Source organism: Candidatus Coatesbacteria bacterium (assembly GCA_014728225.1).
Taxonomy (GTDB): Bacteria; RBG-13-66-14; RBG-13-66-14; order RBG-13-66-14; family RBG-13-66-14; genus WJLX01.
Genome location: WJLX01000154.1, coordinates 1 through 41,108, shown reverse-complemented (window position 1 = coordinate 41,108; position 41,108 = coordinate 1). Strand labels below are relative to the sequence as shown.

General features: G+C 66.4%; 34 protein-coding genes. 16 read left to right on the top strand and 18 right to left on the bottom strand.

Translation table 11 applies throughout. The annotated features are described in order from the left end of the window. The 9 genes from GF399_11115 to GF399_11075 form a co-directional block, all read right to left on the bottom strand. A partial coding sequence (locus GF399_11115; GenBank protein ID MBD3400862.1) for a hypothetical protein occupies positions 1-308 on the bottom strand: 308 nt, incomplete at its 3' end. A 135-nt stretch (positions 309-443) separates the two neighbouring features. Continuing rightward, positions 444-1,925, bottom strand: a complete 1,482-nt coding sequence (locus GF399_11110) for a hypothetical protein (GenBank protein ID MBD3400861.1) — start codon at positions 1,923-1,925, stop codon at positions 444-446. After that, positions 1,926-3,077, bottom strand: a complete 1,152-nt coding sequence (locus GF399_11105; protein ID MBD3400860.1) for a phosphopentomutase — start codon at positions 3,075-3,077, stop codon at positions 1,926-1,928. Between the two features lie 491 nt (positions 3,078-3,568). Further along, positions 3,569-4,126, bottom strand: coding sequence for a hypothetical protein (locus GF399_11100; protein ID MBD3400859.1), 558 nt, complete (start codon positions 4,124-4,126; stop codon positions 3,569-3,571). A 23-nt stretch (positions 4,127-4,149) separates the two neighbouring features. Continuing rightward, positions 4,150-5,067 carry a L,D-transpeptidase family protein gene (locus GF399_11095; protein MBD3400858.1) on the bottom strand — a complete coding sequence of 306 codons (918 nt, stop codon included), beginning with the start codon at positions 5,065-5,067 and terminating at the stop codon, positions 4,150-4,152. 86 nt (positions 5,068-5,153) lie between these two features. Beyond that, entirely contained in the window at positions 5,154-5,621 is a 468-nt protein-coding gene (locus GF399_11090; protein MBD3400857.1) for a cyclic nucleotide-binding domain-containing protein, read from the bottom strand. A gap of 37 nt (positions 5,622-5,658) precedes the next feature. Beyond that, positions 5,659-6,132: a cyclic nucleotide-binding domain-containing protein gene (locus tag GF399_11085; protein ID MBD3400856.1), complete on the bottom strand. Its 474-nt coding sequence runs from the start codon at positions 6,130-6,132 to the stop codon at positions 5,659-5,661. A 1,565-nt stretch (positions 6,133-7,697) separates the two neighbouring features. Further along, a complete protein-coding gene (locus GF399_11080) occupies positions 7,698-8,147 on the bottom strand; it encodes a hypothetical protein (GenBank protein ID MBD3400855.1) in 450 nt (149 codons plus the stop codon). A gap of 244 nt (positions 8,148-8,391) precedes the next feature. Further along, positions 8,392-9,417, bottom strand: a complete 1,026-nt coding sequence (locus GF399_11075; GenBank protein MBD3400854.1) for a T9SS type A sorting domain-containing protein — start codon at positions 9,415-9,417, stop codon at positions 8,392-8,394. Between the two features lie 228 nt (positions 9,418-9,645). Between GF399_11075 and GF399_11070 the strand changes: the two genes are divergently transcribed. Together GF399_11070 and GF399_11065 are read left to right on the top strand one after the other, a co-directional pair. Continuing rightward, positions 9,646-10,932, top strand: coding sequence for a phosphopyruvate hydratase (locus GF399_11070; GenBank protein MBD3400853.1), 1,287 nt, complete (start codon positions 9,646-9,648; stop codon positions 10,930-10,932). Between the two features lie 186 nt (positions 10,933-11,118). Beyond that, positions 11,119-11,739 carry a hypothetical protein gene (locus GF399_11065; GenBank protein MBD3400852.1) on the top strand — a complete coding sequence of 207 codons (621 nt, stop codon included), beginning with the start codon at positions 11,119-11,121 and terminating at the stop codon, positions 11,737-11,739. Positions 11,740-11,954: 215 nt separating this feature from the next. Here GF399_11065 and GF399_11060 read toward each other — a convergent pair whose 3' ends face one another. Genes GF399_11060 through GF399_11050 form a run of 3 tightly spaced genes read right to left on the bottom strand, consistent with a single transcriptional unit; the run spans position 11,955 to position 16,405 of the window. Further along, a complete protein-coding gene (locus GF399_11060) occupies positions 11,955-13,976 on the bottom strand; it encodes a tetratricopeptide repeat protein (GenBank protein MBD3400851.1) in 2,022 nt (673 codons plus the stop codon). Continuing rightward, on the bottom strand, positions 13,966-15,477 hold the full coding sequence (locus tag GF399_11055) for a hypothetical protein (protein ID MBD3400850.1): 1,512 nt from the start codon (positions 15,475-15,477) through the stop codon (positions 13,966-13,968). The genes GF399_11060 and GF399_11055 overlap by 11 nt, the downstream gene beginning before the upstream one ends. Continuing rightward, complete coding sequence (locus tag GF399_11050) at positions 15,470-16,405, bottom strand: GNAT family N-acetyltransferase (GenBank protein ID MBD3400849.1); 936 nt, start codon at positions 16,403-16,405, stop codon at positions 15,470-15,472. The genes GF399_11055 and GF399_11050 overlap by 8 nt, the downstream gene beginning before the upstream one ends. A 203-nt stretch (positions 16,406-16,608) precedes the next feature. Between GF399_11050 and thpR the strand changes: the two genes are divergently transcribed. Beyond that, a complete protein-coding gene (gene thpR, locus GF399_11045; GenBank protein ID MBD3400848.1) occupies positions 16,609-17,199 on the top strand; it encodes an RNA 2',3'-cyclic phosphodiesterase in 591 nt (196 codons plus the stop codon). Here thpR and GF399_11040 read toward each other — a convergent pair. Next, the gene (locus tag GF399_11040) at positions 17,157-18,032 is read right to left on the bottom strand and encodes an SDR family NAD(P)-dependent oxidoreductase (protein MBD3400847.1); all 876 of its coding nucleotides are present in this window, start codon (positions 18,030-18,032) and stop codon (positions 17,157-17,159) included. The two genes, thpR and GF399_11040, sit on opposite strands and share 43 nt — an antisense overlap. Before the next feature lie 163 nt (positions 18,033-18,195). Here GF399_11040 and GF399_11035 point away from each other — a divergent pair, with 163 nt between their 5' ends. Genes GF399_11035 through GF399_11025 form a run of 3 tightly spaced genes read left to right on the top strand, consistent with a single transcriptional unit; the run spans position 18,196 to position 21,459 of the window. After that, positions 18,196-19,239 carry a hypothetical protein gene (locus tag GF399_11035; GenBank protein MBD3400846.1) on the top strand — a complete coding sequence of 348 codons (1,044 nt, stop codon included), beginning with the start codon at positions 18,196-18,198 and terminating at the stop codon, positions 19,237-19,239. Continuing rightward, on the top strand, positions 19,236-20,303 hold the full coding sequence (locus GF399_11030; protein MBD3400845.1) for a hypothetical protein: 1,068 nt from the start codon (positions 19,236-19,238) through the stop codon (positions 20,301-20,303). The genes GF399_11035 and GF399_11030 overlap by 4 nt, the downstream gene beginning before the upstream one ends. A 40-nt stretch (positions 20,304-20,343) precedes the next feature. After that, on the top strand, positions 20,344-21,459 hold the full coding sequence (locus GF399_11025) for an aminopeptidase (protein MBD3400844.1): 1,116 nt from the start codon (positions 20,344-20,346) through the stop codon (positions 21,457-21,459). A gap of 289 nt (positions 21,460-21,748) precedes the next feature. Here the strand turns inward: GF399_11025 and GF399_11020 are convergent, their stop codons facing one another. From GF399_11020 to GF399_11010, 3 genes are all read right to left on the bottom strand, one after another. Continuing rightward, on the bottom strand, positions 21,749-23,128 hold the full coding sequence (locus GF399_11020; GenBank protein MBD3400843.1) for a hypothetical protein: 1,380 nt from the start codon (positions 23,126-23,128) through the stop codon (positions 21,749-21,751). Further along, entirely contained in the window at positions 23,103-23,675 is a 573-nt protein-coding gene (locus GF399_11015) for a hypothetical protein (GenBank protein ID MBD3400842.1), read from the bottom strand. The genes GF399_11020 and GF399_11015 overlap by 26 nt, the downstream gene beginning before the upstream one ends. A 324-nt stretch (positions 23,676-23,999) precedes the next feature. Further along, positions 24,000-24,761, bottom strand: coding sequence for a hypothetical protein (locus tag GF399_11010; GenBank protein MBD3400841.1), 762 nt, complete (start codon positions 24,759-24,761; stop codon positions 24,000-24,002). 843 nt (positions 24,762-25,604) lie between these two features. On the opposite strand from GF399_11010, the gene GF399_11005 reads away from it, so the two are divergent. The 5 genes from GF399_11005 (at position 25,605) to GF399_10985 (ending at position 33,945) form a co-directional block, all read left to right on the top strand. After that, positions 25,605-28,211, top strand: coding sequence for a T9SS type A sorting domain-containing protein (locus GF399_11005; GenBank protein ID MBD3400840.1), 2,607 nt, complete (start codon positions 25,605-25,607; stop codon positions 28,209-28,211). A gap of 28 nt (positions 28,212-28,239) precedes the next feature. Beyond that, positions 28,240-29,001 carry a hypothetical protein gene (locus GF399_11000; GenBank protein MBD3400839.1) on the top strand — a complete coding sequence of 254 codons (762 nt, stop codon included), beginning with the start codon at positions 28,240-28,242 and terminating at the stop codon, positions 28,999-29,001. Positions 29,002-29,212: 211 nt separating this feature from the next. Beyond that, positions 29,213-31,087 carry a DUF2723 domain-containing protein gene (locus GF399_10995; GenBank protein MBD3400838.1) on the top strand — a complete coding sequence of 625 codons (1,875 nt, stop codon included), beginning with the start codon at positions 29,213-29,215 and terminating at the stop codon, positions 31,085-31,087. A 73-nt stretch (positions 31,088-31,160) separates the two neighbouring features. After that, on the top strand, positions 31,161-32,993 hold the full coding sequence (gene glmS, locus GF399_10990) for a glutamine--fructose-6-phosphate transaminase (isomerizing) (protein MBD3400837.1): 1,833 nt from the start codon (positions 31,161-31,163) through the stop codon (positions 32,991-32,993). Between the two features lie 160 nt (positions 32,994-33,153). Then, a complete protein-coding gene (locus tag GF399_10985) occupies positions 33,154-33,945 on the top strand; it encodes a hypothetical protein (GenBank protein MBD3400836.1) in 792 nt (263 codons plus the stop codon). Positions 33,946-34,235: 290 nt separating this feature from the next. On the opposite strand, the gene GF399_10980 is transcribed toward GF399_10985, so the two are convergent. Both GF399_10980 and GF399_10975 read right to left on the bottom strand, forming a co-directional pair. Further along, entirely contained in the window at positions 34,236-34,658 is a 423-nt protein-coding gene (locus GF399_10980) for a hypothetical protein (protein ID MBD3400835.1), read from the bottom strand. Then, on the bottom strand, positions 34,627-36,354 hold the full coding sequence (locus tag GF399_10975) for an ABC transporter substrate-binding protein (GenBank protein ID MBD3400834.1): 1,728 nt from the start codon (positions 36,352-36,354) through the stop codon (positions 34,627-34,629). The genes GF399_10980 and GF399_10975 overlap by 32 nt, the downstream gene beginning before the upstream one ends. A 200-nt stretch (positions 36,355-36,554) precedes the next feature. Here GF399_10975 and GF399_10970 point away from each other — a divergent pair, with 200 nt between their 5' ends. From GF399_10970 to GF399_10950, 5 genes are all read left to right on the top strand, one after another. After that, positions 36,555-37,163, top strand: coding sequence for a peptidylprolyl isomerase (locus GF399_10970; protein ID MBD3400833.1), 609 nt, complete (start codon positions 36,555-36,557; stop codon positions 37,161-37,163). 234 nt (positions 37,164-37,397) lie between these two features. Next, positions 37,398-38,072, top strand: a complete 675-nt coding sequence (locus GF399_10965) for a peptidylprolyl isomerase (GenBank protein MBD3400832.1) — start codon at positions 37,398-37,400, stop codon at positions 38,070-38,072. A 198-nt stretch (positions 38,073-38,270) separates the two neighbouring features. Beyond that, entirely contained in the window at positions 38,271-39,524 is a 1,254-nt protein-coding gene (locus tag GF399_10960) for a glutamate dehydrogenase (protein MBD3400831.1), read from the top strand. Between the two features lie 376 nt (positions 39,525-39,900). Continuing rightward, positions 39,901-40,287 (top strand): hypothetical protein, encoded by a 387-nt coding sequence (locus GF399_10955; protein MBD3400830.1) that lies wholly within the window; start codon positions 39,901-39,903, stop codon positions 40,285-40,287. A 10-nt stretch (positions 40,288-40,297) separates the two neighbouring features. Beyond that, positions 40,298-41,002 (top strand): hypothetical protein, encoded by a 705-nt coding sequence (locus tag GF399_10950; protein ID MBD3400829.1) that lies wholly within the window; start codon positions 40,298-40,300, stop codon positions 41,000-41,002. Positions 41,003-41,108: the final 106 nt, after the last annotated feature.

Sequence of the window (41,108 nt, the reverse complement as noted above, 5' to 3'; positions counted from 1 at the left end):
TCGTGGATGTTACCGATATACGAGATGCTTGGGCTACCGTATGAATCCAGCGCCAGGGATGTGTACCGGCCAACATCACCAGTCGAATCCACCGTCTCGATGACCCAGCTCGCGCCGTTCCAGGCGGCGTACTTGAGGTCGTAGTTAGTGCTGTCGAAGTACGAGATGTGTGGGTTGCCGCTGGAATCCAGCACCAAGGAACTGTAACCGATACTGCTGTGTTTATCTACCCACTGGAAAGCCCATTCAGAGGCCGTCGCCATCGACGCCAGTATTGCGAGAAAAACAAGACAAAGCAGCCGTTTCATCGTTCCTCCTCGTTTTACCACGTAAGCTTTTTAACCCTCGATCCAGCGTTTCATATTGAGTGATGGGATAACAATAGCACCCTCGCCGTCCGGCGGCAAGGGTGCCCGTCACATTTTCATAAAAACCCGCGGGGCCTAGCCCCCGCGGACGGCGGCGGGGACCTCGGCGGCGGGATCGACCTTCGGCAGGGGGTTGAGCGGCGGGGGCAGGGGGCGCCAGTGGGGGTCCAGGGCGGGCCACAGCGGGCCGTAGTCGGAGTTGGCGTGCCAGAAGAGCACGCCGTCGGCGCCGCCGGCCAGGGCGCCGCGAACCTGGTCGCGAACGTAGCCGGTGAAGTTGCCGGGCGCCAGCAGATCGAAGGCCTGGAGGTAGGGCCGGTTGCTGCAGGCCGAGTGCGTGCCGGGGAAGTCGGGCTCCGGGGCCTCGCGCCAGGCGATGGCGGGGGTCTGGAGCTCGAGCAGGGCCCGGGCGCCGGCGTGGAGGGGATCGGGCGGCGGGGAGGCGGCGGGGCGGACGGCCTCGAGGCGGCGCTTGAGTACCGCGGCGCAGTCCTGCAACAGGCGCCAGGTCCTGCCCGGCCCCTGGTAGAAGCCGCTGCCGAAGTGGCTGGGGTAGTTCATCGGCGAGAGGGCCTCGAGGTATTGGGCCATGTCGTCGACGTCCTGGCCCTCGGGGTTGTATTTCTCGTAGAGGGCGCTGAAGCCGAAGACGTCGGCGGACAGGGCTACCCCGGTGGGTCCGAGGACCTCGACGGCGCGCTCGAGGAAGGAATTGACGGCCCACTCGCGGTGGCGGCCCCCGGCGTGGGGCAGGTAGGCGTTGAGAACGTCGCCCTCGGTGGGGAAGCGGATGTAGTCGAACTGGATCTCGTCGACGCCGACCTCGGCGCAGTAGAGGGCCACGGCCAGGTGGTAGTCCCAGGCCGCCTCGGCGAAGGGGTCGCACCAGACGGAGTCGGCGTGGCCGACCCAGGCCCGGCTGGTGGCGGAATCCTTGATGGCGAAGTAGTCGCGGGCCTCGCCCCGGGGGTCGTATTGGGCCAGGAAGCGGTCGTAGTGAACGACGACACGGGCGATGACATAGGCTCCGGCGTCCTGGAGGCGCTCGACCAACTGGGGAAAATCGTCGATGTAGCCGTGGACGGCGCCGATCTCCCAGGCCAGCTTCTCCGGGCTCCAGCGGGCCTCCTCGGGCAGGTCCCAGCCCCGGGGCGGCTGGTAGACGGCCAGCTCGGGCCGGGGCTCCTCGGGCACCGGCAGGGGGAAGCAGATCTCACCGGGCGCCTGCTTGGCGTCGACGACGACGCAGTTGATCCGCCCCTCGGCCAGGCATCTCTCGAGTTCGGTCAGCTTGGACTCCCAAGCGGCCCGGGTGCCGACGAGATAGACGCCGACGAGGTAGGGCGGACGGTCCCGGCGCAGCAGCCCGGCGGACTCGAGGCCCGTGGTCAGGCGGGAGCGCCAGTCGACCTCGACGAACTCGCGCTCGCGGTGGGCGACGGCCGCCGACCACCAAGCGTCGTCATGAACGGCGGAGTAATCGTACTCCACCTTCGGCGCGGCCCCGGCGACGAGGGCCAGAAACACGAGCCAGACTGTCGTCAGGCGTCCGGTCATCTATTCGATCCCAAGGACGGGCAGGAAGGACTTACCCCGGGGCCAGTCAACGCCGAACCAGGCGGCCGTGCTGCGGCCGACGTCGCAGAACGAGTCGCGCAGGCCCAACTCGACGCCGCCGGGTGTCCGCGGTCGGTAAACCAACAGCGGCACCCGCTCCCGGGTGTGGTCCGTGCCCTTGTAGGTCGGGTCGCAACCGTGGTCGGCGGTGATCAGCAACAGGTCGTCGGCCCGCAGCAGCTCGCGGAAGGAGCCGAGCCAGGCGTCGAACTCGACCAGCGCCCCGGCGTAGCCCCGGGGGTTGCGGCGGTGGCCGAAGCGGGTGTCGAAGTCCACCAGGTTGGTGAAGATGAAGGCGGGAGCGTCCAGCGTCTCAGCGAAGCGCGTCGTCTTCGCCAGGCCGTCGGCGTTGGAGGTGGTGTGGTGGTCCTCGTCCAGGCCGACGCCGGCGAACAGGTCGCCGATCTTGCCCACGCCGACGGTACGCACCCCGGCGGCCTGCAGGGCGTCGAGGACGGTGTCCGCGGGCGGCTCGACGCTGAAGTCCCGCCGGTTGGACGTGCGCTCGAAGTTGTCCGGCGAATCACCGACGAAGGGCCGGGCGATCACTCGGCTGACCCGCAGGGGGTCCAGCAGCTCACGGGTGATCCGGCAGATCCGGTACAGCTCCGCCGGCGGGACGACGTCTTCGTGAGCGGCGATCTGGAAGACCGAATCCGCCGAGGTGTAGACGATCAGCTTGCAGGTCGTGATGTGCTCCAGCCCGTAACGCTCGATGATCTCCGTGCCCGAAGCCGGCCTGTTCCACAGCCAGCCGCAGCCCGTGCGCCGGCTGAACTCGTCCATCACCGCGGGCGGGAAGCCCTCGGGGAAGGTGGGAAAGGGCTCCGTCGTCGGCAGCCCCATCAGCTCCCAGTGCCCCGTCGTCGAGTCCTTGTCCGGCGAGGCCTCCCGCATGACGCCGTAGGCCCCGCCGACCGTCTCCGGCTGCGGCAGGGGGCTGCGGTAATCGACGATCCGCCGCAGGCCCAGGGCGTCGAGGTTGGGCAGCTCCAGGCCACCGACGGCGTCGGCGGTGTGTTGCAGCGTCGCCGCCCCGGCGTCGCCGAAGTCCGCCGCGTCCGGAGCGTGACCCACGCCCACCGAGTCCATCACGATGACGAAGGCCCGCCGGGCCGTGCTCCGTTTCACGCTCACGTCGTCCTTTGCCGTTGGGATAGCGCCGCCGATTATAGCACGCCGCCGGGCGGGGTACTCGAACGCCCGACAGACGGCTTACCGGGAAGGAACGGTGAGGAAGGAAGCCCTCCTGCCTTTGAGGAGAGGCTCAGGGGGAGGGGAAAACGCATGAAACACCGTAACGCCGGCCCGGCGAGCCGCGGTGGGATTAGAACCTCGCCCCTAGAGGGGCGCGTCTTCGACCGTTGAGAAACCCGCAGAGGCGCCTGTCCTCCGTCGTCGGTTTCACATAGCGCCAGACGGGCAAGAACCGCCAAGAACGCAGGGCCGGCGCGTGTTCTTGCCCGCCGACCTCACGTGACGGGAGGTCGGCGGCGAGCAAGAACCGTGACGGCCCGGGGTGCACAACAACAGTGTTTCTGCTACTACTCATCTCCGACCGGGTCGTCAGCCGCCGCCGGTTGTTACTGCTGGAAGTCGTAGGGCAGGAGTAGCTCGACGGGGCCCTCGACCCCGGCAACGCTCCAGCCGCGGATCGTCGACAGGATCCGGCTCGCCAGCACCGGGTCGCCGGTAGTGTTGCCGACCACACCGGCGGCGACGCGACCGTTGGTCACGGTGACTTCGATGGTGATCCGGCCGGCCAGGTCCGGGTTGTCACTGCGGCGGTCGTCGTAGATGCGCCGGATGAGCCCGGAACGGGCGGCGAAGTAGTTGCGGGCTATCTCCTGCTCGTCGGGTTTGTCGACGACCGCTGACGGCGGCGGGGGCTCTTCCTCGGCAGGTTCCCGGTCGGTGACGGGCGGCCGATAGCCCGAAGAGCCCTCCTGCGCCTCGTCCTCGGGTTCATCTTCGGCCGGCGGAGGGTAGTCGGGCGGCGGGGCGTCGGGGGGGTCGGGGTTGCCGACGACGGGGGTCTGGCGCTGGTAGACGGTTTCGCTCTCTTCGGAGGAACAGCCCGCAACCAGCAGCAGGCTCGGGCCGACGAGGATCAGGAAAAGCAAGACCAACTGACGCGGCAAGGATACCTCCTGGCTGAAGCGACTCATTCCGCCCAGATGACGGTGTCGCCGATAGACAGATACTCGAAGACCTCCTCGATGTCGGCGTTGTGCGAGCGGATGCAGCCGTGGCTGGCCGCGGTGCCGATCGAGTCGGGCTCGTTGGTGCCGTGCATACCGTAGGTCGGCAGATCGATGCCGATCCAGCGGCTGCCCAGACCGTTCTCCGGATCGCCGGCCGGGTAGCGTCGGCCCTCCCAGCTCCAGATGGGGTCGGCCTTGAGGCGGACGATCTCGTAGACCCCCGGCGGTGTGGGCGTCGAGGGCTTGCCGATGGCCACGGGCCAGGTCTTGATCACCTCACCGTCGACGAACAGGCTGGCGCAGAACCCGGACAGATCGACGTAGACCACGGTCCCCGCACCGTAACCCAGCTCGGCCAATTCGGCGGGGCTGATCACCGGCGGCCGACCGCCGGGGTAGATCCGCCGGGCGGCGTGATCGAAGTCGGCGCCCGTGATGACGGTGACGGCCTCCCGGGCGTGCCCCGGCGCCGTCTCGATCAGCTCGTCGGGATCGATTCCCAAACGCTCGGCCAGGGCGTGGGCCCACTCCCGGTACTCGGGCTCGTAGTGGACGACCGTCGTGGTCGGGCGTGTCGTCAGTGGGGCCAGCGTCGCCGCCCGCTCCGGGGTCGGCTCGATGAACAGCCCCGTGCTTTGCGGCTCCCAACCGCCGTCGATGAAGCTGACGCCGGTGGCGGCGGTGGGGCTGGGCAGCTCCTCCAGCAGGGGGAGCCAGCTCTCGTCGTGACGGGCCTCCTCCGCGGGGCGGACCACGCCCAACAGGATCCGCTGGGGGGCCAGCGGGGCGGTCTCCTCGCCGGCTTCGGCGGCGGCGTCGCAGGAGACGGCCAGGGCGCCGAGGAACAGAAGCAGTACGCTGAGGGGTCTGCGCTTCATGGTCACCGTGGGTTGCGACCGGCGCCTATAGCGAGAGCGGGGCCGTACTCCCCCCCGCCCTGCCGCGCGATCAGTTCGGCGGCCGGTCAGATATTGTCCAGGGCCTGGCCGAGAAAGCTGCGGAAGCGCTCGTTGGCCCGGCGAATCGAGTTGGAGTGGAAGCTGAGGATGGCCCGGTAGACCTTGTGGGCCGAGACCGGATTGGCCATCATCGCCTCCCAAAAGTCGGGCTTGTCGATGATTACACACTCGGTGGGCTCGACGGCGGTCACCGTCGCCGAGCGCTTGCCGCCGTCGAAGAGGGAGATCTCGCCGAAGAAAAAGTATTGACCCAGCTCGACCAGCACGGCGTCCACGCCGTCGCTGAGCGTCTTCTCGACGTTGACCTTGCCGTCCTTGATGATGTAGAGGGAGCCGCCCGCCGAGCCCTCGGTGAAGATCTCTTCGCCCTTGCCGAAGCTCTGCAGCCGGGCGCGTTGCGACAACTGCTTCAGCTCGTCGTCGTCCAGGGTGTAGAACAGGTAGGTCTTCTTCAGTACGTTCTGGATTTCCACGGTTCCCTCACTCCCCGGTTACCGGCGTCCGCACCCCTCAGGAGTCCAGGAAGGCGCGGTTGATCATGAAGTAGTTGCGCAGCTTTTCGTTGGACTTGCGGATGCGGCTGCAGAAAGTGCGGATCAGACCGATCATCAGCTTGTTGCCCAACTCTATATCCTCGTCGATCAGGTGCTCGAAGGCCTCCTTGTCGAGGCTGAGCAGGACCGTCGGACGCCGGCAAATGGCCGAGGCCGAGCGCGGCTCGGCGTCGATCAGGGCCATCTCGCCGAAGAAGGCCGGCGGTTCGAGGTACAGCAGCTCCTCGGAGCCCACCCCGTCGATGTTGAGGGCGATCGAGACCATGCCCTCGCTGACGATATAGAACTTGTCCCCCGGATCACCCTCGTGAAATATCTCTTGATCCTTGGAGAACTTCTCCTCCTGCAGCAAGCCCGCGACGGTGGCCAGCTCGCCGTCGTCGAGACCGGCGAACAGGATGACGTCGCGAATCTGATTGACCGTCGGCACTGGGGTTCCTCCCGAATAGAGCTGTTATCCCACGTGATTTCCAGTATAGCAAAAAAAGAGCCGTATCGACCAACCGGACGGGAATTAAGTTGCACCGGCACGGATAGCGGGTGCAGAAGCGCTGCGCCGGGGTCGCAAGACCCCGCCCTGCAGGATTATCAGCCGGCGGTTGGGTGATGGGTGATGGGTTATGGAGCACAGGATCTGCGACCTGTGTCTGCCGGCCCCCGGCCGGGATGATGCAGGGGCGGCCCGCGCATCGCCGGGCCGGAGTTACAACGAAGTTGTAACTCCAATGCTGCGAAGCAGCACCGGCACCAGTTTCTTGCACGTGCAACGAACCCTAGGCCGGGTTCGTTGCGCACTAAATGCGCCGGCCCTCCGTTCTCGGTGGTTCTTGCCCGTCTGACGCTGGGTTAAACGGGCGCCTGGAGACAGTCGCCCCCGCGGCTATCTCGACGAGTAGTAACGATCCACCACCATGGTGGGCGGTCCCGGGGGTTGAATCCCCCGCGGTCCGCCGCGGATGCCGGAGATCGCAGCAAAACGGCGGGGGACAGAGCCCCCGCCCTTGGTCTTTGGTCATCGTCAGCGGGCTTGAGTGGTAGGGAACTACTCCCGCCCCAGCGTTATGCCGAAAAAACTCGAGGGATCATCACAGCAGGTGAACAGCAGCTATTGCAGTTGGTTACTTATATCTACGTGAACAAGAATATTTTCCTGCCACCAACCAAGGGGTGAATGGGGCGGGGAAGAGTAGGATGAGGTAGCGGCACGTCAAGTGACCAAGGTGTAACTGCCGCTGTCACTACAGGTTAGGCGACGAGCGGCTAATGTACAAGAGCTGGGGTAAATTGTTCAACCATCGTCCCCAGGGGCGTCGCCACGAGCTGCCGCCGGAAAAACGCCGTGAGATTACGCGCCTGTTCTGGCTCGGCGTTCCGGCGGCCCGGGTCAGCCTTCCGCCCAATTGCAGCGGGAGGTACCCATAATAAGCTGTCGCTCAACGGCTTCCACTACAGGCGCATCAACCATGACAAACACTGGTCGACGACAATGTGCCTATGAACGGCATCGAGAACGTCCGTGCCTGTGGCAAATGCTGCCTGAAGGCCTGCCACGGCGGTTTCAAGCGCAACTTCGGGCTGTTCATCCGTGAACGGTCGTTCAGATTTTTTATCATCGTGACGACGAAAACGCGCTAAACTATCTCAGGAGCAGACTTCACGCTTGTTCATAATAAGGTGATAATCCCAAACTCGATTATCTGCTGCGAATCCTGGCGGCTGTCGTCGGCCTTTGTCTCCACCGGCAGCTCCAGCTCGACACTCTCAACGGACTTCTCGGGCGGATCGAAACGTGTGACGTAGGTGTAGTGTGTCTACGGATCGTTGTTATCTATCTTCTCCTAATTCGAGCTTCTCCGTATTCGGGGCGGGATCCGGGATGTCCTGCATCCACTTCCGGATGTTCTCGCCGCTCACCAGTTATCTCTCGACACTTTCGCCGGGGCCGTTGAGGGTGACTTTGCTGACTCGCCGCCCCTGCCTGGTGTCACCCCGGTCTCACCAGGCGCAGTTCGCCGCTATGTAGATGCAGTTGGCGCTGAAGCCGTCGGCCGACAGGCTAACGTGCTGGTAGTTCATCACGCTGGAGCCGAGCCAGAGGAGCTTCGTCGTTGCCCCGTCCGGAGGAGCGCCGAGGGGTACGGCCTCGTTGTAGGTGAGGAGACTGCCGCGGGTTCCGGTGTTGCCCGGGGTGTCGATGTCCAACTGATGGCAGTCGGATACGACGGTGAATGGCGCTCCGGTCGTCAGCGACTTCGGGTTGATCCATGCCTGCGAGTCCATCACCGGGTAACCAAGCGTGTGATGGCTCCTGATGCGGGCGACGACGACGGGATAGGGGTTGTTCAGCTCGCAGACGCACACGAGGTCGGAATAGTCGCTCCCACCGTCCTTGTCGAAATCGACCAGAGTGAACCACTCGTCGGCCATCCAACACCACTCGGCCACTTTCCTCTCGGGGTAGGTGTTACCGGCGGTTACGGCCCGGACGTCGGCATAGAGCTTGCCGTCCTGCTCGACGAAGTCCAGGTTGACGGGGCCGGTCGCGCGGCCGCAGAGAGGACTGAATACGAGAAAGATGTGGTCAGTACGAGGAGGGTCCTGAGAAATCCATTCCCTTCCTGTCGCGGGTTGCCGTTGTCTTCGGCTGAAGCAGGTTTATCCAACCGATCAGGTCTGCGGCAGAGCTCCGCTAGCGTCCGAGGACGACCCGGCGGCTGAGCGCCGCGCCTTGCGTCTCCAGGCGCAGCAGGTAGACGCCGGCGGCCGCGGCGGCGCAGTCCCAGGCGACCTCGTGCCGTCCGGCGGGCAGCTCGCCCTCGGACAACACGGCCACCCGGCGCCCGGCCAGGTCATAGACGCTCAGGCTGACGCGCTGGGCCTCGGGCAGCGTATAAGCGATGCTGACGCTGTTATCCGCCGGGTTGGGATACGGCTCATCGAGGGCCAACCGCTGCGCCTGCTCGGGCACGACGACGGCCGCCGTCGGCCCGAATCTTGTTACATAGCCCTCGCTATCCGTGACTTCGAGCCAGTAGACGTAACCCTCGCCGGGCTCGACGCCCCGATCCAGCCAGCGGCGGGTCGTGCCGTCCAGCGAGCCCGACACGGCGACGGGATCATCCACCCCGCGCAGGACGCGGACGGAGGCGGGGGAGTCACCGTCGATGGCCCAGGCGACCAGGTTGCCGGAATCCGTAGTCGCGGAGGTTAGTTCGATGCCGTCCACGGTCCAACCCGCAGCGGTGGTGGCGAGCTTGAGAGCATTGTTGGCGCTGTCGTAATAGGAGATGTACGGATTGCCGGAGCTGTCCAGCGCCAGTGAGGTGTGCGAGCCCACCCGATCGGCATCGTCCACCGTTTCGAAGTCCCAACTGGAGCCGTTCCAAACGGCGTACCTGAGGTTAAAACCAGGGTAGCCGGTATAGTAAGAGATACGAGGGTTGTCGGACACATCCAATGCCAGGGAGGCGTATCTGCCGCTGCTGCCCGATTCCAAAGTCTGGATCTCCCATTTCGAGTCGCAGCCGACGGCGTACTTGAGGGCGAGGTTGGTACTGTCGAAATACGCGATGTGCGGGCGGTCGCTGGAATCCAGGGCCAGGGAGGTGTATCTGCCTGTCTCGCCACCGGAATCCACCGTCTCTATGTGCCAGTCGCCGGCCACCGCCGTCGCTACTAAGGCAATGAGAAATACAAGACAAAACAGACGTTTCATCACTCCTCCTTAGCTTCAATCATCCGCTTGAATCAGCCTGTTGCATTGCTTGACGCCGTTACAATAGCACCTCCGGCGCCCCGCGGCAAGGGCGTCCGTCACGCTCGACCAGGACCGTTGATCTCCCCTCCACCCTTGCATTGCCGCGGACGACGGTTTATCATCTAGCCGAGGCTGACGATCCGACACCAACCACGGCGCCAAGCCGTTATTTTACAGGAGTTACCGATGAACGAGATCCTGGAGATCCACGGCCGCGAGGTCCTCGACTCCCGCGGCAATCCCACCGTCGAGGTCGACGTGGTCACCGCCGACGGCAGCTTCGGCCGGGCCGTCGTACCTTCGGGCGCCTCGACGGGCGAGCACGAGGCCGTCGAGCTGCGCGACGGCGACGAGAAGCGCTACCGGGGCAAGGGTGTGCTGACCGCCGTCGAGCACGTCAACGGACCCATCGCCGCCGCCCTGACCGGCCTGGCCGTCGACGAGCAGCAGGCCCTCGACCAGCGTCTGCTCGAACTCGACGGCACACCGAACAAGGGCAAGCTGGGCGCCAACGCCGTACTGGGCGTCAGCCTGGCCTGCGCCCACGCGGCGGCCGCCTACCACGAAGAACCCCTCTACCGCTACCTGGGCGGCTGCGGAGCCCACCTGCTACCCGTGCCTCTGCTCAACATCCTCAACGGCGGAGCCCACGCCGACAACAACGTCGACATCCAGGAGTTCATGATCTGCCCGACGGGCTTCAACACCTTCCACGAGGCCCTGCGCTGCGGCGCCGAGGTCTTCCACAGCCTGGGCAAGGTCCTCCGGGAACGCGGCCTGTCCACCAACGTCGGCAACGAGGGCGGCTACGCGCCGAACCTGGCCTCCAATACAGCGGCCTTCGAGACCATCCTCGAATCGATCCGGCGCGCCGGCTACCAACCCGGCGAGCACGTCTGGCTGGCCGTCGACGCCGCCGCCAGCGAATTCTACCGCGAGGGCCGCTATCACCTCGACGCCGAGAGTGAAACCCTCGATTCACTCGGCCTGATCGAGCTCTATCAAAAGTGGGCCGCCGACTATCCCCTGATCTCCATCGAAGACGGCCTGGCCGAGGACGACTGGCAGGGCTTCGCCGCCCTGCAGCGGATCTTCGCCGACCGCGTCCAGACCGTCGGCGACGACCTCTACGTCACCAACGTCCAGCGCCTGCGCCGCGGCATCGAGGAGAACTCCACCAACTCGATCCTGATCAAGCTCAACCAGATCGGCTCGGTCTCCGAAACCCTCGAGACCATCCGCACCGCCTACGGCGCCGGGATGAGCTGCGTCATCAGCCACCGCTCCGGCGAAACCGAGGACGTCTCCATCGCCCACCTCGCCGTGGCCGTCGGTGCCGGGATGATCAAGACCGGGGCGCCCAGCCGCTCCGAACGCCTGGCCAAATACAACGAGCTGCTGCGTATCGAGGAACAACTGGGATCCGCCGCCCGTTACGCCGGTCGGTCGGCCTTCCGCGCCGAAGTCGACTGAGCCCGCCGACGATAGCCGCCCGAGCCGGTGGCGCGCGTTTTTGCCCGCGGCCTCCGGCGACGGAGGCCGCGGGGCGCAAAAACCGTGACACCGGCGGCGGGAAGGTGGGGATCGCTCAGCAGTTCCCTTGGCTCTTCGTTCCGAGTTGGGTTATACTGGCAGCGTCGACCAAACCCGGGAGGAAGCGTGAGCAAGACCAATTGGAGTCTGAGCCTGTTGTTGCTTTTGACCCTGGCGGGTTGCAACGACGGCTCGGAGCCGCCGACGGAGGATGCGATGGTGCCGGACTACGAACGCCTGCCACCGTCGGCGATCGAGGACTACGCCGACGGGGAGAACTTCGAGCAATTGCTCTTCGACGGCGAGGACTACCTCGTCGCCCGGGTCTGGGCCGCGGAACCCCAAGAGGCGCCCTTCTCCCAGAACCCCTGCGCTTACTGGTGGTACGAAATCGTTTACGAGACCTCGAAAACCAACTACCACATCAGCACCACGATCTCCAAGAACGACCTCTATGTCGAGATCGACGGCAAGCTGATCGAGGTCGGGCTGGCCAAACGCGGCATGCGACCCCAGTATCTGGAAACGTATCCCGCCGGCGAAGAGCCCGAGCACATGCGCCTCGTCGACTGGGACTACTGGGGACATCCCGAGGCCACCTTCGCCGAATGGCGCCTGGAGCAGGGCGGGCTGTACCGCATCAAGGTCGAGGTTTTCGGCTCGGCTATCGAGGCTCCGGAGGAGGAGGGCGGGGTGATCTACGAAACCTATTACCACTTCACCTTCCTCGGTCCGGTTGCGGAGTAGCGAACCGGGCTTGTTATCCAAACGGGCGGTCCTTCGGGGCCGCTCGCTTGCGTTGTGCCGGGCCGGCACGGTTTTTGCATCGACGACGGACCTGCAGCGGTCCGTCGTCGCAAAAACGCGCGCCGGCCCTGCGTGCGCAATCGTTTAGCATCCGACGGGCGTGATGAACAACGGCGGGTCTTGAGGGCCCCGCCCGGAAAAAACCCGGGCTTTCCTCAGCGTGCCAGCGCCGCGAGGGCCGCTGCCCAAAGCTCCCAGTTGCCGGCCTCGGCGGCGGCCAGGGCGGCCCGCCAGAGCAGTTCTGCGTCGCCTTCGAGCCGCCCCAGCTCGTAGTTCAGGGCGGCGGGGTTGTCTGCGTTCTCGATGCCGTCTCGAAGGTGGGCGACGGCCGCTCGATCGTCAACGGCGGCCCGGGCGGCGGCCAGGTAGCCGGCGTCGGCTCTCGGCTCGAGCTCGACGGCCCGTCGGGCGTGGCGGCGGGCGTTGCCCGCGTCGCCCAGCTCGAGGTAGACCCCGGAGAGCTCGGCGTGAACGAGGGCGTCGGCGTGGGGCGCCGCGGCGGCGTCCTGCAGGATTGCCAGGGCGCCGAGGTCGTCGCCGTTACGGCGCCGGGCCCGGGCGATGAGGGTGGCCAGGCGGTTGGGATCCAGGCCGGAGCCGCGCAGACTGAGCAGTTCTTCCTCGGCCGCGGCGTAGCGACCGGCGTCGAGGAGAGCCAGGCTCAGGTTGAGCCGCGCCGGGACCATCGTCGGGCTCTCGGCGAGGGCCCGGCGCTGATAATCGATCGCCGACTCGTAATCGCCCCGGGCGGCGGCCTCGGTGCCGAGGTTGTTGAAACCCACGGCCAGGTTGTCGTAGGTCCGGGTGACCTCGGGGGTGCGCAGGGCGGCCCAGGCGGTGACAAGGAGCAGCCCGGCGGCGAGGAAGACGCCGAGGCGCAGCCGCCGGCTCCGGCTCCAGGCCCCGCGGCGCAGCAATCGAATCGTGACCGCCGTCCGGCGCAGCAGCAAGGCGGCGCCGATGACCAGCAACGGCGCGACGACGACACGGAAGCGCGCGGTGACAAAGAAGGGTAGCAGCCCGATGAAGTAGGCCAGGGCGGCCACCCCGAGGATCCGGGCCCCGCGCCGTCGGGCCAGGACCAGGCCGGTCACCCCGAGGGGCAGCAGCAGGTAAAGGGACAGCCAGGGCAGCCGCAGGAGGGGAACGAACTCGGCCTCGAAGTAGTAGTTCTCGACCTGGGGGTACTCGAAGCCGTTGAGGTACAACAGGCCCCGCTCGGCGCTCAGGGCCAGTATCCGCCCCGGGTCGGCCTCCCAGAGCTCGGTGAAGCGCTCTTTCCAGTAGTCGTCGACTTCGACGGCGGACAACTCGCGCCCGGCGGCGGCCTCAGCCGGGCGACGGGCGGTGAAGTCGGCGGCGTAGGTCTGGGGGTCGTAGGGCCGGTAGAGGCCGACGGCGCCGGGCTGGTTGCCCAGGTAGAGGTTGAGGCCGCCGTTGGTGGACAGCATGACGAACTCGTCGGCGGCCCGGCTGTTGGCGATGGTCACCGGGGCGATGACCAGGACGGCCGCGGCGACCAGCAAGCCCAGCTCGGCCGGAGCCCGTCGTCGGTTGCGGCGCAGGCGCTTGAAGAACAGGAACAGCCCGACGGTCGCCGCCGGCAGGGCCGCCGTCGGGTGGGCCAGGGCCGCCAGGGCGAAGATCGCCCCGACGAGGGCCGCCCGCCACAATCGGGGACGACGGTGCTGGCGCAGGGCCAGGTAGATTCCCAGGGTGACCAGGAAGACGGTCAGCGTCGTCGGCAGCAGCAGGGTCTCGAAGAAGAAGAGCTGATGGTAGAGGGCCGCCGCTCCCAGGGCGCCGACGGCCCACCAGCGTCCGACCAGCAGCCGCGCCGTGCGCCAGACCACAAAGAGGGTCGCCAGACCGAGGAGGGCTTGCAACAGGCGGATCGTCCACAGCGTCCCCGGCAGCAGGGCGTAACCCGCCCCGACGAAGAGCTGGTACAGCGGGCTCATGAAGAAGGGCGGCTCGAGCCCCTGACCACCCGCCAGTTGCAGTGCCCGGCCGTGGTAGTAATTCTCGTCCAGGCCCAGGTAATCGCCGAAGGGGCTGTCGGCCAATTGATCGAACAGCAGCAGCCGCAGCAGCGCGGCGCCGACCAGGATCACGGCGGCCCAGAAACGATCGTCACGTAGCAGGCGGCGCAGCCGTGAGCGAACCTCAGGTGACATCGACGGCCTCCCCGGGTTCGAGCGGAATCGCCACGGCCGGACGATCGCTGCGGTAAACGGTCAACGGTCGGTCGGCGCCGTTGATGAGGCGGCCCTCGACGAGGCGCAGGCCCTCCAGAGCGCGGGCCCGGGCGACGAAGTCTCCGGCCGGGCCCAGCCGGGCGCCGTTGTCCCGGGCCCAGGCCAGGGCCCGGTGATAGGGCTCCGCCCAGCCCGGATAGGCCGGGCCGAAGACCCGCTGATGCCAGAGCAGGCTGACACAGGCTCCGGCCCGGCGGCCCGCCCGCAGAAACGCCGACAGCCGCCGCCAGCATTCCTCGACGTCCGGGACTTCGTCGCCGTAGCGGCGGAAGAGCGCACCGTCCATCACGGTCAGCGGCAGCTCGAATAGTCCCAGGGCGGTCGACGATCCGTAGTTCCAGGGGCGGTACGGTCCCCCGCAGGCCAGGCGGTAGCCCGGCTCGTCGGCGAAGCCCAAGCCGGCGTCGTAGACCAGCCCGGTCCGGGCGACGACGGCCAGATCCTCCGGTCCGCGCAGGCGCAGGTAGTGGGCCCGGCCGCCGATGTCCGTCGAGCCCGTCAAGCGGCTTAGTTCCGCCAGTTCGGCGCTCAGGGCCGCGGCGTCGCCCGCGGTGGCGTAACCGTAGTGGTGCCCGAGCTCCTGGCCCGACGACAGCAGCCCTCGCAGCTCCCCGCGCCGGCGGCGCAGCTTGTAGGCCGGATCGTGAGGGCCGCGCCGACCGGGATGAACGAAGTAGGTCCCCCGCGCCGGGGCGTCGGCGGCCCGGCAGCGCTCGAGGCAGCGATGGCGGTCAGGCTCGCCCAGCAGCTTGAGCATCCGTCGTCCGGCGCGCAGCCGCTCGGCGGACAGCTTCAGCACCCCCGCCGCCAGCAGGCGCAACGCCCGGCCCAAGGAGCGCTCGCTGAGCGAATCCACGTCGTGGGTCAGCGCCAGCGACCACTCCGCGCCGTCGGGGTGCCGGTCGAAGTGGACGATCGGCCCGGCGAGGGCCAGGGCGCGGCGCAGGAAGGCGCCCCACAGCTCCAGCCAGGGGCGCTCGAAGATCGGGTCCGGGCTCCGGGAGACGGAGCGGCTCAAGCGGCCGTGGGAGTCACGGCGCTCGGGATGCAGCACTTCCTCGCGCTGGCCCAGCAGGTACCAGGCGTCGGCGGGGAAGTCGACGGCGCAGTGGACGCCGTCGCCGTCGCGGCTGATCCAGCTCCGGCCGCCGGCGTCGCGGTACAGCGCCTCACCGGTTGGCGGCGCTGCGTCGACGGGATGCAGGCTGAGCAGCCGGTCCGGCCAGTCGGCGAGTTCCACCGCCTCGACGCGCCGTAACTCCAGCAGCCCAAGGGTGTCGGGATCGGCGCAGGGCCTGATCGTCAAAGCCCCCGGCGCGCCGTAGCCGCAACCCGCCTCGACCTGGGTCGGCAGCAGTCCGCCCAGACGGGCCAGTTCGCCCAGGGCGTAGGACAGCCAGGCTGGTCGCGGCTCAGTCACGGCCCCGGAACCTCCGCAGCCGCGCCAGCAGCTTGCGCCAGGGCCGGTAGACCCGCCGGCTCTCCAGGTAAGGCGTCAACCGGCCGCCGAAGCCGCGCTTGAAGCGGCAGATGGCCGGGGTGTTGGCGCCGACGAAATCCAGGGTTCTATCCTGCTCCGTCAAACGTCGCAACAGCCCCTCGACCACCAGGCTGGGCGAGCCGTCGCCCCGTCCGGCGGGGTCATGGGCGGCCAACTGGTAATAGCCCGCCGTATCATCGACCGTCGCCAGCACCCCGGCCGCCAGGCCGCCATCGCCGCGCCGGGCCTCGAGGAGAAAGCCCCGCTCGGCCAGGGCCTCGACCAGCCGCCGTGGCGCCGGCCGCAACCGCTGAGCCCGCATCCCGGCAACGTGCAGGCGGTAGAGATCGGCGCTTCCCCGGGTCTCGACCAACCGCAGATCAAGGCCCCGGGCCTTTTTTAGCTGCCGCCGTGTCGAGGAGGAAAAACCGGCCGCCGCCGACTCCCGAACCAGGTAGGTGTAGCGCGGCGTCACCCGCCAGCCGCATTGCTGCAAGGGTCGGCCGTCGACCACCCGGGGTGGATGACGGAAGTGGACCGTGGCCGGGCCGCGGTCGGCCAGGTAGGCGTCGACGGCTTCGACGATACGCTGCCAGACGGATTCGCGCCGTCCGGCGGCCAGGTCGTCGGGCAGCAGCGGCCAGAGGCCCCAGTATTGGGCCAGGGGCGGGATAACGGCCCGGCCGCCGCGCAGGTAGAGGGGGAACAGGGCGCGCAGGGCCTGACCGGCGTAGACGCCGTGAAGCTCCACCCGACCGGGAAGGACCTCGGCGGCCGCCCGGACGAAGCCGGCGTGGTAGAAGGCCCCGACGCCGCAGAGCAACGGCGCCGCGCTCGGTTCCAGTTCCTCGACGCGGTATTCGGCCACGATCCTCCCGGTTTGACCCCCGGCGGCGGGGGTTGCTAAACTGTGTTCGATCTCGCCGGATCAACGTAACGGCAAACCGTGACCATCCATTCGGTCGACGGGAGCTTCCGGACCGACGGGCGCCGGAACCGCCGCGGCCGTAACCGCCGCGATCGCAACGAGAAGCGGACGGCGCGCTCAACGGTCCTCACCGGTTCCAGACCATGACGCCGCCGACAACGGAAAGGCTGCAGATGCGCACCTTCGTGGCTTGTGAGTTGCCCGGCGCGCTCGCCGACGCCCTGACCGCGGTTCGTCGCGCCGCCGAAGACCGCGCCTGGCGTTGGGTGCCGGCGGGCAACGTCCACCTGACGCTCAAGTTTCTCGGTGAGGTCGAGGCGGGCTTGCTGCCGGAGCTGAAGGCGGCCCTGGAGCGGTCGGCGCTGCAGGTGCGGCCCTTCGAGATCAAGCTGACCGGGCTGGGGGCGCTGCCCGGCGGCCGCCGGCCGCCCCGGGTGCTGTACGCCGCGGTCGCGGCGGGCGACGAGGGCCTGGCCCGTCTGCATCAGGCCGTCGAAGCTGAATTGAAGCCCCTGGGTTTCGCGGCCGACCGACGGAGGTTCACCCCCCACGCCACCCTGGCCCGGGTGCGTCGCGGACGGCCCCGGGAGCTGCCGCGTCTACTGGAACGCTTCGCCGGGGAGAGCTTCGGTCGCTGGAGCTGCGCGGCGCTGACGCTGTTCGAGAGCCGCCTGGGCAGCGGTCCGGCACGTTATGTGCCGTTGGCCGAGGTGCCCCTCGGCGGGGCGTCGTGACCGAGGACCCGGCAGATCAGCCAGTCGCGCAGGCGGTCGGGGAGACGTCCGGTCAGCACGCTGCCGCGGGCGCCGCGGCCGACGACGTAGCGCGCCCGGGGACGGCGACGGGTCAGGGCCCGCTCGATGACCCGGGCGACGGCCGGGGGCTCGGTCGCCCGGCGGGCGCCCTCGACGACCCGGCGGAAAACGGCCTCCATCAGCGGACCGTAGCGTTCGAGGGCCTCAGAGTCCAGCTCGCTCAGGCGGCGCGTTCGCTCGGCGGCCACCTTGTCCCAGATCGGCGTGGCGATCGGTCCGGGCTCCAGCAGGATCACCCCAACCTCCCAGGGGCGCAGCTCCACTCGCCAGGCATCGGCCAGGGCCTCCAGGGCGTACTTGCTCATGCAGTAGGCGCCGACGAGGGGCATGGCCGTCCGGCCGGAGACCGAGCCGATGAAGACGATCCGCCCCCGGTTGCGGCGCAGCAACGGCAAACAGGCCCGGGTCAGCGCCTGCTGACCGACGACGTTGACCTCGAGCACCCGGCACAGCTCGGCGGGCTCCAGGTACTCCAGCGGACCGGCGGCGCTGACGCCGGCGTTGTTGACCAAGGCGTCGAGCCCGCCGCCCTCGGCGGCGATCGTCGCGACGGCGGCGCGGATCTGCTCCTGGTCGGTGACGTCGCAGAACAGCGGACTCAGGCCGGCAAGTCCGGCCGCCCGCCAGCTTTCGGCGTCGGCCTCCCGGCGCACCCCGGCGTAGACGCGCCAGCCGCGCTCGGCCAGCAGCCGCGCGGCGGCCTCGCCGATGCCCGTCGAGGTTCCCGTGATCAGCACCCGGCGCTCGGTCATCATCCCCCTCGGCCGTCTCCGGTGATCGCCCGGAAAGGAAGAGATTAGCACATCGCCGCGGTTCATCGCAATCGGGGCCTTTCCCGGCGGGGTTTTCTGGGCTATAATGGATGGCGGATTGACAAGTCATTGAGCGGTGAACAACGAACGCAGCGGGGTAACCATGTTGAAAAACAGAATACCGATTTCGGCGGCGACGGCGGTTTGCGTCATCGTGAGCCTGGGAATGCTGGGCGCCTGCGATTCCGCCACCGAACCCTTCGAGGAGACCTACCCCGACGACACCTATTTCGCCCTGGCGCTGACCGACGCCTCCTGGACGGCCCACGACATCGCCCCGGTCGTCAAGCTCGACTTCGGCGGCACCGTCCAGCCGGCGACGGTGGCCGCGGTTCGCGTCCTCGACCCCCCCGTCATCGACGGCCAGACCGGTGACGACGCCTGGGGCGAAGCCGAGGCCAGCGTGCTGGTCCTCGAGCCGGTCAACGGCGGCTGCGGCATCGACGTGGCCAGCGTCAAGTGCGTCTACGACACCGAAGGCGTCTATTTCCTGGTCAGCTGGCTGGACCCCTCGTCGACCAAGAGCGACGACCCCGGGCGCTGGGTCCTGGACAACGATCAATGGTTCAACACCTACGATGAGAACGGCAATCCGGACGCTGAGGGCGAGCCCCCGCCCGAGGACAAACTGGCCTTCTTCTGGATGATCGCCGACACCTACCCGGAGTTCCCCGACGAGGGCTGCACCGCCACCTGTCACGGCGGTGCTCGCCACGCCACCGCGGGCAGCCGGCTGCTCGACGTCTGGTTCTGGGGCGCCGGCCGAACCAACCCGCGTCAACAATGCAACGACAGCTACCTGTCCCCGGCGGGTTTCATCCTCGATCCAGGACGGGGATCGGCCCAACTCAACCGTTCGACGGAGGGCCTGCCCCTCTTCCAGCATCAGAGCGACCCCAACGCCAACGCCTCCTACCTCCTCGCCGAGGAGGCCGTCGCTTTCCAGCCCGACGCCGAGTGGCTGGAGGGCGGTGAGATACCCGGGTACGTCCTGCACCAGACCACGGACAGCAGCGCCGACGTCAGCGCCGCCGGCGGCTACGGCGGCGGCTCCTGGTCCGTCGAGCTGTTCCGGGCCTACTACACCGGTCATCCCGAGCACGACGTCACCTTCACCTGGGACATCGAAGGCGACGGCGGTCAGTGAAAGGCCGTCCGACCACGGCGGACTACGTCCTCGGCGCCCTGGCGCTGACGGGCCTGGCGGTGGTCATCCTCGGCGCCTACCTGATCGACGGCTGGGACACTCTCTGGTCCAAGCTGCTGGTGGCTCCCGTGCTGCTGGCCGCCTGGCGTTTCGGTTTGCTGGGCGGAGCGCTGACCGCGGCCGTGGGCACCGCGGCCCTGGCGCCCCAGCTCCTCGTCTACTGGGGCGAGCTCGATGTCTTCGTCTGGGGCGACATCGCCGAATTGTTAGTCGTCAACCTCTTCGGCTGGACCCTGGGGCTCTCAAGCGACTACCACCGCCGTCGCGGCCGCCAGGCCGAGGACCTGGCCGACCAACTGGCCGTCGCCAACGCCGAGCTGGCCGAACTCGTCGAGCTGCGCGAACGGGCCGCCCGCCTGGAGCGCTTGGAGACCGTCGGCCGTCTGGCCGGCGGCGTGGCCCACGAACTACGCAACCCGCTGGCCGCCATCAAGCTCACCGCCCAGACCATCAACGCCGCTGCACTGCCCGCCGAAGACCGCGAGGCCCTCGAGATCATCGTCGCCGAGGTCGAACGGGCCGACGAGGCCGTGCGCCGTCTGTTGGGCGAGGCTCGCGGCGGCGGCGAGCGTCGACGCTTCGACTTCGTCAACCTCTGCCGCCGGGCCGCCGACGAAGTCGCCGGCCGCGCCCGGAACCTGAGGCTGGAACTCGATCTGCCCGACGAGGAACTGCCCGTCCACGGCTCCTGCGACGCCCTGCGCCAGGCCGTCGTCAACGTCCTGGTCAACGCCCTGGAGGCCGCCCGCAACCGGGTGATCGCAGAACTGCGCACCGTCGGCGCAATGATCGAGCTGGCCGTCGCCGACGACGGACCCGGTGTCGGACCCGCGAACCGGGAACATCTCTTCGAACCCTTCTTCACCACCAAGGAAGACGGCACCGGACTGGGCCTGTTCCTGGCCGCTCAGGCAGTCCGCGCCACCGGCGGTGAGCTGCGCCACGAAACACCCCCCGGCGGCGGCGCCCGTTTCATCTTCCGTCTACCCCCGGCTTCGGACTAGCCTCCGCCCGTTCACAGCGCTTAACCCAAGGAGCCCAGCCATGTACGACCCCCGTCTGGATAAACTGGCCCGCCTGATCGTCGAGTACTCCCTGGAGACCGAACCCGGTCACGAGGTCATGATCAACGCCTCGCCCCTGGCCGAGGACCTGGTGGGAGCCTGCTGCCGCGCCGTCGTCAAGGTCGGCGCCCACCCTTCCTTCAATATCGGCCTCCCCGGCCTCAACGAGATCCGGATCAACGAATCCTCCGAGGAACAGCTCAAGTACATCAGCCCGGCCGTGCGCACCCGCTTCCAAACCACCGACCGCTTCCTCAACATCCGCGCCGGTTACAACTCCAAGGCCCTGACCAACGTCGATAAGCAGAAGATGCAGATCGCCCAGCGCGCCTCGGCCGAGCTGCTCGAAATCTACCAGAAGCGCGAGGCCGCCGGCGAGCTCTCCTGGAGCCTCTGCCAGTTCCCCACCCACTCCGGCGCCCAGGACGCCGAGATGAGCCTGGCCGAGTACTGGGAGTTCGTCATGGAAGCCTGCAAGCTCAACGAGGAAGACCCCGTCGCCGCCTGGCGCGAGGTCCACGACATCCAGGAGAAGATCTGCGCCTACCTCGGCGAGCACAAGGACTTCCGCGTCACCGCGCCGGGCACCGACCTGAGCTACTGCGCCGCGGGCCGCACCTGGGTCAACTGCGACGGCCGCCATAATATGCCCGACGGCGAGGTCTTCACCGGACCACTCGAAGACTCCGTCAACGGTCACATCACCTACAGCTTCCCCGCCATCCACCTGGGACACGAGGTCCAGAACGTCCGCCTGGAGTTCAAGGACGGCAAGGTCGTCGACGCCGCCGCCGACAAAGGCGAGGAGTTCCTCCACAGCGTACTGGACACCGACGAGGGCGCGCGCTACGTCGGCGAGGTGGCCATCGGCACCAACTACAACATCAAACACTTCAGCAAGAACATGCTCTTCGACGAGAAAATCGGCGGCACCTGCCACGTGGCCCTGGGGCGCTCGATCCCCGATTCCGGCGGCGTCAACAAGAGCGTCATCCACTGGGACATGCTCTGCGACCTCAAAGACGGCGGACGCTACACCGCCGACGGCGAAACCTTCTACGAGAACGGCCGCTTCGTCAAACCAATCAAGTTCTGACGGAGCTGTCCAGCCCCAAGCGAAACACCGAAGCCACCACCGTCAGGGCCCGACAACAAAGAGACGCGCCTGCGCGCGTCAACACCGACCCTTGCCGGGCCGGAACTGGCACGGTTTTTGCATCGCGGCGACGCTTGCAGCGTCGGCAAGCGTCGCCTTTGCAAAAACCGTGCCAGTTCCGGCAAGCCGCCCTCCCCCGGGAGGGCGGCACGCGATAGGATCGTTGCGTTTTTTATGGAGCAGGACGGGGGCTCGATGAGCCCCCGTCTGTACGATAAGTCGCCGGGCTCTAGAACCACTTCTTGCGCTTGAACAGGAACAGCAGGCCGATGACGACGGCCACGGTGACCCCGATGACGACGAAGTAGCTCCCCGGCCAGTTCAGCTCGGGCATGAAGCGGAAGTTCATCCCGTACCAGCCGGTGATCACCGTCACCGGCACGGCCACCGTGGTCACCACGGTGAGGAACTGCATGACCTTGTTCAGCCGGTCGGTCTCCTCCTCCTGCAGAGTGCCGACCAGGCTGATCATCCCCTGGAGGGAGAGCTCGAGGGCCTCGATCGTCGGAACGATGTCGGCGATCTTGCGGGTCAACAGCTCGAGACGCTCATCGAGTTCCAAGTTGTCGTAGATCTCGCGCTGCTGGGGCGTCAAGCTGTCGAGTTGCATGTCCATCGCCTGCTGCAGCGAGCCGACGGCGGCGCGCAGCAGGTTGCAGATGACCTCGTAGGTGGTGATGTCCTCGGAGAGGTGGTTGATCTCCTGACGCACGGCGCTGGCCTCGGTGATCTCGCCGGCGATGATCCGGCGCTTGAGAGAGCGGATCAGCTCGTCGTTGGCCGCGGTACCGTGGAACAGGTTATCAACGGCGTCGGTCAGCGAATGTATGTAACCGTAGGTGGTCAACGCCCGCTCGTAGCGCCGCCAGTGGGGGCTGAACAGCAGGGTGCCGCTGCGGCCCCAGACGAGGAGGGCGTCGTCGTCGAGGCGGGCGGCGCCGTGGATCTCGCCCAGCAGTTGGGCCAGCTCGGCCCGGCTGTCGGCGTAGGCCAACGGGTCGTAATCGACGCCCAGGGGCTCGTCATCGCCCCGACGATAAAGATGGTCGGCCAGCAGAGCGATGTACTTGTCGCGGTCGTTGACCATCCCGCGGTGGATCAGCTCGAGGAAGCGGTTCTGGGCGCTGGTCAGCAGGGAGGTCATCATCAGCGAGGTGTCGTGGACCAGGTCCGCCGTCACCGGGGCGAGGGAATCGAGGGACAGGCGGTCTTCGCAACCGTTGACCGAGGCCAGGTCGGCGCAGTAGAAGGCACGACCGAAGACATCGAGCTTGACGCCGACCCATTCCTCCTGCTCGTCTCCGCCGGTCTCCAGGTAGCCCAGCCGGGCCGAAAAGGCGATCCGGCGACCGCGCTCGCTGTCGCGGATCACCAGCTCCGTCGGCGGCCGGTGGATCTCGAACAGGGTGGAATCGGCGGCGTCGCTGCGTTCCTCGGCCAGGAAAGTGCTGCCCGTCGGGGCATAGCCCGGGCGGATCTTCTGGTGGAAGAGGTCGATGTAGTTGGCGCCGAAGGGCACCCACTCGCCGATGACCAAGGTGACATCGCCGCCGGCGAACAGCAACTCATCGGTTTCGGGAGAGTTATTGGCTTTGAGGCTTTCGTTCAACCTTGTACTCCAGGTGAAGGAGTTCGCAGAAGCGGGCTCGGCTGACATAGGGCACCGCCGGAAAGTCCAAGCAGGGTATCTCCACGCGGCGACGGCACTTGGGGCATACCGTCCAGGCCGCCGTCCGCGAGGTTTTGTATTCCAGCCGGCCGCCGCAGTCGCAGCGCACCAGGGGCGTCAGCTCGTCGCGTTCGTTACCGTCGAGCTTCAACGCCTCCCGCCGGCCCTTTGTGGTCACCCGGAAAGCCGACAGCAGGTCGTGATCCATCCCGGCCAGTTCGAGGCGCTGGATCAGCACCCGGCGCTCCAGCTCGACCAGGTCCTCGATTCCCTCCTGAGAGAGCTGGACGTAGCGGGTGTCGCCGTGCCAGAGGTGCAGCACGGGGGCGGTGTCGTAGGGCAGTAGTCGGGTTTTGCTGGCGACGAAAAAGAGGGTGTGAACGGAGCTCTCCCGCGCGAACCGCTTGGGGCCGTCGGGCTCTTCGGGGCCGATCAACTCGCCCAGTAGCCAGAGTACGCGCCGCAAGCGTAATGTGTTGGGATCCACCGCTCTCCTTTCGCCAATCGCTGATGCAGCTCATTATACCTGCTGAACGGCGCGGGCGACAAGGCGCCGTCTCGTCGGGAAACCCCGAAAAAACGAACTGTGTTCTCTAATGCACAACGTTATCACCGCCGCAACCGGCACGGTTTTTGCATCTCGGCGGCGCTTGGGCGTTCGGCAAGCTCCGCCTCCGCAAAAACCGTGCCGGTTGCGGCGTAGCCCGGTAGCGTATGTGGAGTGTATGGGTGGTTTTTCCGGGGTTTCCCGGCGGCGTGCTATACGCCACGGGCCGGCTCTGGCAGCCGACCCGTGGCACGGTATCAGCGGTTACTGCAGGTGCAGCTCTTCGTCGGCCAGTTTCTCGTTGCCGGGTTCGACCCACATGCCTTCCCAGTCGCCGTCGCCGCCGCCGTAGACGGCCAGGTAGGGACCGGTGACCAGGACGAGGGTGCCTTCGGCCACCAGGCCGACGCCGTCGAAGGGTTCCTGTTCGAGGTAGCCGGTGGTGATCTGCTGCTGATTGTAGATGACCTTGTCGTGGCTTTCCAGGCGGAAGACGCCTTCGTAATAGGTGTCTTCCTGGGGTGGCGGGTTATCGCCGCGGACGTCGAAGACGCCGTCCTGATCGAGTACTTCGAGCTTTGGCGGCTCGGGGAAGTTCTCGCCGTCGCCGACGGCGTTGACGGGGTGGACCTCGTCCTCGCCGTAGACGGCGTAGAAGCCGCTCATGGCGCCGTCGCCGACGCGCATGACCATCACCATCGGGCCGTCGATGGAGCCGATGGCCAGCAGGTCTTCGCCGAAGCCGATGCCGGCGTCCTGCCAGGGGTTGCCGTCGGGGCCGTCGATCGGCTGTAGTTTGCCGTCGACGTTCTCCAGCCATTCGACGAGGAAGTAGCCGGCGTCATGTTTTATGATGCGGATGCTCCAGCCGTCCAGCAGGTAGTGCAGGGCTTCGCCGTCGGCGGCGACGAGTTCGTAGTCCCCCGCGCATTCCAGGTCCTTGTTGACCACGCCACCGCCGCAGCCCGCCAGCAGGGCGGTCAGCAGAGCCAGGGCCAGGGCGCCGATAAGACGCGACTTGTTCATCGGAAACTCCTCAATAGAGACTTGTCAAGGGCTTGTTGTCGAAACGACGATCGGCGGTCCGTCGCTTGGTTCCTTAGCGGATGTCCGCCCCCACACGAGTCCGGCGCAGTGCTGTCAGGCGCGGAACAGGTGGTCGCCCGGCACCGGAGTATTAGCCGCTCGCCGTATCGTACCACAAAACAACAGTTGAATAAACAGCGCTCGGAAGCCTTTTCTGGTTGACGCACCATAAGCTGGATGCTAAAATCAGCTTTGCAGTTATAATGTACACAAACGGTTAAAAACGGTTAAGACGTTCCCAGCCGTTCACCCGGCGGCCGCGGCGTTCAACGGCGCTCGGTGTCGTAGTCCGGGCCGGTCGAGGGTTTGATCGGCGGGCCGCCCGCAGTCTGAACCCGGCCGGGTTGCATTAAACCGGGTTGCATTAAACGACTACTTGCTTATCGGCTCAGCGGCGTCTGCCAGCCGCAACAACAACGTTTTCTTCAACAGTTTTAGCTGGTCGACAGCACTACTCGAAATCGGGTCAGTCAAATCGGGCCAAACGAATCGGGTCAGTCAAATCGGGTCAAACGAATCGGGTCAATCGAATCGAGGAAAAAGGTCAATGAAATCGGTGAAGGAAACAGGTAAAGGAAACAGGTAAAGGAAATAGGTGAAAGAAATGAGTGAAAGAAGCAAATGAAAGAAGTCCGTCAAGAAAGTTAGTCAAAGGTAGTTAGTTAAAGAAGTCAGTGCAGTCCGTTTCCCGGGGACGGCGAACCGTAGCAGTACCACGCCGCAACCCGTGCCGACGCCGACTTTTATTTCCCGTTTCACTCGCTGCCTTGAAAGGGGAAAAAGATGCGTGTTCGTTTGTTAGTCGCCATCATTCTACTCGCCGCCTTGAGCGCTTTCGCCGCCCGAGGCTATGACTCGCCCGATCAGACCATCTTCAGCTACGACACCACCAACTTCCGCATCTGGTGGACCACGGCCGGTCAGCATCAGATAACCGACCCCGTCGACGACGACGGCGATGATGTACCCGACCGCCTGGAGACCCTGGGGGATTACCTGGAGTACTGCCTGGATTCCCTGGTCGGCGACGGTTGGGACGAACCGCTGCGCGACGGTGACTGGTACCCCTCGGGCTATGATTACGGCGGCGACGAGAGAATCGACGTCTACATCCAGGCCGTCGACGTCGCCTACGGCGCCGACTACTACTTCACCGCCCCCGAGCTGACCTACGACGACACCGTCGAGGATGACGCCGCCACCTACATCGGCTTCACCCGCGAGCCCTTCGACGACATCGGCATCATCCGCACCGCCGTCGCCGAAGCCGTCGCCAAGTCAATCTTCTACGGTATCGACTACGATGAAAGCTCCCACTTCGTCGCCAAGTCGGCGACCTGGGTGGCCGAACAGCTCTATCCCAACGTCAACGATTACCAGGAAGGCTCAGTCACCGACTACCTGATCCATCCCGACGAAGCGATGACCTCGGACACCTCCCCGCTGTTCGCGATGTATCTAGACTCCCTGGCCCGGCAAAACGACGCTCTGGGTCAACTGGTCGCCGACGGCGGCTACAGCGACGTCATCCAACTACTCTGGCTGGGCTACGCCAAGCGCACCGCCGCCGAGGACTTGAACTTCAACGCTTTCATCCACGAGTTGTGGGTCGACGCCTTCGGCGGCCCCTACGACCCCGTCACCACGGGTCTGGCCGCCGCCTATACCGAATACGCCCGCTGGAACTGGTTCACCAACCTGCGTTCGGCCCAGCGCGGCGGCAACGGGGACAACAACTTCGGCTACTATTACTACGACGACGACAACCCGGCCGAGGGCGACGACGCCGTCGCCTACCCCGAGGTCAACTACAACGACCCCGTCGACACCCGTGAATGGACGGGCGCCGACATCGCCTCGGGCGTCCAGGTCGATTTCGTCGCCGACTACAACCCGCCCGACGGACTCGGCGCCGTCTACGTCCACGCGCTGGATCTCGGCTCCCTCGACGACGTCGTCTTCGCCTTCAAGGCCTACACCGACAACCCCGAGGCCACCAAGTACTGGGACGGGCTCTACGTCCTGATGGCCGACGAAGATACGGTTCACTCTTCCCAGACCGACGATCCGAGCCAAACGGCCATGGCGGCTTTCGCCGACAAGGGTATCGTCCGTGTCAGCGACGCCTCGACCTACGACAACATCGCCTTCATTCCCCACCTGATCGTCGACGAGGGCGACAACCTGGGCTTCCAATACCGGCTCTGGCAGGACTCCAGCGGCGACACCACCCCGCCGAGCTTCGAGCCCGCCGACGGCGGCGCCCTCTGCCTGGCCCGGGCCCCGGGCTTCAACACCCACTTCGAGTTCATCGCCACGCCCAACGAATACCTCTTCTGCTGCCCGCGCTACGACATCGACTTCACCGACGAAGACGGCGAACTGCACCGCTTCACCGTCAACGGCAACCAGCAGGGCGACGTCTCCTTCGATGAATGGGACGACGGCCTGGCCGTTTACACCGCCCAGTGGGTGCTCCCCACGGGCTTCTACGGTACCGCCGACGTCTCCGTCACCGCCGCCGACCTGGTAGGCAATGTAACCGAGATGAGCTACTCGGGCTTCCTGGCCACCGCCGACATCGACGAGGACGGCGGCGCCGTCGGTGACGAGGACAACGCCGTGTTGGAAATCCCCGCCGACGCCTACACCGGCGGCCGGGTGACCGTGCTGATGCGGCCCGACGTCAGCGGCGGTTTGCTGGAGAGCCGCGCCCTGCGGAACGCGCCGACCTCCGGCGATCACGCCGCCGCCCCGGCGCTGAGCCGCGCCGTCAGTCGCCGCCCCGGCGCGCCCGCCCGCGGTGAAACCGCCGAGACGGGCCGCCTGGGTCTCCACGTCGTCGGTCGGGCCTACGATCTCTCCGGCTCCGGCGTACTGACCGGCAGTGCGACCCTGCGGCTGGCCTACTCCGACCGCGGTGTGGACAACGAGGACCTGCTGGGCCTCTACCGCTTCGACGTTAACAGCGAGCGCTGGAATCGCGTCGCCGCCCAGTTCGACCGCCAGGCCGACGAGGTCTATGCCGCCGTCGACGAGTTCGGACTCTACGCCGTCGGCTACACCGAGTACGTCGAGATCGACGAGATCGGTCACGACCCGCGGCCCGTCTTCGCCCTCGAACAGAACTACCCCAACCCCTACGTCGCCGGCGACCGGACCACCATCGGCTTCTCCCTGGAGCAGAGCGGTACCGTCCGCCTCGACGTTTACGATATCTCCGGTCGACTGGTGACCACCCTGGTCGACGAAACCCTTCCCGCCGGTCGTCACGACATCAGCTGGAACGGCTGCACCACCGCCGGTCGGCTGGCCGAGCCCGGCGTTTACTTCTACAAGCTCGAAACGGAATCCAACAGCGCTACGCGGCGGATGGTTCTGGTCCGCTAGAGGCCATGCATTGAAGGAGGATTTCCCTGTGAAAGGTAAACACCTGTTTGTCGGGATCGCCCTGTTCGTGCTCATCGTTTCCCTGGTGGGATGCGAAGAGCCCACCGTCCCGGTTCCGGCCAGCCCAGAGGAGTACTGCGACGCCGGTTGGCTCGATCTGCAGGACAACGAGTACACCAGCGCCCAGGAGAACTTCAACGAAGCCCTGGCCGTCGATCCCGGTTATCCCAACGGCTGGAACGGCCTCGGCTGGTCCGCCCTCTCCCGTGACGACCTTGACGGTGCCTTCGTCAACTTCGCCTATGGCAAGCAAACCGTCGGCGATCCGCTGGACCAGGATTCGACGGCATACCGCAACCTGTTCTTCCGTTTCTACATGGACGCCTTCGTCGGCGCCGCGATGACCAACTACCTGGCCCAGGACTACTCGATGGCCATCCTCGACTTCGAGCAGGCCATCGACTACGATACCGACTCCGAGAACGGTGACGCCCCCTTCGACTGGAACTACTTCAACTGGTACATGAAGGACGGCGACACCTACACCCTGGCCACCTGGCACGCCCGCCTGTTCTGCGCCCTGGCCTACATCAAGGACTCCACCCTCGCCGATGACGACGCCCTGGACGGCGCCGAAGAGCACATCAACGCCTGCCGGGTCCGTAACGGCGAAAGCGGTGACTTCAACGCCGGCGACCGCGCCGACGTCAACGACGAAGTCAACCGGCTGCTCAACATGGATCCGCCGGCTCCGGATATGCTCGACTACCCGGGCGACTACCCCTACTAGACCGCCGGGTTGTCGTAACGATCGAGGGAGACCCGACCCGGGTCTCCCTCTCTTCAAGATGGTTATCAACTGCCGCTCGGCTCGGAGCAGGGTTAAGAAACCGCAGGTGCCGCAACGACCTTACCGTGTGACGACGGGAACGCTTGCTCGTCGGGCGGGAGCGCCGTCGTAGTGAACTCGCCGCCTTGAACCGCCGCTCAGTCGATAGAAGATGTCCCTCATGACGATCAGCAACGACGCTTCCCCCGTTCCTCACGGACGGCGCGACGGCGCGACGGCCCTGACCGCCGGTCTGCTGGCCGTCGCGGTTTACATTCTGGCCACACCCACCGGTTTCGCGCTGGGCGACGGTCCGGAGCTGGCGGCGGCGGCCCGGATGTTGGGAACGGCCCATCCGCCGGGCTATCCGCTGTATCTGCAGCTGGGTCGTCTGGCGGGCGCCGTCGTGGGGGACGGTCTGGTGGGTCTGCGCTGGCTGAGCCTGTTGAGCGTCGGAGCTGCGACGGTGCTGTTTTATCTGACACTGCGGCGCTTCAGCGAACGCCCCGCCGTGGCCTTCGGCGGCGCCTTGGCCCTGGCGGGTTCACGCCTGTTCATCCAGCACGCCGCGCGGGCGGAGGTCTACGGTCCGGCGCTGCTGGGGCTGGCCGCCCTGCTGTGGGCCTTGTCGCGCTGTCTGCTGGACGAGGTGGATCAGACCCGGCCGCTGACCCTGGCCCTGGTCTTCGCCCTGGCCCTGGGGCACCAGTTGACCCTGGCGGCCTTCGCGCCCCTGGTGCTTTACGCCGTGGTGCGCTTCGCCCGGACAGCGCACCCGCCGCTGCGCTTCTACGCCCTGTGGCTGACGGCCTTCCTGTTGGGGCTGTCCGTCTTCCTCTACCTGCCGCTGCGGAGTTCGACCGCCCCAGCCCTGGCATGGTTCCGGCCCGACAGCCTGCCCAACCTGCTGCACGTCGTCGGCGGGGGGAGCTACGGCGATTTCTGGGGCGTCGGCGGCGGGCAGTACTGGCACAACGCCGCCCGGCTGGGTCGTTACCTGCTGGAGCAGTGGCCTGCGTACCTGATCGTGACCGCCGTCGGCGGGGCGGTCGTAGCCTGGCGACGGGAGCGGCTGTTGAGCTGCGGCCTGCTGCTGGTCGTCCTGCTGGACTTCACCTGGGCCGCCGGCTACGCCGCTTACGACCTCGAGGTCTTCCTGCTGCCCGCCGGCGCCCTGCTGCTGTTCCTGGCCGTCCTGGCCCTCGGTCGGGGGCTGGAATGGCTGCTCGACCGGCTGGAGAAGAAACGAGCGCTACCCTGGAGCCACGTCCTCGCCGCCGCCCCCGGTCTGGCCCTGCTGGTCGGCGGCGCGTTGCTCTACGGTCCAGCGCATCAGGATATCGTTCGGCCACACGGCGACAACCTGCTGCGTGCCGTCCCGGCTGACGGCGCGGCCTTCTTCAACGGCGACCTGGCTTTCCCGCTGTTGGAGGCGCATTTCGTGCGCGACCGGCGCCCCGACATTGGCGTCGCCGACGAGGGCGGCTTCATCCTGCACCCCGTCCGTCGGCGTCAACTGGAGGAGCGCCTGCGCAGCGGCGCCGCGATCTATTTCGCCGATCCACCCACCGGATTACCGGCGCCCCCCGTCGAGCGCTTCGGCTACGGCTATCTCTATCCGGCAACCCCGGCTGAGGTTACCCCGTATCTGACACGGGTGACCGGTGAGGGCTACCTGGCCGCCGAGGTTGAAGTACGCTACCTGCTGGCCCGCCTGGAGAGCGCTCCGCGGCGGCTGGACGGGGAGCTCGAAGCGCGTCTGCTGGAACGCGCCGTCGCCGCTGCCGATCTATCACCCCACGCCCATCTGGCCCTGGGATTGTATCTGCTCGAACGTGACCCCGCCGCCGCCGAGGCGCGCTTCCGCCGGGCCGTCGAGCTGGATCCCTGGTGGCCCAGCGCCCGTTTTGATCTGGCCCTGGCCCTGATCCAACAGGACCGGCGCCGCGAGGCCGCCGCCGAACTGAGTACCGCCCTCGAGGGCTTCGGCGAGGCCGAGGTCCGGGCCCGGGCCGCCCGGTTGCTCAGCGAACTAAGCGGCGGCTGAATCCGACCTCTACAGCGCCGAGAACGGATGTTATAATCAGCCGTCGCCGTTCATCCAGGAGGTTCCACAATATATGTGCGGCATCGTCGGCTACGTCGGCCCCAAGGACGCCCAGTCCGTTCTGATGGTGGGCCTGGAGAAGCTCGAGTATCGGGGTTATGATTCCGCCGGGATCGCCACCATTCACCAGGGCGAGCTCGGGGTACGCAAGCGCGTCGGTAAGCTGCGCCAGCTTTCCGACCGCCTGGCCAACCTGCCGCTGTCGGGCACCATCGGTATCGGCCACACCCGCTGGGCCACCCACGGCGAACCTTCGGACCTCAACGCCCACCCCCATACCGACGGTGGCGAACACCTGGCCATCGTCCACAACGGAGTCATCGAGAACTACCTCCAACTGCGCGACGAGCTGGAAACGGGCGGACACATCTTCAAGAGCGACACCGACTCCGAGGTCATCGCCCACCTGCTGGCCGACTACCTGGCCGACGGCCTGGCGCCGATCCGGGCCTTGCTGGCCACCTACAACCGCCTCGAGGGCTACTTCGCCCTGGCGGTCATCAGCGAACGCTTCCCCGAAACCATCTACGCCATCCGTCAGGGACCGCCATTGGTCATCGGGCTGGGGAAGGACGAGAACTTCCTCGCCTCGGACACCAACGCCCTGCTGCGCTTCACCAAGCGCGTGGTCTTCGTCGAGGACGGCCAAGTGGTCAAGCTGACCCGGGGAGCCGTCGAGATCGTCGATCACGAGGGTGAGCCGGTCGAGTTCACCGAGCGGCGGATCAAGCTCGGCGAGCAGGACATGGACAAGGGCGACTACCCCCACTTCATGCTCAAGGAGATCCACGAGCAGCCCGACATCATCGAGAACGTCTGCCTGAGCCGCCTCGCCAATCACCGGGACATCGCCTTCAGCAACCTCCACCTGAGCCGTCAGCAGCTCAACAGCGTCGCCCGGGTGGTCATCCAGGCTGCGGGCACCAGTTGGCACGCCGGTCTGGTGGGCAAGTACCTGCTCGAACAGTTCGTCCGTCTCCACGTCGAGGTCGACGTCTCCAGCGAGTTCCGCTACCGCAACCCCGTCCTCGGCGGCGACACCCTGGTGATGGCCATCAGCCAGTCCGGCGAGACCGCCGACACCCTGGCCGGCATCCGGGAGGCCAAGAGCAAGTTCATCAAGGTCCTCTCCCTGGTCAACGTCGAGGGCTCGACCATCGATCGTGAGTCCGACGCCGTCGTCCATCTTTACGCCGGGCCGGAGATCGGCGTGGCCTCGACCAAGGCCTATACCGCCGAGCTGGTGGCCCTGATCCTGCTGGCCATGCTCTGGGGTCGGCTCAAATACGCCATCGACGATGAAACCGTCCGTGAGGTGCTCACCGAGCTGGAGCGGGTGCCCGAGCTGATCCGCCGGACCCTGGAGCTCGACGGACAGATCCGCCGGCTGGCCAAGGAGTTCTTCCAGGCCAAGGACTTCTTCTTCATCGGCCGGGGCTACAACTATCCCACCGCCCTCGAGGGCGCCCTCAAGCTCAAGGAAATCTCCTACATCCACGCCACCGGCTACCCCGCCGGTGAGCTCAAGCACGGACCCCTGGCCCTGATCGAGGCCGACACCCCCGTGGTCGCCCTGACCACCCAGGGACCGACCTACCAGAAGACGATGAGCAACGTCGCCGAGGTCCGCGCCCGGGGCGGTCGGATCATCTGCGTGGCCACCGAAGGCGACGACGAGGTCGCCAAGGTCGCCGACCACGTTATCCATATCCCGCCGGTGCGCGAAGAGCTCTCGCCCCTGGTGACAGTGATCCCGCTCCAACTGCTGAGCTACCACATCGCCGTGCTGCGCGGCTGCGACGTCGACCGCCCGCGCAACCTGGCCAAGAGCGTCACCGTGGAGTAACCGGCCGGCGACGGCAGCAAACCGACCCGTTCCCGGCCGTCCCACCGACCCCGTGACGCTCAGCCGCCGCATCAGCAAACCGGAGGGGCCGCCCCGAGGCCAACCCCGGTTTTGCGTTATCTCCAACCGCCCTCACCTCCGAACAATCACCCCGCCCACGATGACCGACACCCTCCCCCAGCATACGGAAAAGGCCGTCTTCTACCGCGGACGCCCGCCCCGACAGTGCGTCCTGGTGGCCGTCGCCCTCGCCGGGATGATCTTCCTCGGCGGCCTGACCACCAAGGAGATGGCCGGCGTACCGGCCTACACCAGTCTGGCCGCGGCGATGGCCTGTTTATCCGTTCTGTTTCTGCCCCTGCCCTGGGCCCTCAGCGCCACCACCGTCGGTCTGGCTCTCGGGCTCCTCGGCACCTCCCTCTACCCGCCCGAACACGCCGGGTTGGACCTCCTCTTCTCACCCGCCGGCGGATACTACCTGGCGCCCCTGGTGATGGCCGCCGTCGCCGGGGCCGTTCTCCAACACGCCGACTGGGAGGTCGAACCCTCCGCCCGGCGCTGGCTGGTCGGCCTGATCCTCGGCCTGGCCGCCGCCGAACTGCTGGGCACTATCTGGCTCTGGTCCTTCAGCGAGCTTCCTCTGGAACGGATCCTCGTCCAGGGCACCCTCTGGCAGACCCTCAGCCACCTCTTCCAGGGCCTGATCGCCTTCTCCGTCTTCTACTTCGTCCGCAACGAGCGCCGCAAACAACGCCGCTGGCACGAGCTGATCGCCCAGCACCAACGACGACTGAGCCAGCACGACGGTTACTTCGACGACCTCGACGCCGGACGGGCCAAGCCCCCCGTCGTCGACGACCAGGAACTCGACGAGGCGGAGGTCCAACGACAGCGCGAGCGGCTGCGCAAGCGTGAAGAGGACGACCTGCCGCCTTGGGTCAGGCTGCGCTAGCCGAAACACCCGCGGCGGAAGACCTTTGAAACAACCCGCCCGGCGGCGACTGAACGCCGCCGGACGCCGGAACTGGCACGGTTTTTGCGGAGGCGCCGCTTGCCGCAGGACCAAGCGGCAAGCGGCGCCGATAAAGCAAAAACCGTGCCAGTTCCGGCGCGCTTGGTCGGTGGTCTGATGCCGAGTCGTCCGGGTGCTGATCAAAGGTCTTCCGCCGACCGTTCTAGATAGAACGTCGTAGCAGAAGGGGACCCATTGGGTCCCGTTTTAGTATTTTGTACAGTGCTGTTTCAGCGAGATCGTGTTTTTTCGCGGCGCCGCTCGGCCCACCAGCGACCGAGGGCGCAGCCGACGCAGGCTCCGCCGGCGTCGGCCAGGGCGTCGAAAGCGGAGGCGTCGCGGCCGGGGACGCTTCCCTGGTGCAGCTCATCGACAACGGCGTAGGCGACGACGAGGGCGACGGCCAGCCAGGTGCTCCAGGAGTGGTGGCGCACCCCGAGGGCCGTCTGGGCGCTCAGGCCGAGGAGGCTGTAGGCCAGGGCGTGCTGCAGCTTATCCAGACCTCGGAGCAGGGGCGGCGGCTGGGGCAGGGAACTCTGGGAGGAGAGCAGCCACAGTCCGGCCAAGCCAGCGAGGAAGACGGCGGCGGAAGCCAGGCGCCAGCCCGCTCCGGGCCAGGTTCTAGTAACCGAAGCTGGTGCCGAATTCGACAATCTCGTTCTCGACGATGGTCAGGATGGTCAGCGGTTTGTGGGCCTCGCCGTCGGCGTCGATGGAAGTGGGTCCGATGATGCCGGGGTAGTCGCGGACCTCGTGGAGGGCGGCGGTGACCTCGGTCCGGGTGCGGGCGCCGCCTGCGATTACCCTGGCCAGGATGCCGAAGGTGTCGTAGGCGTGGGCGCCGAGGAAGCCGGGATCGAGCCCCAACCGGCTGCGGAAACCGGCGATGAAGGACTGGACGTCGGCATCTCTGGAGCGCAGGTAGAGGGCGTCGCAGAAGATGGCGCCCTCGACGTAGCGCATCCCCATCCGGGTGACGGATTCGGCGTTCCAGCCGTTGCCGCCGATGAGTTCGGCGACGATACCGAGGAAGACGATCTGGCTGGCCAGCTCGGTCAGTTGGGGTTGATGACCGGGAATGAAGACGGCGTCCAGGCCCTGGCGGCGGAAGGCCTTGCACTGCTCGACGTAGCTTTTGGCTTCGAGGGGGTAGCTCTCCTGGACGATGATCTCGATGTCGTAATCCGGGGCGACCTCGACGAAGGTCGAGCGCATCCCCTCGCCGTAGGCGGTGTCTTCGTAGAGGATGCCGAAACGGCCGAGGCCGAGCCGCTCGCTGCAGAATTCGGCCAGGGTCTCGCACTGGTTGAGGTAGGTCAGGGCGTTGCGGAAGGCGTAATCCGAGCGGGCGGCCAGTCCGGGATCGGTGGCCGCCGGGGTGAACAGGGGCAGGTCGTAGCTTTCGGCCAGCTCTAGACAACCGGTGAAGGCCGTCGAGGACAGCGGGCCGATGACGGCGACGGCCTGGGACTCCTCGGCCAGGCTGCGCAGGGCCTGGCGGGCGCCCTCGACGGTGCCCCGGCTGTCGGCGACGACGACCTCGATGGGTTGGGGGTGACCGGCGTTGTAGCGGGCGGCGGCCAGCTCGACGGCGGTCCGGACCTCGTTGCCGTAGGATTGCCAGTCGCCGGAGAGGGGCACCAGGCAACCGACGACCTTGGGCCGCTTCTCGAGGGCTGCCAAAACCTCGGTTAGCAGTGCCCGGCCCTCGGCGCGGTAGCGCGTCTCGAGGGGGTGCTCCTCGAGGCGGCGCAGGTAGAGGGCGGCGCTCTCCAGGTCGCCGTTTTCGTAGGCCTCTGCGCCCAGGGTGAAGAACAGGTAGGCGCCCAGATAGCTGGTGGAGAACTCGTCCAGCAGAGTGCGCTTCTCCTGGGTGGTCAACACGGCGAAGTGTTCCTCGAAGCTCTCCAGGGCGACGTCGAAGAAGCGGCCGTCGGGATCGGCGGCCAGCAGCCCCAGGCTCTGGGCGGCCTCGAAATACTTGCCCTGCTCGCTGAGGGCGCGGGCGTAGAGCAGCCGCGCGTCGTCTTCGAGTTCGTGATCGGGGCAGTCCTTGAGGAAGCGGGCGAAGTGCCCGGCCGCCTCACGGTAGCGGCCCAGTTGGAACTCGGAGTAGGCCAACCGGTAGAGGGCCAGGGGAAAGATCCGTGTCTCCGGGTAGGCCTGGACCACGGCGCCGAAGCCGCTGAGGGCGCCTTCATAGTCGCCGGCTTGGTAGGCGGCGTTGGCGCGCTCGAAGTGCTCGCGGGCGCGCTCGGGGACGTCGCCGTTGTCGGTGGGTTGGCAGGCCGGCAGCACCAGGGCCGCCAGGCTGATCGCCGTCAGGAAAACCATGATACGGAAGCGCAAGGCTGTCCTCCCAGAGAACCGTGCCGGTTCTGGATCTACGTTAATGTCGATCGACGGGCTACGGTATTTTCGCTCCAGTTTAAGGACTGCGATTATACCTTGAGCCCGCCGCGCTGGTCAAAGCGGTGGTTAGCAACACCGCTCGGCTGTGCTACAATCGGGTTGTCGGTGAAGCCATGACCAGTGTTCGGGGAGGAGCCATGCGCCGTTTGACGCTTAGTTTGATCTGCCTGGTCTGTCTGACCACGGCCGCCTTCGCCGCCGACGAGCTGCTACCCGCCGCCCGGGTGGATTCATCCGTCGCCGCTGTGCACACGGAGCGGGGCAGCTTCTACATCCTGCTCCATGACGAGGTCAACCCGGCCACCGTGGCCAATTTCATCAATCTGGCCGAGAAGGACTTCTACGACGGCATCGGCTTCCACCGTGTTGTGCCCGGCCACGTCATCCAGGCCGGCTGCCCGCTGTGGGACACGGAGATGGCCGGCACCGGCGGTCCCGGCTACACCATCGAGTTCGAGAGCGCCGACTTGTCCCACCTCGAGGGCGCCGTGGGCATGGCCCGGGCGCCGCAGCCCGACTCCGCCGGCAGCCAGTTCTACGTCTGTCTGGCACCGCGCTTTCATCTCGACGGCGACTACGTCGTCTTCGGCAGCGTCGTCGCCGGGATGGAGGTCGTTCACGCCGTCGAGGCCGGAACGATCATCGAGGATGTCGAGCTGCTGAGCTGGACCGAGTTCAAAGAACGGGCCCAGAACCGCGAGGTCGAGGATCCCCTGGGCATTCGCCCGTTGCGGGCTGATGAGTGAACCATAGTCTGATTACCGCAGATAGAGGGTCGTCGCTGCGCCAGCCCGGCGTCGGCGTCCGGCCTTGGAGTGAGTCGCAGTGGACGGAAACGTCAGTCGCACCCGTGGTCCGAGCGGTGCGCCGGGAGCGACTCTGCCGGAGTAGAGCTAACGCCCTCCCGCCGCAGCAGCGCCCCGAGCTTTGATCGTCATTTGCTGATAGACATTGTCCAATCCCGACCAGGTGGTTAGCCGATGAAGACCCTCCCCTTGTTCACCCTGGCCGTGCTGGCCGTAGCGGCCGTCCTGACCGCCGGCTGCAGTGAGGAAGCCGCCGAGATAAGCGCTGAGACGGGCGCCGCGAGCGCCGAGTGCCTCGTTCCCCCCGCCGCCGCCGAAACCCCGGTGGCCCGCCTGGTCACCGAGCGCGGCGACATTCACCTGCTGCTCCACGAGGCCGTCAACCCGGAAACCGTCGGCAATTTCATCGAGCTGGCCGAGGACGATTTCTACGACGGCATCGGCTTCCACCGCGTCGAGCCCGGCGGCGTGATCCAGGCCGGCTGCCCCCAGTGGAACACGGAGCAGGCCGGCACCGGCGGTCCCGGCTACACCATCGACTTCGAGAACGCGACGCTGCCCCACCTGGAGGGTGCTGTGGGCATGGCCCGGGCCCGGGAACCCGACTCCGCCGGCAGCCAGTTCTATATCTGCCTGGCTCCGCTGCCCGGACTGGACGGCGACTACGTCGTTTTCGGCCAGGTTGTGGCCGGGATGGAGGTCTGCTTCGCCATCCGCCCCAACACCCTGATCGAAGACGTCGAGTTGCTGACCTACGGCGAGTTCCTCGAGCGGGCCGGCAGCGGTCGCCTCTCCACCCGACCGGTCCAGCCGCCGCTGACGGCGCCGGAGATCGACCTCGGCGGCTAAGCGGGGAAAAACTCCCCAACCTATTTTGCTCGCCTTCCACAACAGCATGATGTTAGGCAACTTATGTCGAGCGTAATCGCTTGACATATTTTTCACAATCAGCTACCATAACCTCGGTGGCGCCGCGGCCCACACCAACACGACCCGGCCCCGGCTGAGCCCCCGAGACAAACCCCGGCCCCGTCTACAGGAGGACCGATGGCCGAAGAATACAGTGCACTACGGCAGGCGCAGCGCGAGTTCGACAAGGTCGCCGAGATGATGCAGCTCGACCAAAGCTATCGCAACGTGCTGCGTGAGCCCGTCCGCACCCTCTCCGTCAACGTGCCCGTCCGTATGGACGACGGCACGATCAGAACCTTCAAGGGTTACCGCTGCCAGCACAACACCGCCTGCGGACCCGCCAAGGGCGGTATCCGCTACTCCCTCGACGTCACCCTGGACGAGGTCCAGGCCCTGGCCACCTGGATGACCTGGAAATGCTCCCTGGCCGGCATCCCCTACGGCGGCGGCAAGGGCGGCATCCACGTCGACGTCCACCAGCTCTCCGCCGGCGAGCTCGAACGCCTCTCCCGGCGCTTCTTCTCCGAGATCCAGCCCCTGATCGGACCCGAGAAGGACATCCCCGCCCCCGACATGAACACCGACGGCCAGATCATGAGCTGGTTCATGGACACCTACTCGATGAACGTCGGCAAGACCACCCTGGGCGTGGTCACCGGCAAGCCCCTCTCCCTGGGCGGCTCCGAGGGCCGCACCGCCGCCACCGGCCGCGGCGTCTTCGTCGCCGCCATGAACGCGATGAAGAAGCAGGGCCTCGAGCCCCGGGGCGCCCGCATCGCCATTCAGGGCTTCGGCAACGTCGGCTACTGGGCCGCCCGCCTGTTCCATGAGGTCGGCTGCACCGTCGTCGGCCTGTCCGACTACTACGGCGGCATCTACAACCCCAGGGGCCTCGATCCGACCAAGGGCAAGGAACGGGCGATGAACCCCGAAGAGAGCGTCTGCAACATGCTCGAGGGCGACAAGATCACCAACGAGGAGCTGCTGACCCTCGACTGCGACGTGCTCTGCCCCTGCGCCCTGCAGAATCAACTGACCGAGTCCATCGCCCCCCGCGTCAAGGCCAAGCTGGTCTCCGAGGGCGCCAACGGCCCCACCACCCCCGAGGCCGACCAGATCCTCTACGACAACGGCGTCATCGTCATCCCCGACTTCCTCGCCAACGCCGGCGGCGTCATCGTCAGCTACTTCGAGTGGGTCCAGGGCCTGCAGTTCTTCTTCTGGGACGAGAAAGAAGTCAACGCCAAGCTCGACAGCATCATGGACCGCAACCTGGACCGCGTCTGGGCCCTGGCCGAGGAGAAGAGCATCTGCCTGCGCGACGCCGCCTACTGGTTCGCCATCCAGCGCGTCGCCCGGGCGACCGAACTGCGGGGCATCTATCCCTAGACATTACCAAGAGTGCATCTTAGTCGAAGCGGGGACCACCCGGTCCCCGCTTTTCTATTATGAATATGACGGGCGTCCTTGCCGGGGCGGCCGTTTTGTGCTAGTTTAATTTTAACGTTCACAAGCCAAAACCCCAACCAAGGAGGCGAGATGAAGTGAACCGCAGCCCTAACGGCCCTGCTGGCCGTACTTCTCGTAACGACAAGTGTAAGCGCCGCCGCCATCGAATTACATCCTGGGCGAGGCCGCCTACCGCGGTTATTACGATCCGACCAATCCCGACGACCATGAACCCCACCTGAGACGCGACCTTGATCCGCCGATCCAGTACTGCTACTACCTGGTTGTAACCCCCGACGATGATCCCTACATCGAAGTGGGCGAGGCGATCCCCATCGCCTGGGCCAAGACGGTCAACACCACGGTCCAGCCGATTCACTGGTGGAACTGGAACAACGACTTATCTAGATATGAACTGGATGATCAGGCTCCCAGTTTGTACGGTATGGTTTTCAACAACTTCCCCCATCCCCAGGGTAAAACCCAGGGTCCCGAGTATGAACCCGACTACTGGCCCGGTGATCCGAACGACGGTTGCCACTGGGACTGGTACAAGCACAGCGCTTGGCCGGAGGTCTTCCCGGATGGGTATCCGGATTACGGCCACGCTGAGATGGTCCTCGAGATGAAGATCGACGACTGGGGCACCTGGGACGAAATGTGGGCCGAGCACATCCAAAACCAATCGCGCTGGGTCCAGTGAGGTGATGACGATGAAACGGCTGATCGTGTTTCTCCTGGCGCTGGTCGTCGGCGCCCACGCCCTGTCGGCGGTGTTGCTGGTCAACGGCTTCAACTACTTCGACGACCTGTACGGCTACCTGCTCGATGATCCGCGCTTCGACACCGTCTACCGTATCTCAATCCAGGACACCCTGCCACCGCTGTCTGTGCTCCAGCTCTACGACTGCGCGCTGAACGACGGTTTCCATTCGATCTGCGACCCCGTGGCCTTCGGTGATCTGCTGGCCGATTATGTCGACGGAGGCGGGAAAGTGCTCAGCATCTATTATTCGCTGAAAGGCCCCTTCGCTAATGCGCCAACAGGACGTTGGTGGGATGACCAGTACAGCCCATATGGTTGTACATCTGGTGAACATCTTCATGGCTACCAAGATCTGATTATCGACAATCCAGGCCACACAATCTTCGATGGCGTGGACGGTGTAGGTAACGTTTACGGTCGGGTGCAAACGGAGCTGCGCCCCGGGGCCGTCGAGTTGGCCCACTTCACCGACGCCGGCGGCGTGGCCCTCAACGCCGACGAGAGCGTCTGTGGCATCAACTACAGCTCCAGCGATGACCACTTCTGGACCGGCGACGGCTTCCGGCTGATCGCCAACGCCGCCTGCCACCTGGCGGACTACGTCGACATCCAACCGACGAGCTGGGGACAAATCAAGGCCCTGGGCGACTAACGGCTTCGAGTCGTTATCGTGCGGTAAAACGTTTATTCGAGGCGGCCCCGGGTGGGATGAAAAAACTCCGCCCCTGCAGGGGCGGGTCTACAGCGTCGAGATATCC

Bases quoted from the DNA above. Each gene is read 5' to 3' on its own strand.
- GF399_10970 (MBD3400833.1), top strand. From the start codon at position 36,555: ATGCGCCGTTTGACGCTTAGTTTGATCTGCCTGGTCTGTCTGACCACG.
- GF399_10960 (MBD3400831.1), top strand. From the start codon at position 38,271: ATGGCCGAAGAATACAGTGCACTACGGCAGGCGCAGCGCGAGTTCGAC.
- GF399_10995 (MBD3400838.1), top strand. From the start codon at position 29,213: ATGTCCCTCATGACGATCAGCAACGACGCTTCCCCCGTTCCTCACGGA.
- GF399_11025 (MBD3400844.1), top strand. From the start codon at position 20,344: ATGTACGACCCCCGTCTGGATAAACTGGCCCGCCTGATCGTCGAGTAC.
- GF399_11075 (MBD3400854.1), bottom strand. From the start codon at position 9,417: ATGAAACGTCTGTTTTGTCTTGTATTTCTCATTGCCTTAGTAGCGACG.
- GF399_10950 (MBD3400829.1), top strand. From the start codon at position 40,298: ATGAAACGGCTGATCGTGTTTCTCCTGGCGCTGGTCGTCGGCGCCCAC.
- glmS (MBD3400837.1), top strand. From the start codon at position 31,161: ATGTGCGGCATCGTCGGCTACGTCGGCCCCAAGGACGCCCAGTCCGTT.
- GF399_11070 (MBD3400853.1), top strand. From the start codon at position 9,646: ATGAACGAGATCCTGGAGATCCACGGCCGCGAGGTCCTCGACTCCCGC.
- GF399_11040 (MBD3400847.1), bottom strand. From the start codon at position 18,032: ATGACCGAGCGCCGGGTGCTGATCACGGGAACCTCGACGGGCATCGGC.
- GF399_11005 (MBD3400840.1), top strand. From the start codon at position 25,605: ATGCGTGTTCGTTTGTTAGTCGCCATCATTCTACTCGCCGCCTTGAGC.
- GF399_11010 (MBD3400841.1), bottom strand. From the start codon at position 24,761: ATGAACAAGTCGCGTCTTATCGGCGCCCTGGCCCTGGCTCTGCTGACC.
- GF399_10965 (MBD3400832.1), top strand. From the start codon at position 37,398: ATGAAGACCCTCCCCTTGTTCACCCTGGCCGTGCTGGCCGTAGCGGCC.
- thpR (MBD3400848.1), top strand. From the start codon at position 16,609: ATGACGCCGCCGACAACGGAAAGGCTGCAGATGCGCACCTTCGTGGCT.
- GF399_11035 (MBD3400846.1), top strand. From the start codon at position 18,196: ATGTTGAAAAACAGAATACCGATTTCGGCGGCGACGGCGGTTTGCGTC.
- GF399_11095 (MBD3400858.1), bottom strand. From the start codon at position 5,067: ATGAAGCGCAGACCCCTCAGCGTACTGCTTCTGTTCCTCGGCGCCCTG.
- GF399_11105 (MBD3400860.1), bottom strand. From the start codon at position 3,077: ATGGACTCGGTGGGCGTGGGTCACGCTCCGGACGCGGCGGACTTCGGC.
- GF399_11110 (MBD3400861.1), bottom strand. From the start codon at position 1,925: ATGACCGGACGCCTGACGACAGTCTGGCTCGTGTTTCTGGCCCTCGTC.
- GF399_10985 (MBD3400836.1), top strand. From the start codon at position 33,154: ATGACCGACACCCTCCCCCAGCATACGGAAAAGGCCGTCTTCTACCGC.
- GF399_11060 (MBD3400851.1), bottom strand. From the start codon at position 13,976: ATGTCACCTGAGGTTCGCTCACGGCTGCGCCGCCTGCTACGTGACGAT.